At 69.9% G+C, this 55,952-nt stretch carries 56 protein-coding genes and 1 riboswitch (1 of these 57 running past the window's edge); of the genes, 24 read left to right on the top strand and 32 right to left on the bottom strand.

Going from position 1 to position 55,952, the window contains the following annotated elements:
- Together ACZ7SW_RS06090 and ACZ7SW_RS06085 are read left to right on the top strand one after the other, a co-directional pair.
- A protein-coding gene (locus ACZ7SW_RS06090) for an MFS transporter (RefSeq protein ID WP_470229305.1) crosses the window boundary here: on the top strand, positions 1–983 show its 3' portion. Its footprint begins 361 nt before the window's first position; 983 of the gene's 1,344 nt are visible here — the last part of the coding sequence; the start codon falls outside the window, past its left edge; it ends in the stop codon at positions 981–983.
- Positions 984–1,017: 34 nt separating this feature from the next.
- On the top strand, positions 1,018–2,529 hold the full coding sequence (locus ACZ7SW_RS06085) for an APC family permease (protein WP_470229304.1): 1,512 nt from the start codon (positions 1,018–1,020) through the stop codon (positions 2,527–2,529).
- Positions 2,530–2,652: 123 nt separating this feature from the next.
- On the opposite strand, the gene ACZ7SW_RS06080 is transcribed toward ACZ7SW_RS06085, so the two are convergent.
- Positions 2,653–3,507 carry an SAM-dependent methyltransferase gene (locus tag ACZ7SW_RS06080; protein ID WP_470229303.1) on the bottom strand — a complete coding sequence of 285 codons (855 nt, stop codon included), beginning with the start codon at positions 3,505–3,507 and terminating at the stop codon, positions 2,653–2,655.
- A 58-nt stretch (positions 3,508–3,565) separates the two neighbouring features.
- On the bottom strand, positions 3,566–4,231 hold the full coding sequence (locus ACZ7SW_RS06075; RefSeq protein ID WP_470229302.1) for a hypothetical protein: 666 nt from the start codon (positions 4,229–4,231) through the stop codon (positions 3,566–3,568).
- Positions 4,232–4,374: 143 nt separating this feature from the next.
- On the opposite strand from ACZ7SW_RS06075, the gene pip reads away from it, so the two are divergent.
- Positions 4,375–5,319 (top strand): prolyl aminopeptidase, encoded by a 945-nt coding sequence (gene pip / locus ACZ7SW_RS06070; protein ID WP_470229301.1) that lies wholly within the window; start codon positions 4,375–4,377, stop codon positions 5,317–5,319.
- A 3-nt stretch (positions 5,320–5,322) separates the two neighbouring features.
- On the opposite strand, the gene ACZ7SW_RS06065 is transcribed toward pip, so the two are convergent.
- The 5 genes from ACZ7SW_RS06065 to ACZ7SW_RS06045 are packed head-to-tail and all read right to left on the bottom strand — an operon-like array spanning position 5,323 to position 11,179.
- A complete protein-coding gene (locus ACZ7SW_RS06065) occupies positions 5,323–5,847 on the bottom strand; it encodes a dihydrofolate reductase family protein (protein ID WP_470229300.1) in 525 nt (174 codons plus the stop codon).
- Positions 5,848–5,900: 53 nt separating this feature from the next.
- Entirely contained in the window at positions 5,901–7,526 is a 1,626-nt protein-coding gene (locus tag ACZ7SW_RS06060) for an ABC transporter ATP-binding protein (RefSeq protein ID WP_470229299.1), read from the bottom strand.
- A 4-nt stretch (positions 7,527–7,530) separates the two neighbouring features.
- Positions 7,531–9,219 carry an ABC transporter substrate-binding protein gene (locus ACZ7SW_RS06055; protein ID WP_470229298.1) on the bottom strand — a complete coding sequence of 563 codons (1,689 nt, stop codon included), beginning with the start codon at positions 9,217–9,219 and terminating at the stop codon, positions 7,531–7,533.
- A 20-nt stretch (positions 9,220–9,239) separates the two neighbouring features.
- Complete coding sequence (locus ACZ7SW_RS06050) at positions 9,240–10,241, bottom strand: ABC transporter permease (RefSeq protein WP_470229297.1); 1,002 nt, start codon at positions 10,239–10,241, stop codon at positions 9,240–9,242.
- Entirely contained in the window at positions 10,238–11,179 is a 942-nt protein-coding gene (locus tag ACZ7SW_RS06045) for an ABC transporter permease (protein ID WP_470229296.1), read from the bottom strand. The genes ACZ7SW_RS06050 and ACZ7SW_RS06045 overlap by 4 nt, the downstream gene beginning before the upstream one ends.
- A gap of 322 nt (positions 11,180–11,501) precedes the next feature.
- On the opposite strand from ACZ7SW_RS06045, the gene ACZ7SW_RS06040 reads away from it, so the two are divergent.
- Positions 11,502–12,164, top strand: a complete 663-nt coding sequence (locus tag ACZ7SW_RS06040) for a S1 family peptidase (RefSeq protein ID WP_470229295.1) — start codon at positions 11,502–11,504, stop codon at positions 12,162–12,164.
- An 11-nt stretch (positions 12,165–12,175) separates the two neighbouring features.
- Here ACZ7SW_RS06040 and ACZ7SW_RS06035 read toward each other — a convergent pair whose 3' ends face one another.
- From ACZ7SW_RS06035 to ACZ7SW_RS06020, 4 genes are all read right to left on the bottom strand, one after another.
- The gene (locus ACZ7SW_RS06035; RefSeq protein WP_470229294.1) at positions 12,176–12,691 is read right to left on the bottom strand and encodes a GNAT family N-acetyltransferase; all 516 of its coding nucleotides are present in this window, start codon (positions 12,689–12,691) and stop codon (positions 12,176–12,178) included.
- A gap of 65 nt (positions 12,692–12,756) precedes the next feature.
- The gene (locus ACZ7SW_RS06030; RefSeq protein ID WP_470229293.1) at positions 12,757–14,346 is read right to left on the bottom strand and encodes an acyl-CoA synthetase; all 1,590 of its coding nucleotides are present in this window, start codon (positions 14,344–14,346) and stop codon (positions 12,757–12,759) included.
- A gap of 441 nt (positions 14,347–14,787) precedes the next feature.
- Entirely contained in the window at positions 14,788–15,153 is a 366-nt protein-coding gene (locus tag ACZ7SW_RS06025; protein WP_470229292.1) for a YrdB family protein, read from the bottom strand.
- A gap of 59 nt (positions 15,154–15,212) precedes the next feature.
- On the bottom strand, positions 15,213–16,535 hold the full coding sequence (locus ACZ7SW_RS06020) for a lysozyme (RefSeq protein WP_470229291.1): 1,323 nt from the start codon (positions 16,533–16,535) through the stop codon (positions 15,213–15,215).
- Between the two features lie 870 nt (positions 16,536–17,405).
- Between ACZ7SW_RS06020 and ACZ7SW_RS06015 the strand changes: the two genes are divergently transcribed.
- The 4 genes from ACZ7SW_RS06015 to ACZ7SW_RS06000 are packed head-to-tail and all read left to right on the top strand — an operon-like array spanning position 17,406 to position 21,956.
- Complete coding sequence (locus ACZ7SW_RS06015; protein WP_470229290.1) at positions 17,406–18,698, top strand: sugar ABC transporter substrate-binding protein; 1,293 nt, start codon at positions 17,406–17,408, stop codon at positions 18,696–18,698.
- Complete coding sequence (locus ACZ7SW_RS06010; protein WP_470229289.1) at positions 18,695–19,681, top strand: carbohydrate ABC transporter permease; 987 nt, start codon at positions 18,695–18,697, stop codon at positions 19,679–19,681. Before ACZ7SW_RS06015 ends, ACZ7SW_RS06010 begins: the two co-directional genes overlap by 4 nt.
- Positions 19,678–20,508 carry a carbohydrate ABC transporter permease gene (locus tag ACZ7SW_RS06005; protein WP_470229288.1) on the top strand — a complete coding sequence of 277 codons (831 nt, stop codon included), beginning with the start codon at positions 19,678–19,680 and terminating at the stop codon, positions 20,506–20,508. The genes ACZ7SW_RS06010 and ACZ7SW_RS06005 overlap by 4 nt, the downstream gene beginning before the upstream one ends.
- Positions 20,505–21,956 (top strand): glycoside hydrolase family 3 protein, encoded by a 1,452-nt coding sequence (locus ACZ7SW_RS06000; protein ID WP_470229287.1) that lies wholly within the window; start codon positions 20,505–20,507, stop codon positions 21,954–21,956. The genes ACZ7SW_RS06005 and ACZ7SW_RS06000 overlap by 4 nt, the downstream gene beginning before the upstream one ends.
- A 72-nt stretch (positions 21,957–22,028) precedes the next feature.
- Here ACZ7SW_RS06000 and ACZ7SW_RS05995 read toward each other — a convergent pair whose 3' ends face one another.
- Positions 22,029–22,466 carry an ATP-binding protein gene (locus ACZ7SW_RS05995; protein ID WP_470229286.1) on the bottom strand — a complete coding sequence of 146 codons (438 nt, stop codon included), beginning with the start codon at positions 22,464–22,466 and terminating at the stop codon, positions 22,029–22,031.
- Between the two features lie 481 nt (positions 22,467–22,947).
- On the opposite strand from ACZ7SW_RS05995, the gene ACZ7SW_RS05990 reads away from it, so the two are divergent.
- The 9 genes from ACZ7SW_RS05990 (at position 22,948) to ACZ7SW_RS05950 (ending at position 32,438) form a co-directional block, all read left to right on the top strand.
- Positions 22,948–23,124, top strand: coding sequence for a CsbD family protein (locus ACZ7SW_RS05990; protein ID WP_354734829.1), 177 nt, complete (start codon positions 22,948–22,950; stop codon positions 23,122–23,124).
- A gap of 208 nt (positions 23,125–23,332) precedes the next feature.
- Positions 23,333–24,154 carry a GAF and ANTAR domain-containing protein gene (locus tag ACZ7SW_RS05985; RefSeq protein ID WP_470229285.1) on the top strand — a complete coding sequence of 274 codons (822 nt, stop codon included), beginning with the start codon at positions 23,333–23,335 and terminating at the stop codon, positions 24,152–24,154.
- Positions 24,155–24,556: 402 nt separating this feature from the next.
- A complete protein-coding gene (locus ACZ7SW_RS05980; protein WP_470229284.1) occupies positions 24,557–24,931 on the top strand; it encodes a response regulator in 375 nt (124 codons plus the stop codon).
- Between the two features lie 320 nt (positions 24,932–25,251).
- On the top strand, positions 25,252–25,650 hold the full coding sequence (locus ACZ7SW_RS05975) for an STAS domain-containing protein (RefSeq protein ID WP_470229283.1): 399 nt from the start codon (positions 25,252–25,254) through the stop codon (positions 25,648–25,650).
- Between the two features lie 210 nt (positions 25,651–25,860).
- Complete coding sequence (locus ACZ7SW_RS05970) at positions 25,861–26,706, top strand: SigB/SigF/SigG family RNA polymerase sigma factor (protein WP_470229282.1); 846 nt, start codon at positions 25,861–25,863, stop codon at positions 26,704–26,706.
- Positions 26,707–26,927: 221 nt separating this feature from the next.
- Positions 26,928–27,800, top strand: coding sequence for an alpha/beta fold hydrolase (locus ACZ7SW_RS05965; protein WP_470229281.1), 873 nt, complete (start codon positions 26,928–26,930; stop codon positions 27,798–27,800).
- Between the two features lie 523 nt (positions 27,801–28,323).
- The gene (locus tag ACZ7SW_RS05960; protein ID WP_470229280.1) at positions 28,324–31,503 is read left to right on the top strand and encodes an RHS repeat domain-containing protein; all 3,180 of its coding nucleotides are present in this window, start codon (positions 28,324–28,326) and stop codon (positions 31,501–31,503) included.
- 65 nt (positions 31,504–31,568) lie between these two features.
- Entirely contained in the window at positions 31,569–31,772 is a 204-nt protein-coding gene (locus ACZ7SW_RS05955; RefSeq protein ID WP_470229279.1) for a hypothetical protein, read from the top strand.
- Positions 31,773–31,868: 96 nt separating this feature from the next.
- Complete coding sequence (locus ACZ7SW_RS05950) at positions 31,869–32,438, top strand: RHS repeat-associated core domain-containing protein (RefSeq protein WP_470229278.1); 570 nt, start codon at positions 31,869–31,871, stop codon at positions 32,436–32,438.
- Between the two features lie 751 nt (positions 32,439–33,189).
- On the opposite strand, the gene ACZ7SW_RS05945 is transcribed toward ACZ7SW_RS05950, so the two are convergent.
- The 6 genes from ACZ7SW_RS05945 to ACZ7SW_RS05920 all read right to left on the bottom strand — a co-directional run bounded on the left by ACZ7SW_RS05945 (position 33,190) and on the right by ACZ7SW_RS05920 (position 37,964).
- Complete coding sequence (locus tag ACZ7SW_RS05945; protein ID WP_470229277.1) at positions 33,190–33,855, bottom strand: HAD family hydrolase; 666 nt, start codon at positions 33,853–33,855, stop codon at positions 33,190–33,192.
- A gap of 28 nt (positions 33,856–33,883) precedes the next feature.
- Entirely contained in the window at positions 33,884–34,495 is a 612-nt protein-coding gene (locus tag ACZ7SW_RS05940; RefSeq protein ID WP_470229276.1) for a hypothetical protein, read from the bottom strand.
- A 406-nt stretch (positions 34,496–34,901) separates the two neighbouring features.
- Positions 34,902–35,396 (bottom strand): GNAT family N-acetyltransferase, encoded by a 495-nt coding sequence (locus ACZ7SW_RS05935; protein WP_470229275.1) that lies wholly within the window; start codon positions 35,394–35,396, stop codon positions 34,902–34,904.
- Positions 35,397–35,436: 40 nt separating this feature from the next.
- The gene (locus tag ACZ7SW_RS05930; RefSeq protein WP_470229274.1) at positions 35,437–36,423 is read right to left on the bottom strand and encodes a zinc-dependent alcohol dehydrogenase; all 987 of its coding nucleotides are present in this window, start codon (positions 36,421–36,423) and stop codon (positions 35,437–35,439) included.
- Positions 36,424–36,443: 20 nt separating this feature from the next.
- Positions 36,444–37,241, bottom strand: a complete 798-nt coding sequence (locus ACZ7SW_RS05925; RefSeq protein WP_470229273.1) for a helix-turn-helix domain-containing protein — start codon at positions 37,239–37,241, stop codon at positions 36,444–36,446.
- 36 nt (positions 37,242–37,277) lie between these two features.
- Positions 37,278–37,964 (bottom strand): nitroreductase family protein, encoded by a 687-nt coding sequence (locus tag ACZ7SW_RS05920; protein ID WP_470229272.1) that lies wholly within the window; start codon positions 37,962–37,964, stop codon positions 37,278–37,280.
- 70 nt (positions 37,965–38,034) lie between these two features.
- Between ACZ7SW_RS05920 and ACZ7SW_RS05915 the strand changes: the two genes are divergently transcribed.
- Positions 38,035–38,937, top strand: a complete 903-nt coding sequence (locus ACZ7SW_RS05915) for a LysR family transcriptional regulator (RefSeq protein WP_470229271.1) — start codon at positions 38,035–38,037, stop codon at positions 38,935–38,937.
- A gap of 89 nt (positions 38,938–39,026) precedes the next feature.
- Positions 39,027–39,233, top strand: a complete 207-nt coding sequence (locus ACZ7SW_RS05910; RefSeq protein WP_470229270.1) for a hypothetical protein — start codon at positions 39,027–39,029, stop codon at positions 39,231–39,233.
- Between the two features lie 101 nt (positions 39,234–39,334).
- Here the strand turns inward: ACZ7SW_RS05910 and ACZ7SW_RS05905 are convergent, their stop codons facing one another.
- Entirely contained in the window at positions 39,335–39,934 is a 600-nt protein-coding gene (locus tag ACZ7SW_RS05905; RefSeq protein ID WP_470229269.1) for a nucleotidyltransferase family protein, read from the bottom strand.
- Positions 39,935–40,043: 109 nt separating this feature from the next.
- Here ACZ7SW_RS05905 and ACZ7SW_RS05900 point away from each other — a divergent pair, with 109 nt between their 5' ends.
- Complete coding sequence (locus tag ACZ7SW_RS05900; RefSeq protein WP_470229268.1) at positions 40,044–40,418, top strand: nuclear transport factor 2 family protein; 375 nt, start codon at positions 40,044–40,046, stop codon at positions 40,416–40,418.
- Positions 40,419–40,634: 216 nt separating this feature from the next.
- A riboswitch (glycine riboswitch) is annotated at positions 40,635–40,734 on the bottom strand.
- A gap of 33 nt (positions 40,735–40,767) precedes the next feature.
- Here ACZ7SW_RS05900 and ACZ7SW_RS05895 read toward each other — a convergent pair.
- Complete coding sequence (locus ACZ7SW_RS05895; protein WP_009078853.1) at positions 40,768–41,349, bottom strand: MerR family transcriptional regulator; 582 nt, start codon at positions 41,347–41,349, stop codon at positions 40,768–40,770.
- Between the two features lie 258 nt (positions 41,350–41,607).
- Here ACZ7SW_RS05895 and ACZ7SW_RS05890 point away from each other — a divergent pair, with 258 nt between their 5' ends.
- Positions 41,608–42,237 (top strand): TetR/AcrR family transcriptional regulator, encoded by a 630-nt coding sequence (locus tag ACZ7SW_RS05890; protein WP_470229267.1) that lies wholly within the window; start codon positions 41,608–41,610, stop codon positions 42,235–42,237.
- Between the two features lie 35 nt (positions 42,238–42,272).
- On the opposite strand, the gene ACZ7SW_RS05885 is transcribed toward ACZ7SW_RS05890, so the two are convergent.
- The 6 genes from ACZ7SW_RS05885 to ACZ7SW_RS05860 form a co-directional block, all read right to left on the bottom strand.
- Positions 42,273–42,746: a bifunctional nuclease family protein gene (locus tag ACZ7SW_RS05885; RefSeq protein ID WP_009078856.1), complete on the bottom strand. Its 474-nt coding sequence runs from the start codon at positions 42,744–42,746 to the stop codon at positions 42,273–42,275.
- A 214-nt stretch (positions 42,747–42,960) separates the two neighbouring features.
- On the bottom strand, positions 42,961–43,731 hold the full coding sequence (ftsR, locus tag ACZ7SW_RS05880) for a transcriptional regulator FtsR (RefSeq protein ID WP_470229266.1): 771 nt from the start codon (positions 43,729–43,731) through the stop codon (positions 42,961–42,963).
- Entirely contained in the window at positions 43,728–44,198 is a 471-nt protein-coding gene (gene garA / locus ACZ7SW_RS05875; protein ID WP_009078859.1) for a glycogen accumulation regulator GarA, read from the bottom strand. The genes ftsR and garA overlap by 4 nt, the downstream gene beginning before the upstream one ends.
- 124 nt (positions 44,199–44,322) lie before the next feature.
- On the bottom strand, positions 44,323–44,706 hold the full coding sequence (gcvH, locus tag ACZ7SW_RS05870) for a glycine cleavage system protein GcvH (RefSeq protein ID WP_470229265.1): 384 nt from the start codon (positions 44,704–44,706) through the stop codon (positions 44,323–44,325).
- Between the two features lie 46 nt (positions 44,707–44,752).
- Positions 44,753–45,349 (bottom strand): cardiolipin synthase ClsA, encoded by a 597-nt coding sequence (locus tag ACZ7SW_RS05865; protein ID WP_354734849.1) that lies wholly within the window; start codon positions 45,347–45,349, stop codon positions 44,753–44,755.
- A gap of 1,087 nt (positions 45,350–46,436) precedes the next feature.
- Positions 46,437–46,670 (bottom strand): hypothetical protein, encoded by a 234-nt coding sequence (locus ACZ7SW_RS05860; protein WP_470229264.1) that lies wholly within the window; start codon positions 46,668–46,670, stop codon positions 46,437–46,439.
- A 271-nt stretch (positions 46,671–46,941) separates the two neighbouring features.
- Here ACZ7SW_RS05860 and ACZ7SW_RS05855 point away from each other — a divergent pair, with 271 nt between their 5' ends.
- Positions 46,942–47,460, top strand: a complete 519-nt coding sequence (locus tag ACZ7SW_RS05855; protein WP_470229263.1) for a hypothetical protein — start codon at positions 46,942–46,944, stop codon at positions 47,458–47,460.
- Positions 47,461–47,481: 21 nt separating this feature from the next.
- On the opposite strand, the gene ACZ7SW_RS05850 is transcribed toward ACZ7SW_RS05855, so the two are convergent.
- Together ACZ7SW_RS05850 and ACZ7SW_RS05845 are read right to left on the bottom strand one after the other, a co-directional pair.
- Positions 47,482–49,188 (bottom strand): AMP-binding protein, encoded by a 1,707-nt coding sequence (locus ACZ7SW_RS05850; RefSeq protein ID WP_470229262.1) that lies wholly within the window; start codon positions 49,186–49,188, stop codon positions 47,482–47,484.
- Positions 49,189–49,223: 35 nt separating this feature from the next.
- On the bottom strand, positions 49,224–50,066 hold the full coding sequence (locus tag ACZ7SW_RS05845; RefSeq protein WP_470229261.1) for a crotonase/enoyl-CoA hydratase family protein: 843 nt from the start codon (positions 50,064–50,066) through the stop codon (positions 49,224–49,226).
- A gap of 109 nt (positions 50,067–50,175) precedes the next feature.
- On the opposite strand from ACZ7SW_RS05845, the gene ACZ7SW_RS05840 reads away from it, so the two are divergent.
- Positions 50,176–51,051: an alpha/beta fold hydrolase gene (locus ACZ7SW_RS05840; protein WP_470229260.1), complete on the top strand. Its 876-nt coding sequence runs from the start codon at positions 50,176–50,178 to the stop codon at positions 51,049–51,051.
- On the opposite strand, the gene ACZ7SW_RS05835 is transcribed toward ACZ7SW_RS05840, so the two are convergent.
- The 3 genes from ACZ7SW_RS05835 to cobA form a co-directional block, all read right to left on the bottom strand.
- Positions 51,039–51,248: a hypothetical protein gene (locus tag ACZ7SW_RS05835; RefSeq protein ID WP_470229259.1), complete on the bottom strand. Its 210-nt coding sequence runs from the start codon at positions 51,246–51,248 to the stop codon at positions 51,039–51,041. The genes ACZ7SW_RS05840 and ACZ7SW_RS05835 overlap by 13 nt on opposite strands.
- Positions 51,249–51,342: 94 nt before the next feature.
- A complete protein-coding gene (locus ACZ7SW_RS05830) occupies positions 51,343–52,104 on the bottom strand; it encodes a PIG-L deacetylase family protein (RefSeq protein WP_470229258.1) in 762 nt (253 codons plus the stop codon).
- A gap of 29 nt (positions 52,105–52,133) precedes the next feature.
- A complete protein-coding gene (cobA, locus tag ACZ7SW_RS05825; RefSeq protein ID WP_470229257.1) occupies positions 52,134–53,360 on the bottom strand; it encodes a uroporphyrinogen-III C-methyltransferase in 1,227 nt (408 codons plus the stop codon).
- Between the two features lie 223 nt (positions 53,361–53,583).
- Between cobA and ACZ7SW_RS05820 the strand changes: the two genes are divergently transcribed.
- Entirely contained in the window at positions 53,584–54,726 is a 1,143-nt protein-coding gene (locus ACZ7SW_RS05820; protein WP_470229256.1) for an HAF repeat-containing protein, read from the top strand.
- Positions 54,727–55,228: 502 nt separating this feature from the next.
- Here the strand turns inward: ACZ7SW_RS05820 and ACZ7SW_RS05815 are convergent.
- Positions 55,229–55,849 carry a vWA domain-containing protein gene (locus tag ACZ7SW_RS05815; protein WP_470229255.1) on the bottom strand — a complete coding sequence of 207 codons (621 nt, stop codon included), beginning with the start codon at positions 55,847–55,849 and terminating at the stop codon, positions 55,229–55,231.
- Positions 55,850–55,952 lie beyond the last annotated feature (103 nt).

Below are 55,952 nucleotides of genomic sequence, written 5' to 3'. Positions count from 1 at the left end.
TCGGCATCGCGGCCCCGATCCTGCTCGTGGCGCTGCGCCTGCTGCAGGGCCTCGCGGCGGGCGGCGAATTCGGCAGCGCGGCGAGCTTCCTGGCCGAGTACGCGCCGCGCCGGCGCCGCGGGTTCGGCGTCAGCTGGCTGGAAGTCGGCTCGCTGCTGGGCTTCCTCGCCGGTTCGTTCGTGTTCCTGCTGCTGTCGATCGGCCTGACGGACGCGCAGCTCGCGTCGTGGGGCTGGCGCGTCCCGTTCCTGATCGCCGCGCCGCTCGGCATCATCGGGTTCGTCATCCGCGGCAAGATCGAGGACACCCCCGAGTACCGCGCCCTCGAAGCGACCGACAACGTGCCGCGCAGCCCGGTCCGGGAACTGTTCCGCCACAACAAGAAGCAGCTTCTCCAGGCGGCCGGGCTGATGACCATGATGCACGTGCCGTTCTACGCCGTGCTCACGTATCTGGTCACCTACGAGACCGACTACCTCGGCCACTCGTCCGGCAGCGCGGCCGCACTGTCCACAGTGATCTCGCTCGTCGGGCTGTTCCTCGTGCCCTTCTTCGGCCGGCTTTCCGACCGCGTCGGCCGTCGGCCCGTCCTGATCGGCGCGGGCGTCGCGCTCTTCGTCCTCGCCACCCCCGCGTATCTGCTGATGCGCACCGGCCTCGCCGGCACCTGGATCGGCGGGCTCGCGCTCGGCGCCATCCTGGCGGCGATTCTCGGCACTTACGCGGTGTGGTCCGCGGAAATCTTCCCGACGCGCACCCGCCAAAGCGGCCTCTCGATCGCGTACAACATCACCGCCGCGCTGTTCGCCGGGACCGTGCCGTACCTGATGACTGTCCTGATTTCCGCCACCGGCAGCACTCTCGTGCCCGGGCCGTACCTGATGGTCGCGGCCGCCGTCGGTCTCCTCGCCGCGTTCTCGATGCGCGAGACCGTCGGAACTCCGTTGCTGCACAAGGAAGACCTGGAGAACACCGAAGCCTGACTCCTCCCTCTCGATTCACCAAAGGCGGTGAAGCGTGTCCGAACCCACCTTCGTCAACAGCGAATCCGGGAACCTGCGCCGGAATCTGCGCCGGATCGACTCGATCTTCCTCGCGATCGCGGCCATCATCTCGGTGGACACCATCGGCCAGATCGCGACCTCCGGGGCGGAGGCGGTCACCTGGACCGCCGTGCTCCTCGTGCTGTTCCTGTTCCCGTACGGGCTGGTCATGGCCGAACTGGGCAGCGCGTTCCCGGCGGAGGGCGGGCCGTTCGTCTGGCTGCGGCTCGCGTTCGGGAAGCTGCCCGCCGCGCTCGGCACGCTGCTGTACTGGATCACCAACCCGGTGTGGCTGGGCGGATCGATCACCTTCCTCGCGGCGGCGACCTGGCAGCAGTACCTGGTTCCCGCCTCGCCGGGCGGGTTCGCGGACTACGCGTTCAAGCTCGTCTTCATCTGGCTGGCGATCCTCGGCGCGGTGGTGAGCCTGCGGTACGGGAAGTGGTTCATCGCCGCCGGGGCGCTGCTGAAGGTCGGACTCGTGGTGCTCTTCGCGGTCACCGCGGCGATCTACGCGGCCCGGCACGGCGTCCACGGTTCGCTGGCCTTCTCCCCGACTCTCGGCGGATTCCTCGCGGTGGTCCCGGTTCTGATGTTCGCCCTCGTCGGCTTCGAAGCCCCCAACGGGGCCGCCGAGGAGATGCACAACCCGCGGCGCGACGTCCCGGTCACCGTCGGCGTCTCCGGACTGGTGTCGGCGTTGTGCTATCTGGTGCCGGTGCTCGGCATCGTGCTGGTGATGCCCGCGGACAAGATCAACGGACTCGGCGGTTTCCTCGACGCCGTGCGCCAGGTGTTCTCCGTGTACGGCGGCGCTTCGGGCACGATGCTGACGCTCACCGCTGTGGTGTTCGTCTTCGTCCTGCTGAACCAGGGCTGCTCGTGGATGATCGCCTCGGACCGCATCCAGGCGATGGCCGCCGTCGACGGCGCGTTTCCGCGATGGTTCGGCGCGTTCCATCCGAAGCTGAACACGCCGCTGCGGGTCAACCTGCTTTCCGGCGTCGTCGCGACGGTGTTCACGGTGGTGGCGACGATCGTGCAGAGCAGTTCGGCGTCGGCGGTGTTCGCGGTCGTGCTCAACATCGCGGTGAGCACGCTGCTGCTGTCGTATCTGCTGATCTTCCCGACAATCCTGGTGCTGCGGCGCAAATACCCGGCGGTCGACCGCCCGTTCCGGGTGCCGGGCGGAAAGGTCGGGCTGTGGGTCAGCTCGGTGCTGATCTACGCGTGGATCCTGCTCGGCGCGTGGCAGACGGTGGTGCCGGGAGTGCTCGACCGGGCGCTCGGGGTGCCGTACGACTTCGTGGCGACGTGGGGCGTCTCGCGGTTGACCTTCGAACTGTTCACGGCCGGGACGCTGGCGGTGCTGATCGGGTTCGGGTTGGTCGGGTATCTGATCGCTCGCGGGCAGCCCGCGCCGATCGCGGAGGTTCCGCAACCGGCTGCGACAACACTGGTGGACGGCGAATCCGCCCAGACCTGAAACCCGCCCACGGATCCGGCCCGGCGCACGGGAACCAGCACGCGCCGACCGGGTTCGTCGGCTACCCCACCGCCCGCACACCACCCACGCCAGTCGCGGAAACCCCGCCATCGACCTAGCGGATCAGACCTTCCGCCCCACCACACCCGCGACACACCGGGCCGCGTCGCTCAGCGGTTTCAGCCTCGGGCCGTCCTGCCACCACTCGTCCGCGACCGACAGACCAGGGCCGTCCGTCCGGCTCGGCGGCAGCAGCTCCAGACCGGGCAGCATCGCCTCGATCTCCGCACGGGTCCGGAACCGGCCCGCGCCGAGCGGTCCGGACACGAGGATCTCCTCGATCCGCTTCGCGACCGCGGTCAGCTCCGGCACCTCGGGGTCGTAGAAGTGCGCCATCGCGACATACGAACCGGGCGCGAGGGCGTCGATGTACTCGCGCATCACGTCGACCGCGCCGTCGCCCTCGTAGTGGTGCATCGTGCCGATGTGCAGCAGCGCGATGGGCTCCGAGAAGTCGAGGTATTCGCGCACCGTGTCGTTCTGCAGCACGGCCTGAGGCTCGAAGATGTCGGCCTCGACCATGTGCGTGAAGTCGTTGTCCTCCAGCAGCGCGCGGCCGTGCGCGAGCACCACCGGGTCGTTGTCGACGTACACCACGTGCGCGTCGCGGTGGTAGCGCTGCACGATCTGGTGGGTGTTCTCGGCGGTCGGCAAACCGGAACCGCAGTCGAGGAACTGCCGGATGTCGGTCTGGCTCGCCAGCATCCGCAGCACGCGGTTGTGGAAGCCGCGGTTGCCGCGGGCGATGTGCACCGCCTCGGGGACCGCCGTGCTGATCTTCTCCATCACCGCGCGGTCCACCTCGTAGTGGTGGCTCCCGCCGAGGAACCCGTCGTAGATCCGCGCGATGCTCGGGCGGTTCGGGTCCACCCCCACCGGCACCTGGCTGGGCGACAACGGGGACGACGAGCCGGTCATGGACACCTCGCGGAGCGGTCGGTCGGCAGTGACCTACTCAGAGTAGTACCGCCGCCGCTCAGCCGTGCCAGCGGCGCGGCTGAGCGTCGCCGTCGTCACCCCATTGCTTCATGTACGAGCTGACCGCCGAACGGAACGCGTCTTCCATCGAGTCGTGCGACGGGTTTCCGCCGTCCTGCTGCGGGTTCTGCGTCGGCTGGGCGCGCGGCGGCGGCGAGGTCGTCGCGGGACGGCTGCTGGCCCGGACGATCGTGTCGCGCACCTCGCCGCTGGCCGGGGCCGGGGACGCGCTGAGCGTGCTCACCGCGGGCGGAGCCGACGAAGTCGTGTGGGCCGGAGCGGGCGGCGGCTGCACCGGCTGCGGGCCGGTCTCGCCGGTCGCCGACGGCCACAGCGCCCACGAGCCGAGCCCCGCGCACAGCACCACCGCCGCACCGGCGAAGACGCCGTATCGCGCGTGCCGCCGCTCGGCCGGCGGCGCGGTCTGGGCGGGCGGATCCGCGGCGGGCAGCGGGCCGCGTTTGGCGAGCTGTTCGGTCGGCGAGCCGGTCGAAGCGTCGAGGACACCGCCGAACGCCGAGGTCGCCTCGTCGCCGCTGCCGGCCCGGGGACGCACGAGCGGCGGGGGTTCGCTGCCGTCGATCCGGGGCATCGGCGCCGTCTCGGACAGCCGCACGAGATTCGCGACCGACTCGAGGTCGCTGCCGGACTCCGGGTTCCCCATCCAGACCTCCACCCCGCCGGGGCCGCGCGTCCGCGGCGCTTCCGGCGCCGCAGATCCTAGGGACCCCCGGTCCGCGCTGTAAACCCGCCTCGGGCGTGATCCAGTACGCTCGACGGGCTTCGATCACGGGGAGGAGGCCCGCGATGCGGCCGTTTTCGGTCGGAACCGACGCCGCCGGCATGCTCGACGCAGGCGACGGGCAGCAGATCTACTGGGACGCGAGCGGCACGGGCAAGCCGGTCCTGTGCGTGCACGGCGGGCCCGGCGGAGGCGGCAGCGACTTCGGCCGCACCGGCTTCGACCCGGCGAAATTCCGCGTCGTGGGGTTCGACCAGCGCGGCTGCGGACGGAGCACGCCGAGCGTCGCGGACCCGGCGGTGAGCCTGGCGCACCAGACCACCGAGCACCTGATCGCCGACATGGAGAAGCTGCGCGTCCACCTCGGCGTCGAAAAATGGCTGCTGTACGGCGGTTCCTGGGGCGCGACCCTCGCGCTGGCCTACGCGCAGCGGCATCCGGAACGAGTCAGCGGCGTCCTGCTGGTCGCCGCCTTCACCTCTTCGCCGGACGAGATCGACTGGCTCTACCGCGGCCTCCGGCGGCTGCTGCCCGCGCAGTGGGAAGCGTTCCGCGCGGGCGCGCCCGATCCGGACGGCGACCTCCTCGCCGGGTATTCGCAGCTGCTCGCGAGCCCGGACCGCGCCGTGCAGCTCCGCGCCGCGCGCGACTGGTGCGCGTGGGAAGACGCGGTGATCTCGCACGAGTGGGTCGGCGGCCGCACCGGTCAGTTCAGCGAGGGCACGGACGACGAGCTGATCACGCTCGCCCGCCTCTGCGCGCACTACTACGGCCACCACGCGTGGCTCGAGGACGACCAGCTGCTGCGCGACATCGGTCTGCTGCACGGCATCCCGGCGGTGCTGATCCACGGCCGCGCCGACCTGAGCGCGCCGCTGCGGAAGGCGTGGCAGCTGGCCCAGGCTTGGCCGGATGCCGAACTGGTCGTGATCGACGACGCGGGGCACACCGGCAGCCCGTCGATGGGGACGGCGGTGCTGGAAGCGATCACCCGGTTCGAGGACCGCTGAGACTCAGCGCGACACGCGATACCGAAGACTCGTCGCCTCCTGCGCCAGCAACTCCAACCGCACCGGCGGGCCCGGCCGCTCGAACAGCCGCACCCCGCCGCCGAGCAGCACCGGCATCACCATCACCGCGACCTCGTCCAGCAGCCCGGCGTCCACGCAAGCCCGCCCGACCGAAGCGCCCAGCACATTCACCGTCTTCTCCCCCGCTGCCGCCCGGGCCGCCGCGACGCCCTCCTCGAGAGAGGAACAAAACGTCACCCCGGGCACCGCGGCCGGAGCGGCCTGCCGGGTCAGCACCACCTGCGGCCCGTCCCATCCGCCGCCGAAAGCCTTGCCCTCGCCCTCGGTGCCGCGGTACGGGTCGTCGCCGGAGAAGGTCCGGCGGCCGACCAGCAGCGCGCCGACCTCCGCGGCCAGCTCGTCCGCCGAGGCGTCCCCGGTGTAGGGCGCGAGCCACCCCATGTCCCCGCCCGGCCCGGCGATGAACCCGTCCAGCGACATCGCGGCGGAGTACAGCAGTTTTCCCATGTCGGTCCCTTCCGTTTTCCGTACCGACTCCCGGAAGGGCGGAAACTCATCGGTCAGCCGGACAGCGCGCGCCAGGCCTCCCGGCGTTCCCGTTGCCGTTCCGGGTCCGCCACCGGCGCCGCCGCGACCAGCCGTCGCGTGTAGTCCTCCCGCGGCGAGCCCAGCACGGATGCCACCGGGCCCTCCTCGACCACCTTCCCGTGGTGCAGCACGACGACCCGGTCCGCGACCCGTTCCACCACGGCCAGGTCGTGGCTGATGAACAGGCACGCGAACGCCAGCTCCCGCTGCAGGTCCGCCAGCAAGTCGAGCACCGAGGCCTGCACCGAGACGTCCAGCGCGCTCGTCGGCTCGTCCGCGATCAGCAGCCGCGGCCGCAGCGCCAGCGCCCGCGCGATCCCGACGCGTTGCCGCTGCCCGCCGGACAGCTCGTGCGGATACCGGCCGCTCCAGTTCGGATCCAAGCGCACGGCGGCGAGCAGTTCCGCGACCCGCTCCCGGTGTTCGCCGCGTTCGCCGTGCACCACCAGCGGTTCGGCGATGCTCGCGCCGATCGTCGCGCGCGGGTTGAGCGCGGAGGCCGGGTTCTGGAACACGATCCCGATCTGCCGCCGGACCTCCCGCCGCTGCCGGGCCGACGCCCGCGCGAGGTCCACGCCGCCGACCTGCACGGCACCCGCCGACGGCGAGACCAAACCGGTCAGCACGGACGAGATCGTGCTCTTGCCCGAACCGGATTCGCCGACGAGGCCGAGCACCTCGTCGGTCCCGATCGTCAGGGACACGCCGTCGACCGCGCGCACTGGCGGAGCGCCGCCGCCGACCCGGTAGGTCACCGCCAGATCCGTCACCGAAACCAGCGGAGCCGACGTCGGCCGCACCGCACCCGCGGGCGCGGAACCCAGTGACAGCACCGAATCCAGCAGTTCCCGCGTGTAATCGGCCTGCGGTGCCGCGAAAAGCCCGGCCACAGTGTTCTGCTCGACCACCTGGCCGTCGCGCAGCACCACGACCCGGTCCGCGATGTCCGCGACCACGCCCATATCGTGCGTCACCAGCAGGATCGCCGTGCCGAGCCGGTCCCGCAGCGACCGCAGCAGCTGCAGGATCCCGGCTTGCACGGTGACGTCCAGCGCGGTGGTCGGCTCGTCCGCGATCAGCAGCTTAGGGTCGTGGATCAGCGCGATCGCGATGACCACCCGCTGCAGCTGCCCGCCGGACAGCTCGTGCGGGTAAGCCCGCAGCACCCGCCGAGCGTCCAGTTCGACCAGTTCCAGCAACTCCCGGGCCCGCTCCCGCGCCGCCGGCCGGGACACCTTCCGGTGCGCCCGGACCGCGTCCACGAGCTGGGTGCCGATCCGGAACACCGGGTTCAGCGCGCTCATCGGCTCCTGGAACACCATGCCGATCTCGCCGCCTCGCACCGCGCGCAGCGCCGGACCGTCCACTGTGTACAGATCGCGGCCGTCGAGCACCGCGGAACCGGTCACCGTCGCGGTGTCCGGCAGCAGGCCGAGCAGCGACAGCGCGGTGACCGACTTGCCGGAACCGGATTCCCCGACGAGGGCGACGACCTCGCCGGGGTTCACCTCGAACGCGACTTCTCGGACAGCGACGGCGTCGGAGGCGCCACCGAACCGGATCGAGACGTCGCGCAGGGAAAGCAGCTGCTCGGACACGGGATTACTTCGCCAGGCCCATCTGGAGGTAGTTCGGGTACGCCGGGAACGCGCCGATCGCGAAATTGCCGACCTTCGCGCCGTGCAGGAACGAGTTGCGCGTGTAGATCAGCGGGATCACCGGAGAGTCCTGCATGATCCGCTTGTCCGCCTTGGCCCACAGCTTCCCGGCCGCGACCGGGTCGACGGTGCCCTGCGCCTCGGCGATCAGCGCGTCCACCTCGGGCACCGAGTAGCGCGCCTCGTTGTAGCCGCCGTTGCCGATCTCCGAGGTGCCGAACAGCGGCTCGATGTTGGCGTTGGCGCTCGGGAAGTCCGGCTGCCACGAGCCCAGGGTCAGGTCGTAGTCGCCGTCGTTGCCGGTGACCAGCGTGGTCCACGCCTCGTCGTCGAGCGGGCGCAGCTTCGTGCGGATCCCCGCCCGCTGCAGCGCGGCCTGGATCGCCTGCGCCTTGTCCGCTTCGTTGTTCGCCGTCGACACCGGGAAGTCGAGGTTGTCGATGCCGTTCGGGAAGCCCGCCTCGGCGAGCAGCTGCTTCGCCTTCGCGACGTCGCCGTTCGGCGGGGCCGGGTAGAGGTCGTACACCTCGCGCCCGGCGATGCCCTCGGTGATCAGCGTCGTGGCGATCGGACCGGCCAGGTCCGCGCTGCCCGCCGCCGCGACCTGGTAGGCGGTCTTGTCCACGGCGTACTGGAACGCCTGGCGCACCTTGGGATTCGCCAGCGGGCCGCGTCTGGTGTTCAGCGCGAGATAGGCCAGCGCACCGGACTTCGACGTGACGAGCTGGTTCTTCGCCGCCGGGTTCGTGCGGATCTGCGCCAGCTGCGCCGGGTTCACGAACGACGAGCCGAACGCGAACGCGTCGTTGCCCTGGCTGGCCAGCAGCCGCTTCGCGACGACGCCGGTGTCCTGGCCCATCTGGATCACGACCGCGTCCGGCAGCCCGGTGCGCGCGAGGTCGGTCTTGGCGTCCCAGTTCGGGTTCCGGACGAACTTGACCTGCACGCCCTTCTGGTACGACTCGACCTGGTACGGGCCGGACGCGACCGGCTTCGTGTCGTAGGTCGCGTCGGTGCCCTTGCCCTTCGGCACCGGGGCGAACGCGGGCATGCTCGCGATCCACGGCCAGTCGCCGTACGGGCGGGCCAGGTGGAAGACGATGGTCTTCGGGTCCAGCGTCTCGATCGACGCCAGCTCGCCGCCCTTGAACGGGCCTTTGTAGTCGGGGCCGCCGGCGAGCAGGTTCTTGTGGTAGCTCAGGCCGCCGGAGAACGCGGAGTCGAACGACCGCTCGATGCCGTACTTGATCTCGGCGCTGGTGATCGGCGTGCCGTCGGCCATCTTCAGGCCGTCCTTGAGCGTGTACGTCCAGGTCTTGCCGTCCGCGCTGGCGCGGCCGGTGTCGGTGGCGAGGTCGGGGACCACGGTGGCCGGGCCGTCCGCGGCGGTCTTCCACGCGGTGAGCCGCCGGTGGACCAGGCTGATCGTGGTGATCGCCAGGTTCTGGCTCTTCGCCGGGTCGAGGTGCTGCGACGTGGTGTCGCTGAGGATGTAGAGCGTCCCGCCGGACGCCACCTCGACCGCGCCCCCGCCGCCGGACTGCTCGTTCGCGTTGCACGCGGCGAGGAACGCCCCTGCCCCGGTGACCGTGGCGGTGATGCCCAGCGCCTTCAGGAAGTCCCTGCGATCCATGGTTTTTTCCGTTCCCTTTCTCAAGAACCGAGCCGAGCGCGGGGGTCGAGGACCCCGTAGAGCACGTCCACCGCGAAGTTCGCGAGGACGACGAAGAAGGCGGCGAACAGGCTGACGCCCATCAGCACCGGCAGGTCCACCTGGTGCACGGCGTCGACGAGCAGCCCGCCGAGACCGGGCAGGGCGAACACGCGCTCGGTGATCACCGCGCCGCCGAGCAGCGCGCCGAGGTCGACCGCGAACACCGTCACCACCGGCAGCAAAACGTTGCGCAGCGCGTATTTCCCGATGACGGTCCGCTCCGGCAGGCCGACCGCCCGCGCGGTGCGGATGAAGTCCTCGCCCATGATTTCGAGCATCTGGCCGCGCGAGAGCCTCGCGTACACCGCGGCGTTGATGAACGCCAGCACCAGCCACGGCAGCACGAGGTGCCACGCCCAGTCGACCGGGCTTTGCGCGAACGTCACGTAACCGCTCACCGGCACCACGTCGAGCGTGAAGCCGAACAGCAGAATCCCCAGCAACCCCACCAGATACGCGGGCGCGGACACCCCCGCGAGCGTCACCGTCATCGCGGCGCGGTCGGCGAACTTGCCGCGGCGCAGCGCGGAGAACACGCCGGTCGCGACGCCCGCGATCAACCAGATCACCGACGCGCCGACGGCCAGCGAAACCGTGATCGGCAACCGGTCCCCGATCAGCGCCAGCACGGGTTCGCTCTGCTGGAACGAATACCCGAAGCAGGGCGCGGAGCAGACGATCGCCGTCACGCCGGTGCCGAAGGTGCGGCCGGTGAAAATGCCGCCGAGGAAGTCGAAGTACTGCTGGATCCACGGCTTGTCGAAGCCCATGAACTCCCGCGCCAGCGCCAGGTTCTCCGGCGTGCACGGCTTGCCGCAGGACATGAACGCCGGGTCGGTGGGCAGCAGGTAGAACACCGCGAAGGTGCCGAAGCTGACCACGAGCAGCACGCCGAGCATGCCCAGCAGGCGGATGCCCACGAAACGCAGAGTGCGGTTCACCGGCGCACCGCCGTCTTCGGGTCGAGCGCGTCGCGCAGCCCGTCGCCGAGCATGTTGAACGCCAGCGTCGCGATGAACAGCGCGGCGCCGGGGAAAATGAGGAACATCGGATCGGTCTGCACCCAGTTGATCGCGTCGCTGATGGAACGGCCCCAGCTCGGCGTGGGCGGCGGGATGCCGACGCCGAGGAACGACAGCGCGGCTTCCAGGCCGATGTTGGCCGGGATGCTCACCGTCGCCAGCACGATGATCGGCGCCCACAGGTTCGGCAGCAGCTCGCGGCGGAACACGTGCACGCCGCCCGCGCCGAGTGCCCGGGCCGCCCTGACGAAATCGCGGTTGCGCAGGCTCAGTGTCTGCGCGCGGACCACCCGGGCCACGCGCGGCCAGCCGAACAGGCCGATCACCGCGATCAGCAACAGCGGCCGCGGGATCGACTGCGGGGCGACCGCGCCGAGCGCGATCATGAAGATCAGCTGCGGGAAGCCGAGGAGCACGTCGGTCACCCGGCTCACCACGGTGTCCCACCAGCCGCCGGCGTATCCGGCGCTCGCCCCGAGCAGCACGCCCAGCAGCATCGACACCGCGGTCGCGGCGAGCCCGATCAGGAACGACGTGCGCGCGCCGTACGCGACGACCGCGAAGAGGTCCCGTCCGGTCAGCGGTTCGACGCCGAACCAGTGGCTTCCGCTGATCCCGCCGAGGAATCCCGCGCCGGTTCCGTCGGCCGGATTGAGCAGTTCGGTGTGGTAGGTGTACGGGTCCTGGCCCTCGATCAGGGCGAGCACAGGAGCCGCGAGGGCGGTGACGATCACCAGGACGATGACGACCGCGCTGGCCTGGGCCCAGCGGTCGTGCCGCAGCGCGCGCCACAGGTTCCGGGAGGCCGGGACGGCCGCCGGGACTCCGGCGCCGCCCGGCGACAGGATGTCGGACAACGGTTCCCTATGCAGATCAGCGTTACTTGACGACGTGACAGTAAAGAACCCGAAGGAAATTCACCACGACGGCGGTGCCCTTCCCGGATCGTGAGACGGCGCAGGCCTCGCGCCTCCCTTCGGGATTCGTGCCGTTCGCGCAGGTCACCGAAGGTCCGGCGGCCGGGGCCAGTCTGCCGTGCGGACGGCTGCCCGGCCAGTGTTGTTGTCACCCGTTCGGAGGCAGTCCCGGGCCAGCAGGCTGACTCCGTTTGTGCCGCCCGCCGCCGGAGGTTGAACTGGCCGCACACAACCAGTCTCATGTGGACGGAAGGACCTGCCGATGTCTCGCTGCTCGCGCCGCAAGCTCGCCGGAGTGCTGATCGCCGCGGCCGCGGCCGCCCTGCTGGTAAACCCGGCCGCCTCCGCAACACCCTCGGCGGTCACCGCGGCGGTGAACGGCGGCGACGCGATGTACACCGTCTCGCCGGGACCGGGCCGCGAGCCCTACTACTGCTCCGCCGGGTTCGCGATCCTGGTCAAGAACGTCCGGTACCTCCTCACCGCCGGGCACTGCACCGAACACGGGCTCGACTGGAAAGACATCGGCCGCAACGTGGACAGCCACTTCCCGGTGACCGATTACGGCCGCGTCGAGAACCCCTCCGGCTCCGGGCACAGCCAGGTCGATCTCTACGACGGCGGCACCCAGCGGATCCTGCGCGCGGGCACCCCGGCAGTGGGCCAACTGGTGTGCAAGAGCGGCATGACCACGAAGAAGACGTGCGGAAAGGTCCTCGGCCTCAACCAGACGGTGAACTTCGGCGACGGCAAGCAGGTCGTCGGGACGATCGCCACCGACATCCCGGTCGGCGCCGGCGACAGCGGCGGCCCGTTGTTCTACGCCGGGGTCGGCTACGGAGTGCTGTCCGGCGGGAACAACCAGGTCAGCTTCTTCCAGCCGCTGCCGCCCGTGCTCGCCGCTTACGGCGCCACGCTCGCCTGAGCGGGAGGCGGCTACGCGACAGCGTCCAGGCCGAGGTCGATCCAGAACCGGTCTTCGCCGCGCTTCCGGCCGTCCGGCACGCCGCCGTTGGAAAGGATCACCCGGCGCGACGGTTCGTTGTCCGCCTCGCAGGTCAGCAGGACGCGGTCGAGCCCGAGACGGCGGCACTGCGCGAGCCCGGCCGTCAGCATCCGCGTGGCATGGCCTTGCCGTCGCCACGGGGGCACCACGTGATACCCGATGTGGCCGCCCGCTTCGGCGAGTTCGGCGGTGAGTTCGTGCCGGACGACCAGGGTGCCCAGGTAGTACTCGCCGGAGACGTACCAGAAGAGCGTGGAAGGCACTCCCCAGCGCGGCAGCACCCCGCGCCGCGCGGCGACGAACCCGGCGAAGTCGGCGCTCGCCGAGTCCAGCCATTCGGTCGGGCGGCCTTCGAGCAGGCAGTCCGCCTGCTCGCCGACGAGGTACGACGTCCGCACCTCAGCCGTGGGCAACACCAGGCGGGGCGACTCGACGAGACGGATCATCGGCCCAGTCTTCCCGCCGATCTCCCGGCGCACAGCTCATTTTTCGCTTCCGCGGACGGCGGGCGTCACCCCTGCGCCAGTCCCGCGTGCCCTTCCCGCAGCGCGCGCTTGACGATCTTCCCGCTCGGGTTCTTCGGCAGCGCGTCCACGAACACCACGTACTTCGGGCACTTGTACCCGGCCAGGTGTTCGCGGGCGTGCGCGAGAACCTCCGCCTCGGTGAGCGTGACGCCCTCGCGCGGAACGACGGCCGCGGTGACCGCCTCGATCCAGTGCGGGTGCGCGACCCCGAACACCGCGACCTCGGCGATCCCGTCGAGCAGGTACAGCGCTTCCTCGACCTCGCGGCTCGCGACGTTCTCGCCGCCGGTCTTGATCATGTCCTTCTTCCGGTCCACCACGGACAGATAGCCCTCGTCGTCGAGCACTCCGAGGTCGCCGGAGTGGAACCAGCCGCCTTCGAAGGCCTCGGCGGTCTTCTCCTCGTCCTCGTAGTACCCGAGCGTCGCGTGCGGGCTGCGGTGCACGATCTCGCCGACCTCGCCGGGCGGCAGCTCGCGGCCGTTCTCGTCGACGATCCGCGTCTCGACGTTGATCGACGCCCGGCCGGCCGAACCCGCCTTCGCGAGTTGTTCGTGCGGGCGCAGGATCGTGGCGAGCGGAGCCATTTCGGTCTGGCCGTAGAAGTTCCACAGCTGCACGTCCGGCAGCCGGCGGGAGAGTTCGCGCAACACTTCGGCGGGCATCGGCGACGCGCCGTAGTAGCCCTTCCGCAGGCTCGACAGGTCTGTCGTGTCGAACGCCGGGTGCCGCAGCAGCGAAATCCACACCGTCGGCGGCGCGAACAGCTTCGTCGCGCGTTCGCGTTCCACCGCGGCCAGCAACGCCGCCGGGTCCGGGCCGGGCAGGATCACGCTCGTCGCGCCGAGATAGACGTCGACCGACAGGAAACAGTCCAGCTGCGCGCAGTGGTAGAGCGGCAGCGAATGCACCTCGATGTCGTCGCCGCTCATGCTTCCGTCGATCGCGCACGACACGTACTGCGCGATGAGCGACCGGCTCGACAGCAGCACGCCCTTCGGCCGCGATTCGGTGCCGGAGGTGTACATCAGCCGCAGCGGATCGTCGTCCGCGACGAGCACGGCCGGAGCGGTTTCGTCGCCGGGCTGGTCGATCCAGTCCGCGACGCTCTCCCATTCGCCGCCGCTGCCGCCGATCCGCGCGCGCAGGACGTCGGTGCGGCCGGAGCGCTTCACCGCTTCCGCCGCGGTGTCGAGCAGCGCGTCCTGGGCGATCAGCCCGGACACTCCGGCGTGGCCGAGGATGAACGCGATCTCCTCCGCGCCGAGCATGAAGTTCACCGGCACCAGCACCACGCCCAGCTTGGCCGTGGCGAACACGAGCACGGCGTACTCCCAGCAGTTGCGGCTGAGCAGCGCGAGCCGGTCGCCCTTCGCGAGACCTCGTTCGGCGAGCCGGTGCGCGCAGCGGTTGACCGCCGCGTCGAACTCGCGGTAGGTCGCCCGCCGTTCGCCGGAGACGATCGCGAGCTTGTCCGGGAGGCGCAACGCGGTGCGCCGCAGGAGATCCCCGACGGAATGCTGGCGGGCGTGCTGGATCGCTTCCGCCGTTTCGGCGCTGAACGGGCTCGGCATAGCCGGAGTCTCATCCACCGGCGCGGCGTGCGCAAGCAGGACCGGCGGCGGGCTTTCCGGCTCGCCTGCGCGACTCTCGCCCCGCGCGCTATCTCAAGTGGACAGAGGACCAGCCGGGTTCCTCGCCGTCGCGTCGCGGCGCCGAACGGTTCGCGATGATCGGCTGATGGACCCACGACTCCGGCCCGTCCTGCACGCGCAGCCCCGCACCGAGCCGCCGATCGAGGCCGACCCGGTCACGTTCCCGGACCCGGTTTCCCGTCCGCGGGCACGGTGAGCGACTGCCGCCACGGCATCTTCATCTGGCGCCGGACCGTGCGCGGAAGCGGAACTGCCCGAACAAGCGACCGGCGCGGACACCGTCCGGGCAGCGGTACGGAAATCCCTGCGCGCCACCGTACTGAGCAGGCGCCAGGACCGGTCCCAGCGCGGGAAATCCGCTCAGCCGTCCTTCGCCCACACCCGCACGGCCACCGCGACGGCGATCCCGGCGACGCCGAGCACGATCCCCGCGACCAGCAGCCCGGACGCGATCAACCCGAGCGCGGCCACCGCGAACAGCGCCGTCTCCAGGAGGAATCGCGTCGGTTCCGGGCAGCGCCGTTTGGCCCGGGGCGCGATCACGAGCCCCCAGATCGCCGCCGCCAGCGCCGGCCACAGCACCGCGGCGAGGATGTCGAGGAACACGTTCCCGCCGAGCCGCGCGCCGGCGACCGCGAGCCCGGCGAGCAGCGCCAGTTCGGTCAGGAAGCGGATGACGAGCACCGCGCCGGGGAAACCGCGCAATTCGGGTCGAGTGGTGGTCACGCCGGGAGCCTAACGGCCGGGCCCGCGCTCCGTGCGCGGAGTCGCGGACCCGGCCGGAATCAGCGCCGGGCCACCATCCGCGACAGGGTCATCAGGATCGCCCCGAACACCAGCAGCGCCGCGCCGAACACGGCGAGCCGCGGAGTGTTCACCCCGGTCTTCGCCAGTGCCTGCTGCTTCGGCTGGCTCGCCTCCTGCGCGGAAGCCCGCGCCGGCTGGCTGCTCGTGACCTTCTGCGGAGCCGTCTTCTGCGCGACCGGAGCCTTCGGCGTCACCTTCGCGACTTCGTGCACGCGAGCAGTGAGCGAGTCGGCGTGCTTCGCGTCCGACAGCGACCCCGGCGGGTTCGCCTGCTTGCCGCCAGCCCAGACGAGACCGCTGATGTCCTTCTTCGCCGCGGTCGACGAGGTGGGCGACGTGGACGCGGGCGGTTTCGTCGCCGAGGACGTCGGGCTGCTGGACGTCGTCGGGCTCGCCTTCGTGGTCGTCGTCGGCGAAGTGGTGGCCGAACCGGTCGGCGTCTTGGTCGGGGTCTTGGTCGCCGAGGAGTTCGGCGGCGCGCTAGTCGTCGGCGTGCTCGACGTCGGCGGCTTCGTCGACGTGGTCGGCTTCGGCGGCGCCGGTGCCTCGCTCTTCGGAGCCTCGCCGCCGGCGAACTTGATCAACTGCTCCATCGAACCGTTGAACGAGTCCTGGTCGCCGGGCTTGTTGCCGGAGTCCGAGTACTGCCAGACCGTGTAGTACCGCCAGCCCGAGGGCAGCGGGCCCGCGCTTTGCGCGTACCGCGCGATGAACAGCGGATGCGTGTCGCCGAACGCGTTCGAGTTGCCGGTGCAGGTCTTCCACCAGTCCGTGGTGGTGTAAAGCATCGGCCAGCGCGACGTTTTCGCGTGCAGCCGCTCGGAGAACGACCGCACCCACGACACCATCGCCGACTGCGACAGGCCGAAGCAGGTCGAGCCGTGCGGGTTGTATTCGATGTCCAGCATCGGCGGCATGGTGCGGCCGTCCGCGGACCAGCCGCCGCCGTGCGCGACGAAGTAGTCGGCCTGCGTCGCGCCGTCGGACACGTCCGGACGCGCGAAGTGGTACGCGCCGCGGATCATCCCCACGTCGTACGAACCGTTGTACTGCTGCGCGAAATACGGGTTTCGGTACCCGGTGCCTTCAGTCGCCTTGACATAGGCGAAGCGCGCGCCCGCGTTCCACGCGCCCTTCCAGTCCACATTGCCCTGGTGCCCGGACACGTCCATGCCCGGCACCTCGGCAGGCGCTGCGGCCGCCTGGGGCGCGTGCAGCAGCCCCAACGCTCCGACGGCAGCCACCGCTGCCGCCGCCACGACCGCACCCGCCCGAGCCGCTATCCGCCCGGAGCCCGTCATCCTCTACTCCCTCTTCTTTTCCCGCCCTGGGAGCGCTCCGGCCGTCCGCCTCTCTTCCCCAAGAGCGGCACCGGATCACCTGGGCGAGCCCCAGTGTGTGTGACACGCGGGACGCCTGTAAACCACTGGGAGTGATGTGACGCGTGGTACACAAGAGGTTTTCCGAGGTCACCGGCGGTACGGCCGGTCCGGGCCGGGACGAAACTCACCCACCCCGGGTCACTGTCGGCAGCGAGCCCGGCACTCGTCGCAGCGGGTAATCGGGCCGCCTCGGCGCAGCGAAGCGGCCCGGGAAGCCGGACAGAGCAGCCGGACAGAGCGACCCCGGGACGCCGGGACAGAGCAACTCCGCGAATCCGAGCCACGCGGCCGGACAGAGCGACCCCGGAACCCGAACAGAGCGGCCCCGGGAATCCGAGCCACGCGGCCGGACAGAGCGACCCCGGAACCCGAACAGAGCGGCCCCGGGAATCCGGACGGCGCGGCCGGACAGAGCGACCCGAGCCGCCGGGCGGCGAACGCCCGCGCCCGTCGCTTCGTCCTCGCGCAAGGGCCGAAGGTAGGTCGCCCGCCGCCGCCGGAGACTCGCCCGGCCCGCGCGACACGCCCGGCCCGGCGATCCGTTCACGAACAACTCCCCCGCACCGGAAACCCTTGCCCGCACTGCGGAAACCGGCCGCCACCAGCGCTTTCCGCGCAGACCCCGGTAATCGTCCGGCCACACAGCGTCAACCCGGCCGACGTCTTCGCAACATCTTGGCAACCGGCTTGACACCGGCTGTGGTCCGGACCACCCTGCAGGACATTGGTCTACACCATTTGTCATTCAGCCCCGGTCGCCGACGACCGGGCACCGAAAGGACGAGACACGTGAAGCGCTGGCTCAAGCTGGCGGCGGGAACCGCCGCCATCACGCTCGCCACGGCCGGGTGTGCCGGCTCCGGCGGGAGTGAGAACGCCTCGAGCGCTGGGGGCGCGCAGGACGGCAAGCTGACGGTCTGGCTGATGACCGGCTCCGCGCCGGACAGCCTGACCTCGGCCCTGAACAAGGAATTCGAGGCCGCCCACCCCGGCGTCAAGGTCGACTACCAGATCCAGCAGTGGAACGGCATCCAGCAGAAGCTGACCACCGCGCTGGCGAGCGACACGCCGCCGGACGTCATCGAGGTCGGCAACACCCAGACCCCCGCGTTCGCCGCGCAGGGCGTGCTGGCCGACCTCTCCGGCGACGTCAGCAACCTCAACGGCGGGCAGTGGCTCGCCGGGCTCAAGGCGTCCGGCCAGTACGACGGCAAAACCGTCGGCGTGCCGTTCTACGCCGCGAACCGCGTCGTGATGTACCGCAAGGACATGTTCGAGCAGGCGGGCATCGCGAAGCCGCCGACGTCGAACGACGAATGGCTCGAGGACATCGCGAAGCTGAAGACGAAGTTCGGCGGCGACTCGCAGTTCCAGCCGCTCTACATGCCGGGCCAGAACTGGTACGCGCTGTCGTCGTTCATCTGGGACAACGGCGGCGACATCGCCAAGGCCGAGGGCAAGTCCTTCAAGTCCTCGCTCAACACGCCGGAAGCCAAGGCGGGCCTCGAGTTCTACAAGAAGCTCGTGGACGCCTCCGGCACCACCGCGCCGAAGGACAACGACGAGGCCACGCCGCAGCAGGCGGGCATCTACGGCGCGGGCAAGGTCGCCATGTTCATCGGCACCCCGAACGAGGTGGCGACCGCGGCCAAGACCGACCCGGGCATCACCGCCAAGACCGGCGCGTTCCCGATCCCGTCGAAGGCCGCGGGCCAGGGCGCGCCGGTGTTCCTCGGCGGCTCGAACCTGGTCGTCCCGCTCAACAGCAAGCACCAGGACCTCGCCAAGGACTACCTGAAGCTGCTGACCAGCACCAAGTACATGACGCAGCTCGCCGCCGGCGGCTACGTGCCGGGCACCTCCACCGACGTCAGCGCCCTGGACAAGGACCCGCTGGGCTCGGTGATGGCGAAGGCGTCGAAGAACGGCCGGGCGATGCCGGCCAGCCCGAAGTGGGGCGAGGTCGAGTCCGGCCAGAACCCGCTGAAGGACATGCTGACCGCGTACCTGACCGGGAAGAAGACCCTGGACCAGGCCGCGGCCGACGCGAACACGGCCCTCGACAAGATCATCGGCGGATGACCGCGACGAAGGACAAGCCGATGCCGGCGGGGGCCACCCCGCCGGCATCGGCGCACGTCGGGGCGGCACGGAAGCGGACCGCCGGCTGGTTCAGCGAACGGCTCATGCCGTACCTGCTGATCCTGCCCGCGCTCGCCTCCGTGCTGGTGCTGCTCGGCTGGCCCACCGTTCAGATGCTCGGCATCAGCCTGCGCCAGCTCGACCTGCGCGAGCTGGTGACCGGCAAGATGGTGTGGATCGGCTTCAAGAACTACACCGACGTGCTGTCCGACCCCGAGTTCTGGTCCGTCACGATCCGCACGATCGTCTTCACCGGCGCGGTGGTCGCCGCGACGCTGCTGGTCGCGCTGCTCATCGCGGTGCTGATGCGCCATCTCAACCCGGCGCTGCGGATCTTCCTGCAGATCTCGCTGGTGCTCGCCTGGGCGGTGCCGGTCATCGCCACCACCACGGTGTTCCAGTGGATCTTCGACCAGCAGTACGGCATCCTCAACAAGACGCTGGACCGGCTGGGCTTCCACTCCTTCATCGGGTACTCGTGGTTCTCCAGCGGCACGAGCACGCTCGTCGTGATCGGGCTGCTGGTGCTGTGGCAGGCCGTGCCGTTCGTCGCGTTCACGCTCTACGCGGGCCTCATCGGCGTGCCGCGCGAGCAGTACGAGGCGGCGGGCATCGACGGCGCCGGGCCGTGGCAGACGTTCGTCGCGGTCAGCTGGCCCGCCATCCGGCCGATCCTGACCATGGTGACGTTCCTGTCGATCCTGTGGGACTTCAACATGTTCGCCCAGGTGTGGGCCATCCGCCAGGGCGGCCCGGACGGCGCGAGCACGACGCTGGCGATCCTGCAGTACCTCAAGGGCATCGCGGGCAGCCACTTCGGCTCCGCCTCCGCCATCGCCACCATCATGCTGGCGCTGCTCCTGCTGGTCACCGGCCGGTACGTGCAGCTGCTGGTCCGCACGAAGGACGGGGAGATCGCATGAGGAAGTCCCTGCCCGCCCGGGTGCTGGTGTCGGTCGCGGGCCTGGTCGTGGCGCTGCTGTTCCTCTTCCCGACGTACTGGATGTTCACGACGTCGCTGAAGACGCCGGGCGACGTGCTGTCGCCGAAGTACGACCTGATCCCGACCTCGGCGACGCTGTCGAACTTCGCGTCGGCGCTGACCAAGCCCGGGTTCGTCACGTATCTGAGCAACAGCCTGATCGTGACGCTCGGCGCGGTGCTGGCCGCGCTGATCGTGGGCGTGCTGGCGGCGATCCCGCTGGCGCGCTTCCGTTTCCGCGGCCGCAAGGGGTTCCTGCTGCTGATCCTGGTCGCGCAGCTGGCCCCGCTGTCGGCGCTGTTCATCCCGATGTACCTGCTGATGCGCGACACCGGGCTGCTGAACACGCTGCCGTCGCTGCTGCTGATGTACTTCGCGACGTCGCTGCCGTTCACCGTGTGGATGCTCTACGGGTTCGTCAACGGCATCCCGTACGACCTCGAAGAGGCCGCGATGATCGACGGCTGCAGCCGGGTCGGCGCGTTCCGCCGGGTCACGCTGCCGCTGCTCGGGCCGGGCCTGGTGACCACGTCGGTGTTCAGTTTCATCACGGCCTGGAACGAATTCCTGTTCGCGCTGGTGTTCATGCGCGACCAGTCGAAGCAGACGCTGCCGGTGTGGCTGTCGTCGTTCAAGACGGCGTTCTCGATCGACTGGGGCGGCGTCATGGCGGCATCGGTGGTCTATGCGATCCCCGCGGTGATCTTCTTCCTGATCGTGCAACGGAAACTCGTGTCCGGCATGACCGCCGGCGCGGTGAAGGGATGACGGTGGCTGAGCCCCGCGAGCTGGCCGAAGCCGTTCTGCTGCCCGGATTCGCCGGGACCGCGGCACCGGATTGGGTCCGCCGCCGCCTCGCCGAGGGTCTCGGCGGCGTGATCCTGTTCGGCCGCAACGTGGTCGACGACGAACAGGTCGCCGCGCTCACTTCCGCGCTGCGGTCCGAGCGGGACGGCGTGGTCGTCGGGATCGACGAGGAGGGCGGCGACGTCACCCGCCTCGACGTCGGCAAGGGCTCGTTCGTGCCCGGCCCGCTCGCACTGGGCGCGGCCGGGGACCCGGAGCTGACCGCGTCCGTCGCGGCCGCGCTCGGCGAGCGGCTGGCGGCGTGCGGGGTCACGGTCAACCTCGCGCCGTGCGCGGACCTCACGCTCGCCGCGGAGGACCCGGGCATCGGTGTGCGGGCGTTCGGGTCGGACCCGGTCGCGGCTTCGCCGCACGTCGCGGCGTTCGTGACCGGCATGCAGAAGTACGGCGTCGCCGCGTGCGCGAAGCACTTCCCCGGGCACGGCGCGGCGACCGAGGATTCGCATCTGTCGCTGCCGGTGCTGCCGCGGACCGCGGCCGAGCTTCGCGAGGTCGAACTGGTCCCGTTCGCCGCGGCGATCGAGGCGGGCGTCCGGACGGTCATGTCCGGGCACCTCGTGGTCCGGGAATGGGGCGAGGACCCGGCGACGTTCAACCGGACCGCGCTAGTCGACGTGCTGCGCGGCGAACTGGGGTTCACTGGGGCAGTCATCACCGACGCGTTGGAGATGGGGGCCGTCTCCGGGGCGTACGGGCGGCACGACGGCATCGGCGAGGCTTCGGTCCGGGCGCTCCTGGGCGGCGCCGACGCGCTTTGCCTCGGCGGCGCCCCGTTCGACGCCGCGACGCTGGACCGGACCGCCGAGGCGATCGTCGCGGCGGTGACCGAGGGACGGCTTCCCTTGGAGCGGCTGGCCGATGCCGCTGCCCGGACCGCCTCGCTGGGCACCTCCCCCGCTCCGGCGACGGTGCGGCCGGTGGACTACTCGCTCGGCCTGTCCGCCGCGCGGGCCGCTTTGCGGATCACCGGCACGCCTAAGCTCACGGGCCCGTCGCTCGTGGTGGACGTGCAGACCGAACCGGGTATCGCCGCCGGACCGATGCCCTGGGGGCTCGGGGCGCATCTGGCGGAACTGGTTCCGGGCACTCGGACGCTGTCTGTCGCGCCGGACGACGTCTCGACGGTCTTGGCGGCCGCCTCGGCGGTGGAGAGCGTCGTGGTGGCGACCCGGGAAGCACACCGGCATCCGGCGGTGCGGGAGTTCCTGGCCGGACTGTCCACTGTGGACTACATCCGGGTCGAAACCGGGGTCCCCGGACCGGAATCCGGTACCGGGCCGCGGATCGACACGTTCAGCGGGTCCTACGTGAGCCTGCGGGCCGCGGCGGAGTACCTGGCTCGCTCCTGAGACCGTCCGTGAGGGGAACCCGGAGGGACTCTGATTCCCTCCGGGTTCCCCTCACGGACGAAACCGCGCAGTTCACGTCTGCGACACGGGCTCCGGGCAGAGGGCGAGCTCGGCCCAGACGGTCTTCCCTCCGGGCTGGGGCGTCTGGCCCCAGCGATCGGCGATGGCGTCGATCAGGGCCAGCCCGCGTCCCCCGCCGGCGTATCCCTCCCGGCTCCGGGCGAGGTCCGGGAGGGAGTCCGAAACCTCGAGCAGGATCCGGTCTCCGCGCAGCGACAGGACCAGCTCGCACGGCGGACGGGCGTGCCGCAGCGCGTTGCAGGCCATCTCGTCGAGCACCAGGCGCACGTCGGCCACCGCGTCCGCCTCGGCGTGCGGGAGATGACGGCGCACGAACGCCGCGGCCCGGTCCCGGATCCGGCGCAATGTCATGAAGTCCTGATCCAGCGCCAAGCGCAGACGCGCCCCTCCCGGGAGCAAGCGACTGCGCTGAACGTCGTCGGCACTCACGCTTGACCTCCTCGGCCTGCCTTGCGCCCGCTCGCCAAGACGAAGCTCGGCGCTGCTCCCCAGCGAGCCCCCGCTCGAATGGACGCTGTCAGTTTCCCTGTCCAAGAATAGCTCATACCCCCGGATCAGCGACGACAAACCAGAACCGCGCCAAGCGAGAGGGAGAGCGCGGGCAGTGAGGTTTCTTTGCCGTGCGAGAATCCGCGCACTGTGCACCTTTTTCCGCATGACTGATCTCCCTGCCCATCCGCCGGAACCCGGCCTCGTCCCGCGGTGATCACCGGTGCCTTCTGGGCCTAGGTGGCAGCGACCCTCGTCGGCATCGCCGGAGCAGTGGTCGCGATCGCATTGCCGCACTTGTTGTTCGCGTTCAAACTCCGCGCGGCACGTGGTTTGGCAACCCTCCAGCCCGGGTAACCCCGGTTCGTCTCATAGTCCGAATCGCTTTTCCCGAACACTGGAGAAGAAAGAGGTAATCGAGATGAGCGACACCGCCGGAAACAAGGCCGAAGAGATCAAGGGAAAGGCCAAGGAAGCGCTCGGCAACGCCACCGGGAACGAGCAGTGGCAGGCCGAGGGGAAAGCGGAGCAGGCCAAGGGCGCCCTCAAGCAGGCGGGAGAAAAAGTCAAAGACGCCGTCAAAGGCGTGAAAGACTGACCCGCGGACGGAGCGGCGGCCGGGACTTCGGTTCCGGCCGCCGCTTTGTCGCGACCCGGGCGCGGCGTCCCTTCTCCGCCGATGCCTCCCGCGGCTCAGCCCCGCCGACACGATGAAGCGCTGGCCGTCGGTCCGCCGGTGCGGTTTCGCGTGCCGGTAAAGTTCGGCAGTGCTGCCGGGTTGCGGGCAGGGAAATGAGGAGGCCGCGGTGACTGACGCCGGCACGAGGGACGCCGAAGACTGGGAGGCCGACCGGATCGCGTTCTGCGCGGAACCGGCCGTCGACGGCTGGGCCCGCAGCGGCGTGACCGCCGAGGGGCCGCTGGCGCGGCAGTTCGGCACGCTCGCGGTCCTCCTGCTCGACGCGGACTCCCTGCACGAAGCGATGGAACGCGTGGTGTCCGCCGCGCTGCGGATCGTGCCGGAGGCCGATCTGGCCAGCATCACCCTGCGCTCGGCCGACGGCGGGTTCCACACCCCGGTCTGCACCGACCCGACCGCCGAGGAGCTGGACCGGATCCAGTACCAGACCGGCGAAGGGCCGTGCCTGGAGGCAGCCCTGCAGGGACGGCCGGGGCACGCACTGGCCAACAACCTCCCCCGTTCGGAGGCGTTCCCCGAGTTCGGCAGGCGCGCCGGGCAGTTCGGGTTCGGTTCCCTGCTGGCCGCGACCCTGCTGCCGGATCTCAAATCCGACCTGCCGCCCGGCGCGATCAACCTCTACAGCCGCAAGGCCGGGGTCTTCGACGACGACGCCGTCGACAACGCGCTCGTCCTGGCCTCGCACGCGTCGCTCGCCCTCGCCGGATCGGCCGCGCACACCGCGGCCAGTCTCAAGGAAATCCATCTCAAGCGCGCCGTCGACAGCAGGGACCTGATCGGCCAGGCCAAGGGAATCCTGATGAACCGCCGCGGGATCTCGGCCGACGCGGCGTTCGACATCCTGCGGCGCACGTCGCAGGACCTCAACGTCAAACTCGTCGACCTCGCGCACACCGTGACCCAGCGGCACCAGGAACTCGACGTCTGAGCCCGTCCAGGTTGCGTGAATTCCTGACAAACGGGTAGCCGATCAGCAGGGTTGGGTCTCCCGCGCGCAGGAGATCAGGCTCCAGGCTCCGCCGGTCGAAACCCGAAGCCGGCGGAGCCGCCCGGGCCTCTGCCCGAAATCGGGGTTTGAGGCCGCCGCGGGCAGGTACCCGGGGAGCTGGCTCTGGGGCGGGTGCCCGACGGTCAGGTTCCGCTGGCGGTGTGGTGGCTCTTGGGACGGCAAGGGACACTGGGACCGATCGATCGACCGTCCCCAAGGCGAAAACGAGGTGAAGGGCCGCTCCGCGTGTCCAGAGTGTGGCAGATCTGAAGCGAGCGGTCCTTTCGGCGGCGGATGCCGCGGCGCGGTGGAGTTCGGCGCCGTGCCCGGTGCTGGTCACTGATGCCGACGGCGCGGTCGTCGCGCTCAATCCCGCGGCAGAGCGGCTGTTTCCCGAGGCTGTACCAGGCGTTGTGCTCGCCGAAGCGGTGCGCGACTGGCCGGTCGGCCGCCCCGCGGCCCGGGCTGATCCTGCTCGACCTCAACCTTCCCCGCAAAGACGGACGCGAGGTGCTCAGCGAAATCAAAGCGTCGCCACAGCTGCGCACCATCCCGGTAGTCGTCCTCACCACCTCCGAGGCCGAAGAGGACATCCTCCGCAGCTACGACCTGCACGCCAACGCCTACGTGACCAAGCCTGTCGACTTCGACCGCTTCGTCGAAGTGGTGCGCCAAATCGACAACTTCTTCGTCGCCGTCGTCAAGCTCCCGCACTGACCGCACCGGGTCCGTCGATCAAGGTTTGCACCACCGGACACGGGGTAACCGGGCCAGGTGTTGACGAGGAGCAGAGGTCAAGGCGGAAGCGCCGGCTCGGCGAAGAGAACCGGCCCGTTCTGTCCATCCAGCACCCCGACGGGTCTCACCAAGCACTTTTCTCGCACTCCTCGGCCTTTCTTCGATGGCGTCGTCGCGCACGAGGCGGCTCATCCGCCCTGGGCGCACTGCGCGAACAGCCGCCGCGCGACGGTTTCGCGGCAAAGAGCTTCCCTGCCCGGGATTTTCCTTCCGGGCATCCAACCGAGGGGAACAGAACGATGAGCGAGCCGGGTGGCCCTGCGGCGGATCCGCCGGGCGCGCTGTCCATCGAGCGAGCCGACCGCTCCCCCGCCGCGGTTCTCGCCCTGCGCGGGGACCTGGACCTCGCGACCGCGCCGAAACTGACGGCCGCCGTCGCCGAGACCTCGAGCGAGCGGCCGCCGATGCTGGTGCTCGACCTGACACAGATCGATTTTCTCGCCTCGGCGGGCTTGACCGCGCTGCTGGCCGCGTGGCGCGAGGCCCCGGAAGGCACGCGGGTCCGGATGGTCGCGGCCAGTCGGGCGACGCTGCGAACCATGCAGCTCACCGGCCTGGACCAGGTCCTGCCGCTGCACCCCACGCTCGACGCGGCGGTGGCGGACGGGCATCCCGTGCGGCCGATCGCCGGGAAGTAACCGGATTCACGTGCCGCCAACGGAAATCATGGGTTCGGCGCGAGAGCCGCTGGGTACCAGACGATCATGCGCCTTTCGGCCGACCACCAGGCGTTGATCCCCGCCAGCAGTGCTGATCTCTGTGCCCCCAGCGCCTTTCCGCCGCCTTGAGCGTCCACTGAGGACACTCGTGGCACCAGGACATCCCTTTCCTCCTCCAGGAGAACGCACATGACCGCGGCAACCATGACCCGCACCCGGAACCGCGACGAGTACCGGCACTGCGACGCGTTGTTCGAGGAGATCACTCGCGTCGCCGAGGACACCGGCGAGCACGTCCGGCTCCGGCACCGCCTCATCGAGGAACATCTGCCGCTGGCCGACCACATCGCCAGGCGGTTCGCCCGCCGCGGACAGCCTCTCGAGGACCTCGTGCAAGTCGCGCGCATCGGCCTCGTCAACGCCGTCGACCGGTTCGACCCCGCACGCCAGGCCGACTTCGTCTCCTTCGCCGTCCCCACGATCATGGGCGAGGTCCGCCGGCACTTCCGCGACCGCACCTGGTCGCTCCGGGTGCCCCGCCGCCTGAAAGAACTGCACCTGGCGCTGGGACAAGCCACCGCAGCCCTGTCCCAGCGCACCGGACGCGCTCCCACGCCGCGCGAACTCGCCGAGCACCTCGGCCTCGATCTCGAGGACGTCACCGAGGCTCTCCACGCCTCGAACGCCTACCAAACCTCCTCGATCGACCGTCCCGCGCACCACGACACCGATACCGCCGCCGTCGCCGACGCCCTCGGCGACGACGACCCGGACATCGAGAAGTTCGAAAACCGCGAGACCGTCGAAACCCTGTTGCGGGGCCTGCCCGCGCGCGAACGGTCCATCCTGGTCATGCGCTTCTTCCAGGACATGTCGCAAAGCCAGATCGCCGAACGCGTCGGCCTGTCCCAGATGCACGTCTCCCGCCTTCTCGCCCGCACCCTACGCACCCTGCGCGAGCAACTCGCCGAGGTAGAATCTTCATTGCGCACAACGGAACGGACCGCGGCCGAGCAAGCGCCTGTGCGACAGTAGCCGTGGTGTCGTTCGCCCTCCGGCCTTTGCTGCCGAACGGGGACTTCCAGCCCCGGTGCCCACCTCACGGTTTACCCTGTGCGGCAAGAGATCCTCACCTGACGGCCGCCACACGGACGAGCCCGTAGCCGCCACTGCCGAATCCCTTGCCGCGCAACGCCCCAAAGCCGTGCACAGCCGTGTCGATGGCGCACCGCAAGGCAACCTGGGAAAATATAAGCATGTTCGATGGTTTCACCACCGAGACAGTGGACGGCGCCGGTTGCCCCGTTTTCGTGCGGCACGCGGGCAGCGGCACGCCGGTGTTGCTGTTGCACGGGCATCCCCGCACTTCCGCGACCTGGCATTGGGTCGCCCCCAGGTTGGTCGAGCGCGGGTTCACGGTCGTCTGCGCCGATCTCCCCGGATACGGCCGCTCCGGGAAGCCGGAACCCGCCGAAGACCACGAGCCGCATTCGAAACGGGCAAACGCGCGTCGGCTGCTGGCGGTGATGAGCGCGCTGGGCCACGAACGTTTCTCGGTGGTCGGACACGACCGGGGCAGCTACCTCGCCCTCCGCATGGCCCTCGACTGTCCGAACCGGGTGCGCAGAGCGGTGCTGGCCGACTGCCTGCCGATCAGCGAACACCTCGGCCGCATCACTCCGCAGTTCGCGACCGCGTGGTGGCACTGGTTCTTCTTCGCCCAGCCCGAAATCCCGGAACGCGTGATCAACGCCGACCCCGACTCGTGGTACCGCGGCGACCCGGAAACGATGGGCCGCGAGAACCACGCCGAATGGCGCGCGGCAACGCGGGACCCGGAGGTGGTCCGCGGCATGCTCGAGGACTACCGCGCCGGCCTCACCGTGGACTACCGCGACGAACTCGCCGACCGCGCCGCCGGCCGGATGCTCAAGCAGCCGGTCCTCGTCCTGTGGTCCCTGCGCGACGACCTGGAAGACCTCTACGGCGATCCCCTGCGAATCTGGCGGGAATGGGCCGAGGACGTACGCGGACACGGCATCGACTCCGGCCACCACATGGCCGAGCTCGCACCCGAGCAGGTTTTCACGGCCGTCGCGGATTTCCTCGAACCGCTCAAAACGGAGTGAGACTGCGGATAACGACGGCGACAGCAACGCTTCTGAGCCAACGAGCACTTTCTCCTGTGCGACAAAAACGAAGTCCGCGCACCGCCGGTTTCGTTTTCGACGACACGCTCGCTCCAAGTCGCCACCTCCCACTGGACACGGTTACGCCGCGCTGGATCTTCCGCGGAATTTCCCCGCACGCACCGGGTTGGTCCGCACTTCACGATCCGGATCCAATGCCGATCGCAACGAAACCCTTGTCTCGCTAAGGAATCTGCAGCCACTCCAGCGCCGAACGCCTCGTGGGTGTTTCACCAGGCGGATAGGTCCAGTCCGCTGTCGTTGCGCCACCAGGGTGACCTGAAGAGGTTTTTCGGGCTTTTCGGGCTGGTTGTTGTTACGAAGCAGGCGTTGTCGGCGATGAAGCCGTTTGCATGATCATGTTCCGCCGTGCCGTCTGGTGTCGTCCAGGGCCTGTAGACCTCGGGTCCGATGTGTTTCCGGCGCGGTTCGTGCTGCACTCATTTCGTTCGAGGGGAAGAATATGAGGCACAGATCTGCGTTGGCGGTCTCCGCCGTGACCTTGGGGGCGCTGGTGGTCGCTGTACCGCACACCGCGTCCGCCGCGCCCCGCACGGTGGCTCCGCCGACCACGGTGTGGACTCCGCCGTCCACAGTGAACAAAACCCCGACCGGAGGCCAGCCGCCGACCGCCGCGTGGCGACCCGCCTACAAGCCGGGCGCGACCGCGGTCGCGGTGTCGTCGTGCGGGGCGCAGGAAACCGGGTTGCTGCCGCAGTATCCGTTGGAGCGGTTCAAGATCTCCGACCGGATGGAAGCACTGGCCAACACCCACGACGGAAACCTCACCATCACCCAACGGCAACTGACCGTCAAAGGCACCGGCGAGAACCTGTCCCTGTCGCAGGTGTACAACAGCCAGCGCCCGGGCAACGGCAGCTTCGGCAACGGCTGGACCTTGAGCCACGGCCAGGACGTCGGCCTCACCTTCACCGGCAGCGACGTCGTCCTGCACGGCGATTCCGGCTACTGCGCCACCTTCACCCGCAAGGCCGACGGCAGCTACACCCCAGCCCCCGGCGTGCACGCCGAACTCACCAAAGCTCCCGGCGGGAAATACCTGCTGACCTTCAACGGCTCCAACGAAACCTGGACGTTCAGCCCCGCGGGCTGGCTGGTCTCGGAGTCCGACCGCAACGGCAACACCGTCACCCCGCGCTACAACTCCGACGGCACCACCGCGTCGATCACCGACACCCAGGGCCGGGTCACGACCTTCGGCTACAGCAACGGGCTGGTCTCGGCGATCACCGACCCGACCGGCACCACCGCGGCGACCTACCGGTACAACACCGCCTCCCAGCTGACCGACTTCACCGACCGCTCCGGCACGTCGATGCACCTGACCTGGACCGGTACCGGCGACCTCGCGTCGATCCAGGACCCCAACGGCGCGACCTACAGCTTCGCCTACGACGCCTCCCACCGGGTCACCGAGGTGAAATTCGGCCGTCAAGCCGGGCAGATCAAGACCACGTTCGGCTACGGCAGCGGGCAGACCACCGAAACCGACCCGAACGCGCACTCCGCGACCTACAAATACGACGCCCAAGGACGCCAGACCTCGGCAACTGACGCGCTCGGACACCAGCAGCAAGCGTCCTGGACCGCCAACAGCGACGTCCAGACCACGACCGACGGGCTGAACAACAACACCACCAGCACCTACGACCCCCTCAACAACCTCATCGGCACCCAACTCCCCACGGGCGCGAAGACCAGCGTCGGCTACACCGATACGGCGCACCCGCATTTGCCGACCACGGTCACCGACCCGGCCGGGGACAAGATCTCCCGCAGCTACGACAACGCCGGGAACGTCACGAAGATCCACTCTGACGGCCTGAACGCCGACCTGCAGACCCTGACCTACACCCAGCCGTTCGGGCAGCCCTCGACCAGCGTCGACGGCAACGGCCACGTCACCCGCTACGCCTACGACAACGCCGGAAACCTTGCCACTGTCACCCCGCCCACCCCGCTCGGCGCCACCCATTACACCTACGACTCGCTGTCACGGGTTTCTTCGGTGACTGATGGGCGCGGGATCCGGCTGGACTACGGGTACGACAAACTCGACCGCGTCGTCTCCGTCACCCGCCACAGCGACGGCGTCGTCCTGCAGGCCGCCGCCTACGACAACAACGGCAGCCTCACCCGCCGCGACACCGCCACCGCCACCCACGCCTTCACATACGACACCGGCGGCCAGCTGCTGTCCGACACGCGCAGCGACGACACCAGCCCCGACGAGCACATCGCCTACGGCTACGACCTCGCCGGCAACCTCACCGCCGCGACCGACCCCGGCGGCACCGTCACCTACGGCTACGACAACGCCAACCGGCTCACCTCGCTGGCGGACCCGTTCTGGCAGACCACGACGTTCGGCTACGACAACGCCGACCGCCGCACCAGCACCACCTGGCCCGGCGCGGGCAGCCAAACCAACGCCTACGACAACTCCGGCCGCCAAACCAGCCTGACGGTCAAGAACGCCGCGGGAACCCAGCTGCTGCAGACCACTTACAGCTACAGCCGCACCGGCGGGGTCGACTCCGACCAGATGCAGTCCAAAACCGACGCCACCGGCACCACCAACTACGCCTACGACGCACTGCAACGCCTGAAGACCGCCGGTGCGACCAGCTACAGCTACGACAACGCCGGCAACATGACGAAACTCGGCGCCTCGAACTTCATCTACAACGCCGCCGACCAGCTCGTCAACGACGGCCGTACCCGCAGTTACGACACCGCCGGCAACCTCACCGGGTCGAGCAACCCTGACGAAACCAACAACTACAGCGACACCGGCCAGTTCGTCTCCGGCAGCGACGCCGCCGGCAACAGCCTCACCGCCAGCTACGACACCCTCGACCAAACCCAGCCCCACCAGCTCACCTACACCACCAGCGGCGGGACCACCACCGACCGGTTCACCACCACCGCGCTCGGCCTCACCCAGGCCGTGCACAACGGTGCCCGCACCAGCCTGACCCGCGACCCCAAGGGCGCGATCGTCACCGAGAAGACCGGTGCGGGGGCACGCTACAACGTCGTCACCGACTACCAAGGCAGCGTCGTCGCCCTGATCTCCGCCACGGGTGCCGTCGCCGCGACCTACCGCTACGACCCCTACGGCGGCAACACCGCCACCGGACCCAACGCGGGCGACAACCCGTTCCACTACCTCGGCCAATACCAGTACGGTGTCGACATGCTCCTGGGCTACCGCTGGTACTTCCCCGGCTGGGGCCGATTCCTCACCCCCGACCCCGCCGGACAGGAAACCAATCACTACGCCTACGCACACAACGACCCCATCAACAACAGCGACCCCACCGGCTCCTACTCCCTGGCGAACTTGGGAACAGATATCGGCAGTGCGGTCGGCGGGCTGGTGGCAGCTGGCCTCACCGGTGCTGCTTGCTTCGCAACCGGCGGCATCGGTTGCATCATCGCGGGTGTTGCGTATGGTTCGCTGATTGGCGGACTCGGCGGTGGTGCCGGCGCACTGATCGGCGGAGGCAATTCCGGTGAAGTCCGGGACGGTTTCATTAGTGGCGCTATCGGCGGCATCTTCGGATCGGTCTTAGGTGGCGTGAGCGGCAAGATAACGAAGTCTCTGACTCGTCGATAGGAATAGGCGCGGCCAATAAGTGCAGCACTGATGGTCACGCACCGTAAACCTTGAGAGGCGGCATAATGGAACGTCCTGAACCCACCATGGAAGAAAAAAAGAAGTATATGTGGAAATGTGCCGCCATCCTCATGGTGATTGTTGCCGCTTTCTTCTATTTTGCGCTTCAGATTCCGCCGAACTGGCCAATACTGATCATTCTGGCGGTTTTTGGAACGGTGGTGATGGGCTTCGCCCTGAGGTTCGTGCTGCGCAAGACTCGTAAGTGACCAGATAAGCATCGCGGTTTACGCGTACTCCTGCCCTCGGCTTCGTTGAAGGCGGGAGTACGCGTTCTTCGCCGAGCTCGACCGCCTCAGTATCTTATGCACCGCTACACCATTGTCACCGAGAAAACCAGTGCGGGGGCACGCTACAACGTCGTCACCGACTACCAAGGCAGCGTCACCGCCCTCATCACCACCACCGGCACCGTCGCAGCCACCTACCGCTACGACCCCTACGGCGGCAACACCGCCACCGGACCCAACGCCGGAGACAACCCGTTCCACTACCTCGGCCAATACCAGTACGGTGTCGACATGCTCCTGGGCTACCGCTGGTACTTCCCCGACTGGGGCCGATTCCTCACCCCCGACCCCACCGGACAGGAAACCAATCACTACGCCCACGCACACAACGACCCCATCAACAACAGCGACCCCACCGGAGGGAGCTTCAAAGGAACTGTTCTTGGCGCGTTCATGGGACTTTTTGTCGGCGCCGTCCTCTCAGTGAGCCCAGTGGGGCCGGTCGCTGGGAGCGTGATAGGCGCTTGTGCTGCCGGGGCCACTGCCGCAGCCGTAGACAAATCGAACAAACTGGAAGGGTGTGCGGGAAGTTCTGTCGGCAAACTCATTCCAGGACTATCGGACATGTTCAAAAGCTCTAAATAGCAGGCAGAACCAAGCGACGGTTGGCCGCACTGGGTGCGGCCAACCGTTGCCGGCCAATGGGAGAATCAGTGACACCGAATGTGTATAATATCACGTCAATGATCGTGGCTTTTTTGTTTCTGGCCTCGATAGCTCTCGCGGCCTTCTTTCCCGATCAGGAATCCTTTAGATTCACCACCATCGCATTCAGTGTTTTGACTGGGGTTTTTTCCAGCCTTTACTTAAAAAGAAAGAGTTTAGACAAATAGCGGCAGTGCCGTGAATTGCCGATCCGGAAAGGAAGCCAGCGCGCACCCATTGACAACCTTGATCCGCCAGGGCGGCGGCACTCTACGCCCGCACGAGTGCAACCGCAGGCGTTTTCCCTGCTCGGCCTCAGCCTGGATGCCGTACCCGCCCTCGACGGTGCCAGTTCCTGGCTATTGACAGCAAAGCCCGCGCATGACAACTGCTTCACTGATTGGCATCACGGTACTCGTTGTCGCGTTCATGTTTGGTCCTGCCGCAATCTTGATCACCTTAAAAAGAGAAAAGGAAACACTCACCGCCTTTTCAGATAGCAGGAAACGGCGCTGAGTCCGCTCAAGACGCAAGCGGGCAGGATCCCTTCCCCCGGCTGTCCGGCTTACCAACAGCCCGGCAGGTTCGGCGTGCGGCGCTGGCCCGCGACAATATCGCCGTCACGTCAGCGGCGCAGCCTCCGCATACACCATCGAAGGCACATTTTCGGTGTTCCAGCTTGATGTTCCGCTCAGGCGAGCGGGGTGTCGTCCAGAGCCTTCGCGAGGTCCCCCGGGGTGTCGTAGAGCGCGACGGCGCCAGCCTCCCGGAGTTCGTCGTCTCCGAAGCCGCCGGAGCGGACGACGATCGCGGGCATTCCGGCTCTTTTCGCCGCCTCGACATCCCACACCGAGTCGCCGACCATCACCGCCGGCGCGTCGGGCGGCGCGCCCAGCTTCTTCAACGCCGTCCGCAGCAGGTCCGGGGCCGGCTTGGACGCCTCGACGTCGGCGCTGGTGGTCCAGGCGTCGGCGAGGTCGCGGGCGTCGAGCTTGTCCAGGAAGACCTCCGCATGGCGCTGCTGGGCCGAACTGGCGAGCACCAGCCGGTGACCGCGTTCCTTGATGGCCGCGAGCAGATCGCGGGCGCCCGGCAACGGCGACATCTCCTCGATCAGCGCGTCGACCTCCTTGCCCTGGCGCTCCCTGGCCCGTTCGCCCGCCCGGCGCTCCAGCTCCTCTCCTCCGACCGCGGTGACGAGCTGGTCCCCGCCCATTCCGATCAGCCGGTGCAGCCGCCACACCGGGTATACCTCGTCCACCGACCGCAGTGCCCGGTACCAAGCAAGGGCGTGGTGGTAGTTGGAATCGATGAGCGTGCCGTCGATGTCCAGGACGGCGATGGGGGAAACAGTCACGCTCGCCGGTTACCCGCCGCCGCGGCAGTTAATCGCCAGCGGCATCGTGCGGGATGTTCCTGATCCGCGAGACGCTGCTCGCCTCGGATGGCGACTTCGCATTGCGCCGCCCGGCTTCAGCGCGCCGAGGCGGCGAGGCCCGCAGACGCGCCAAGCGGTTGGCTTGCATCCGCGGCCCGGCGAATGCGACCACCGCCGCCAGGCCGAAACCGGCCACGCTCCACCACGACCCCGGGTTCCCGGGCGCCAGGGACACGAGACTGATCACGGCTACGCACGCGAACGACACCGTCATCCCCAACCGGTTCTTCCGCGCATGACGCAGGCTGCGCTCAGCGAACTCGACAGCGAGCCAGTACACGGCCGGATCGTCGGGGATCCGGCCGAACTCCGCGGCGCGCGAGGCCAGCCGTACCTGGCGCAGCGACACCTCATCGCCGAGCAGTTCCCGCGCCACCCGCACCTGCGCGCGCGACACCGCTCTCACCGCCCAGCACCCCATGACTGCGCACGCCCCGCCGGCCCCCGCCGCGACCCACCACGGAAAGGTGGTCAGCGCTCCTGACAGCACCGCGCCCAGAATCCCGACGACGACCCCGCCCGCCACCGAACGACGCCAGATCTCGCCTGCCTCTCCCACAACCTCATTCTCCACCACAGGGTCCCGACGCCGCCGGTCTTTCCCTGCGGCTTCGCGGCCATGCAGCGAGGCGGGCGTCGCTGAAGTCGCGGACGATCTCGGCGGCCGACCAACGAACGAGCGCCGGAGCCCGCGTTCACGGAACGCTTCACATCAGCGAACAGAGACACCCTTCGACGCCGGGATCACTACCGCCGTCCGCTGGGCCGTCGTTGTCACCAGCGACCGGAGAGACGAAGCCCCCTGGCTGAACCTCCAGCCCTGCGAGCCCCTGCACGTCGGCCCGGATAAGGCCGTGAAGCTCCGGAAGCTGCTCACCTTTGACGGCCTCGGCGGCCACGCTTTTGCGTCCCGGCAAGCACAGCGACCCGCCGCGTCTAGAGGACCAGAATTCGCCTGGCCACGGTCAGGCCGCTTCGGCAGTCAGAACGCGGGTGAACGCGACCCGATCCAACCCAGGCCCGTCATAGTCCGGAAGCACCTCGGAAACCTCGAACCCGAGCCGGGCGTGATAAGCGCGCGAAGCGGTGTTCTGCGGGCTCGTGATGCACTTGACCTTCCGCACCCCCGATTCCCGCACCTGGCCGAAGAACCACTCGTACAACGACCGTCCGATCCCCTGCCCGTGCAGCTCCGGGTCGACGCCGACGAAGTGGATGTAAGCGGTGTCCGGGTCGGTTTGCGAGACGAAGCCGATCAGGAACGCCGCCAGTGTCCCGTCCGGACGCTCGGCCAGGCGGCTGGTCGTGGTGAAATGCTGGAAGTACAGGCGCGGCACCAGCAACGCCCGCTCCCTCGCACCGGCTTCGCCCTTCAGTCCACCCCACCACGGGCCCAGCGCGGCAAGCACGCGGGCGTGGTCGTCTTCGGTCGGCTGGCGGAAAGTCAGGTCGGCGCTCATGCCCCGAGCCTCTCGTTTCCGTGCGCGCCGGGCAACCTGATTACCGGCGCGGGTCGACGTGGATCTTCGGCGCCCCGGGCGGACGCTCCCCGCCGAGAACCGCCGCGACCTCGTCCAACCCGACTGTCGCCGCCACCAGCGGTCGCGGATCGACCTCGCCGGACGAGTAAGCGTCGATCGCCTGCGCCAATCCCGGCGACCCGCTCAGCACGCCGATCGCGGTGATGTCCTTCAACGCCAACGTCCGCGTGTCGAGCAGGCTCGGGCGTCCGGACAGTCCGATGTAGACAATCCGGCCGGAAGGTTCGACCACCTCGGCCGCGAGCGCGGGCGACGCGGGATCGTCGGTCGCGTCGACCACCGCGTCGAACGGTGGCGCTGGAACGCTCGTGCCAGCGGAGAAACCCAAGCCACGGGCGAATTCCACCGACCACGGCGTCGCGCCCACCAGATGCACCTCGCTGCCAGCGGCCCGGAGGAACAGCGCGGTGAGCAGCCCGATGGTCCCCGGTCCGAGAACCAGCACCCGCTCCCCCGCCGCCGCCCGCGCGGCGCGGCACGCGTTGCCGCCCGGTTCGACCAGCGCGCCGGCGACGGGATCCAGCGCGTCCGGCAGCTCGTGCAGCGATCGCACCGGAACGGCGAGGCGTTCGGCCAGCGCTCCCGCCCGGCCGCCGCGGATGCCGACCTCCTGCCGGTCCTCGCAGACGTGCTGATGGCCGCCCCGGCACCGCCGGCAGTCCCCGCAGCCGAGCATCGTGTCGCCGGTGACGCGGCGGCCGATCCATGCCGGGTGGACGCCGGGACCGGCCTCGGAGACCGTGCCGCACCATTCGTGGCCGAGCCGCATCGGGTACTGGGCGTGCCCGTCGGCGAGGTACTGCATCTCGCCGGTGAAGAATTCGACGTCGGTGCCGCACACCCCGGCCCGCTCCACGTCAACCACGACCTCGCCGACCCCGGCCACCGGCTCCGCCACCTCCGCCGGGCCGGCCTCCCCCGGTCCGGTCACCACGAACGCCCGCATGGCCCCGATCTTAGCGGCGCTCAGCCGGTCACGCGCTCGCGCAGGAAAGCCGCCGTCGCCGGATCGGCGGGGTAGAACGACTCGATCACCAGCTCGGCGACAGTCACGTCCAGCGGGGTCCCGAACGTCGCGACAGTGCTGAAGAACGTCAGCTCCAGATCCCCGTGCCGGTAGCGCAACGGCACGAAGATGTCCCCCGGACCGGGGATCTCCACCTCGGGAACCTCGTCGTCGCACGGATAGCCCCGCAGTTCCTCCAGCAACTCCGCCAGCCCGGCGTCCGCGGTCTGTTCGACCTGACGGCGCAGCCGGCCCAGCAGATGCGCCCGCCACTCGCCCAGGTTCAGCACGCGCGGGGCCATCCCGTCCGGGTGCAGCGTGGCTCGCAGGACGTTCACCGGCCCGGTCAGCAGGCCCGGCGCGATGCCTTCGGTGAGCACACCGAGGCTGAGGTTGGCGTCGACGAGGTTCCAGCTCCGGTCGACCACCGCAGCCGGGTACGGGTCGTGGCCGGCGAGCAGCCGCCGGACGGCTTCGCGGATCACCGTCATCTCCGGGGCTCCGATGTCGGACTCGCCGTAGGCCGGCGCGTAGCCCGCGGCGAGCAGCAGGCGGTTCCGTTCGCGCAGCGGGATGTCGAGGTGCTCGCCCAGCCGCAGCACCATGTCCCGGCTCGGCTTGGACCGTCCGGTCTCCACGAAGCTCAGGTGGCGCGTCGAGATGTCCGCCGAGATCGCGAGGTCGAGCTGGCTGATGCGGCGGCGGTCGCGCCATTCCCGGAGCAGTTCGCCGACCGGGGCCCTCACCGTAGTCGTCACCCGTCCGACGCTACGGCGTCGCCCGCCGGGAGACCATTACCCCCGAGGTAACGGCGCGTGCACCACCAGCGCCTCGGCGAGCGGTTTGCGGTCGAGGTCGGGCACCTCGCAGTCCGGCGCGGGATAGCCGACCGGGAAGAGGATGTAGGGCCGTTCGGTGACCGGGCGCTCGAAGACCTCGTTGAGGAAGCCCATCGGGTTCGGGGTGTGGGTGAGCGTCGCCAGGCCCATCGTGTGCAGCGCGGTGATGAACATGCCGCACGCGATGCCGACGCTTTCGTTGACGTAGTAGTTCTTCCGCAGCGAACCGTGCAGCGGCGTGCTCTTCTGCGCGAACGCGACCACCAGCCACGGCGCGACCTCGAGGAACTCCTTGTGCTCATCGGTTTCGAGCCGGGCGAGCGCGGCGTGCCAATCCGGCGCGTTCCGTTCCCGGTAGAACTTCCGCTCCTCGACCTCGGCCGCCTCGCGCACCGCACTTTTCACGTCCGGGTCAGCCGTCGCGACGAACGTCCACGGCTGGTGGTGCGCCCCGCTCGGCGCGGTGTTCGCGATCCGCACCGCGGTCTCGATCGCTTCGAGCGGCACCGGGTCCGGGGAGAACCAGCGGACCGACCGGCGCTGGTCGAGCAGCCGGTACAGCTCCTGCCCGCGCGCGAGGCTTTCCTCCGGGGACAGCCGCGGCGGCGCGTACGGGACGAACGGGTGCTGGTGCCGGGTCATGCTCCGACCCTGCCGCTTCGGCGGTCATCGGTCCAGTTCACATTTCTGGTGAAGGACCTAAGCTGAACTCATGTCTCCCTCGTTGCGCCAGCTCGAGTATCTGGTCGCGGTCGCGGACACCGGCGGTCTCACCGCGGCCGCGGACAGCTGTCACGTGTCGCAATCGGCGGTGTCGCTGGCGATCGCTTCGCTGGAACGGACCTTGGGCGTGCAGCTCATCCTGCGCGGCCCCGGCCGGACGACCGCGCTGACCGACGCCGGACGCCAGGTCGTCGGCGAGGCCCGCGCGGTGCTCACCTCGGTCGCCGAGCTCGGCACCACTGCCCGCGATTACGGCCAGGATCTCGCCGGACGCTTGAGTTTCGGCTGCTACACGCCGCTGGCTCCGCTGCACGTGCCCGCCGCGCTGGCGACCTTCCGCACCCAGCACCCGGAAGTCGACGTGACGTTCGTCGAGGGCACGCTTCCGGACCTGCAGCAGCTCCTGCTGGAGGGCCGCTGCGACCTGGCCGTGCTGTACCGGCAGGACCTCGTGCCGGGAATCGCGGTGGACAAGCTGTACGACCAGCCGCCGAGCGTGCTCCTCCCCCGGGACCATCCCCTGGCGCGCCGAAAGACGGTTTCGTTGCGCGCCTTGGCCGACGAGCCGTTCATCCTGCTGGACGTACCGCCGTCGGAACACTATTTCCGGGACGTGTTCGCCTCCGTCGGCCTGCCGATGCCGGTCGCGCACCGCACGACGAGCTTCGAACTCGCGCGGGCGCTGGTCGCCCGGGGGCTCGGCTACACGCTCTCCGTACAGCGACCGCCGCTGGAACTTTCCGTCGAAGGCACGCCGTTCGCCGTACGTCCGCTGCGCGAGCGACTCCCGACGACGCCGGTCGTACTGGCCCGCGCGGAAGGCGCGCGGCTGACCCGGCGCGCGGAAACGTTCCGGACCTTCTGCCGGGAGTTTTTCGGGCCTGGAGCGTAATGCCGCCTGCTGCGCGGTCAGCGTCACCGGCCCGTCGAATGCCTTGTCCCCGGCGAGAATGACCGCCGGAATGTCCGTCGGGAGTTCTGATGGCTGGTGCGCAGAATCCTTTGCGCACCAATCACTACCGCGGCTTCGATGCCCGCGCGATGCAGGCTGACGCCGTCCGGGTGCGGGTCGTTCGAGGAGACCAGCAGGACTTTTTCTTCCCCAGCAAAGAAATGCCGCAGGAACCGGCGCATCTCGCCAGCGAGCCGGGCCGCGCGAGGGCCGCTTTGTCGCGGTACCGGCGGTAGATCGTCGTCTTGGCAACCCGGCCCACGCCTGACGCTTCCACCGAACCCCATTTCGATCCGCCACCGTTCGTATCGAAACGACGCCCGAACCGAGGCGCTCGTCAACTGGGCCACGGCAGAACGGTCAGCTCCGGCCATTGTTCTTGCCAGCGGCGGGCTTTCGCCTCGTAACTGCTCCGCGGCGCGTGACCGGGATTGGGTCGCACCACGAGATTGAACATGTCCGAGAACCCGTGCGGGGCGTAGACCCGCCACTCCCCTCGGCTGTCCAGCCGGATCCCGAGACAGGGCGTCGCGGACGGGAACGAGTCGATGGCCGCCTCGGTGGACAGGTACGGCGCGCACGGGACGCCGAAACGGTCCTCGTACCAGAGGTGCACCCGCGCCTCATTGCGGATTTCCACCGTCGCCGGGAGATCCCCGAACCGCCGCCCGCCCTCCTCGATGACCGAGTTCTCCGCTTCCCAGCTGAGATCCGAGTCGTCGAAGTAGAACAGGTCGTAGTCCCTGATGCCTTCGGCGGGCGGGCGTCCGGTCACCACGTTCCACACCGTCTGGCACAGGCAGCCCGCGGTCAGGTACCAGCCCGGGAGATCCAGTTCCGCCGCCCGGGCCAGCACTTCCGGGACCAGTTCGTTGCGCGTCACCATTTCGCGGAAGTGCTCCAGTTGCCTGTCGATCGCCAGGCGGCCGTAGTCCATGCCCCGGTTTAGCACGGCGAACCGATTACCTCCCGCGTAATCGACCAGCCGCCGATCCTCCGACAGGCTTGGCCCTGCCAAAACGGGACAACGCGAGGAGAACACCGAAATGACCACCACCGCACCGACCGCCGCCGCCATCGCCCGCCGTTACCTCGACGTCTGGAACGAGACCGACCCGCAGCGCCGCCGCCAGCTCGTTTCGGAGGTTTTCGCACCGGGCGCGACCTACACCGATCCGCTCGGCGCGGTCGCCGGACAGGACGAGATCGACGGGTTCATCGGCGGTGCGCAGGCGCAGTTCGCCGGACTGGTCTTCAGCCTCCCCGCGGAACCGGACGCGCACCACGATCTCGCGCGGTTCCAGTGGTATCTGTCGGCCCCGGGCAACCCCGAGCCGATCGCGATCGGGTTCGACGTCGTGGAGATCGCCGACGGCCGGATCGCCAGGGTGCACGGCTTCCTGGACAAGATTCCGGGCTGATGCCCGGAAACCGCGGGGTGTGGTCTTGACCACAGCGGAAGGTTCAGACCACCCGGGAGGTCTGAACCTCACCGGCCCACGCCGCGCAGGCGTGGCCCTCCCCACTCTGTCCGTACCCCGAGGGGCGCCTGAGAGTTTCACCCGCGTGGATACGCGGGCTTGCACCGTCGGCGGCACCGGCTGGTGGTCTCCTGCCGATGCGCTTTCCAGAGGCGTCTCGTCCGCGCGGTCCAGGGTGCCTGAGAGGTTCCGGGGAGGACTTGCTCCTTCGGCGCCGGCCCGGGGATGCCGGTCCGGTCTCTCCCGCGCGGGATCGTCGATCGCGCGCCCAGTCTAGCGCGGAGGAAGATCAGCCCGTGCGGCGGGCGTTGCGGCGCTGGGTCAGCTCGTCCGGCACGACGGCCTCGACCAGCCCGCCGTCGGCGCGCTCGGCCGGGAACTCGTGGATCGTGCCGCTGATCTCCTGCATCGCCCCGCTGACCGCGATGCCGAACACGCCCTGGCCGCCCTGGAGCAGATCCACGATCTCCTCCGGCGAGGTGCATTCGTACACCGTGGTGCCGTCGGAGAACAGCGTGACCTTCGCCAGGTCCCGCACCCCGCGCACGCGCAGGTGGTCCACCGCGACGCGGATGTTCTGCAGCGAGACCCCGGTGTCCAGCAGGCGTTTCACGACCTTGAGGACCAGGATGTCCTTGAACGAGTACAGCCGCTGCGACCCCGAACCGTGCGCCGTCCGGATGCTGGGCGCGACCAGCTTCGTGCGCGCCCAGTAGTCCAGCTGGCGATAGGTGATCCCGGCGATCTGGCAGGCCGCGGGACCGCGGTAGCCGACCAGCTCGTCGGGCAGGGAGGCGTCGGGGAACAGCTCGCCCTGCTCGCCGTCGGCGACAGGTCCGGCAGGTATCTCCGGACGACCAGCCTCGACCACCGCAAGCCTCCCCTCGCCCGGCCTCGCGGCGGGCGTTCGACAGGCCGGTCGAGCCCAGGATCGGGATCGGCCGGGGAAAACTGCCACGAGCGCGCCGGGTCGGCGAATCACATCGTGGCGATTTACCGCCTTTGACGGTAAGGCTGCGCCGCGAGCCGGTCAACGCGACGCGCGGCGGACCTCGAGCCCGTGTCGAGGCTTTGGCCCGTTCGCCGTACGGGATTGACAGTTTTTACTCGCCCAAGTAACTTATTACTCATGCAAGTAAACGTCGACACGCAAGCCGAACTCGGCCTCAGCGTCACCGAGGCCAGCACCCGGGCGCAGATCATCGGCGCGACCATCGCCACGATCGCCGACCACGGGTACGCGCGCACCACCTTCGCGCGCATCAAGGAGCGGGCCGGGCTCAGCAGCACCCGGCTGATCTCGTACCACTTCACCAACAAGGCCGGCCTCATGCAGGCGGTGCTGAGCACGGTGTCCGAGACCAAATCGGAATACCTGCGCCGGCGCAGCGAGGGCGTCGACCCGGCGGACCGGCCGGGGAACCTGCGCGCGTACATCGAAACGTCGGTCGCGTTCCTGCGCGACTACCCGCAATGCGAGCGGGTCCTGGTCGAGATGGCCGCGCACGCCGACGACCGCGACGGCTGGGCGATGACCGGCGTCATGGTCGGGCAGCTGCGCACCGGCGCGCTGCGGCGGCAGCTGGAACAGGGCCGCAAGGAGGGGGCGTTCGGCGACATCTCGCCGGAGATCGTGGCGCTGTCGATCGCGCAGGCCGTCGACGGGGTCGCGGCCGCCTACGCCGCCGACTCGACGATCGACCTGGACCGCTACGGCCGGGAGCTGGGCGACCTGTTCGCCCGCGCCACCGCGCGATGAGCGCTCGCCCGGCGGGAAACCGCCGCGCAGGGCCGTCAGGTGTCGGCGCCGCGGAAGTCTTCCGGGGACACGGAGTCGAGGAACTCGCGGAACTTCTCGACCTCGTCCTCCTGCTCGTCCGGGATGATCAGGCCGGCCTCTTCGAGCACCGCGTCGACCGCGTGGATCGGGACGCCGATCCGCAGCGCGAGCGCGACCGAATCGCTCGGGCGGGCCGACACCCGGATGTCGCCGTCGAAGACCAGTTCGGCGAAGAACGTGCCTTCTTTGAGGTCGGTGATCACGACCTGCTCGAGCTCGCGCCCGAGCGCGCCGATGACCTCTTTGAGCAGATCGTGGGTGAGCGGCCGGGCGGGCCGGACGCCTTGCTGTTCCAGGGCGATCGCGGTGGCTTCGACCGAGCCGATCCAGATCGGCAGGTACCGCTCGCCCTCGGTCTCCCGCAGCAACAAGATCGGCTGATTGGCGGGCAGTTCGACCCGCACTCCGACGACGCGCATCTCGCTCATCGGGCTTCGCCTCCCTCTCGTGCACACGGGCCGCAGCGCTGGCGACGGCTGACGACCGTTGTCTCCGACGCTACCCGTCATCCGGGCGCTGTGCTCGCTCGCAGCGGACATTCTCGGTTCGTGGTCTCGCGAACCGTCTCTCACGGTACGGCATCCCGGCGCTGAGGTTCAGTCATTGACAAGTGACGGAAACTGCGCGCCGGGCATAAGAGCGTCAATCGCCGGCGACGCCGCGGATGCCGGCTTTGACGAGCAAGGTGTGCAGCGTGACCGACAGCGCGGCCAGTTCGCGCACGACCTCGTCCGCCCGGGCTTTCGCGTCCGCGTCCCGATGCCGGTACGCCGGGGTCACGATCTGCTCCAGCAGGCCGACCTCGCGGTCGGCCGCGGCGCGGAACGCGCGCAGGTGCCGCGGCTCGAGCCCGAATTCGGTCATCGCCTTGACGGTGCGGGCGATCAGCACCGATTCCGGGCCGAAAAAACCCGCCGCGCCGGGGCGCAGCAGGCCGTACTGGCACAGCTCGGCCAGCGTCGCGTCGTCGATTCCCGCTTGCTCCAGCAGGTCTTCCTGGGTGAGCCGGAGGTCCGGCCCGGTCTCGAAGTCCGCCGCCGCGGGCAGTCCGGCGGGATCGCTCCCGTCGCCGAGCGGCACCAGCCGCCGCGGCAGCTGGGGGGCCGCCGGGACCGGCGCGGGCGGTTGCGCGCCCGCGTCGGCCGCGTCGAGCTGCTCCTTGATGACCTTCAGCGGGAGGTAGTGGTCGCGCTGCGCGGACAGCACGTACCGCAGGCGTTCCACGTCCGCCGGCTCGAACTGCCGGTACCCCGAGGGCGTGCGGCCCGGGCGGACCAGGCCTTCCGCCTCGAGGAAGCGGATCTTGGAAATCGTGACATCGGGGAAGTCCCCGCGCAGCTGCGCGAGCACCGCCCCGATGCTCAACCCGTCCCGCCGGGCCTCCTGACGACCGGGCTGCCCGGCCGCCGTCACTGCGCCCCCTGGCCCCCGTGACCCGGGCCGGTCAGGAAGACCAGGCGGAACTTGCCGATCTGCACCTCGTCGCCGCCGGCGAGGACGGCCTGGTCGACCGGCTCGCGGTTGACGTAGGTGCCGTTGAGGCTGCCGACGTCGATCACGACGAACTCCCCGCCCTCGCGCCGGAATTCCGCGTGCCGGCGGGAAACCGTGACGTCGTCGAGGAAGATGTCGCTGTCGGGGTGCCGTCCCGCGCTGGTGGTGTCGCGGTCGAGCAGGAAGCGGGAGCCCGCGTTGGGCCCGCGCTTCACGACCAGGAGGGCGGAACCCGGCGGAAGGGCGTCGACGCCCTGCACCGGTGCCTCGGCGGCCGGCGCGGACTCCTGCTGGCCTTCCATGTCGGCCAGGAAATCGGCCCGGAAGACAGAGGTCCGCTCCGGAGACTGCTCCGGGGGAACGCCGGGCCCGTCGTTCGTGCTCACCTGAGCTCTCCTCTACGCATGAAGTGTTGCCATCGACCAAGAACGTGCAGCTGTCAACGTACCGTGCCCGACCGGCCCGGAACCCTCGGGCTCCCCTTGAGGCTCCGGCGCCGGGCCGAGCGGCTCAGCCCTTGATCAGAGCCCGGTACGCCTCGGCCTCGAGCAGCGCCTCGAGACCGGCCGGGTCGTCGAGCCGGATCTCCACGAGCCAGCCCTCGCCGTAGGGGTCGGAGTTGACGAGCTCCGGCGAATCGGCGACCGCGGAGTTGACCGCCACGATCTCGCCGTCGACCGGCGCGAACAGCTCCGAGACGCTCTTCGTGGACTCGACCTCGCCGAAGGCGTCCCCCGCCCCGACCCGCTTGCCGACCTCGGGCAGGTCGACGAACACGACGTCGCCGAGCTGGTCCTGCGCGTATTCGGTGATCCCCACCCGCACGAGCGAACCCTCGCGGGTCGCGACCCACTCGTGCTCCTCGGTGTAGCGCAGTTCTTCCGGAGTGGTCAACGCCGCTCCCCTTCCTGGTGCTGGCTTTCGTGCCGACAATCTTCCATCACCGGGTGCGCAGCGCGCGAGCCGCCTGCACGACGTAGAGCGCGCCGGACCAGACATACAGGACGCCGCCCCAGACCATGAACGCGTACGCGATCGGCCGCGCGACCGCGGCGACGTCCGAGCCGCCCTGTGTGAGCAGCAGGAACGGGAAGGCGTACATGAGCACGAAGGTCGCGCCCTTGCCGATGTAGGTGACCTCGGGCGGCGCGAACCCGCCGCGGCGCAGCAGCATCACGCAGACGCCCAGCACCAGCTCGCGCAGCACCAGCGGAACGACGACCCACCACGGGATGATGTCGCGGATCAGGAAGGCGACGAGCGTGGCGAGGATGTAGAGCCGGTCCGCCGCGGGGTCGAGCAGCTGCCCGAGCCGCGACATCTGGTCCAGCCAGCGGGCGAGCTTGCCGTCGAGCCAGTCGGTGAGCGCGGAGAAGATCAGCAGGGCGAGCGCCCAGCCGTCCTCTTTCGGGCCGAGCAGCAGCCAGAGGAACACCGGGACGCCCGCCAGCCGCAGCAGCGACAGCAGGTTGGGGATGGTGAGCGCCTGCCGCCACAGGGAGGGCTCGGTCTTGGGCTCGTCGGGGACCGTGGTCACGCGGTCAGCCTAGAGCGGGCCGGGCCGCGGCGTTTGTCCCGGCGGGGGAAGTCCGGGGATTCGGCTTGCCGGGGCGGTGCGCGGGGCGTCTGCAGGCCGGGGGTTCCGGTGGCCGTTGCGCGCTTGTGCCGCGTTGGGTGCACCCGCGCCCGACGTGGTTTCTCCGCAGCGGGTGCGGTCCGGTGGTCCGTGAGGGGACCCCTGAGGGAATCTGATTCCCTCAGGGGTCCCCTCACGGACAGTCGAGGGAGCGCGAACCTGGCGGCCCGCCTTGCTCGCGGAGGTTCTTCGCATCGCCCAAGCGGGTGCCGTGGCGGCGACCCTGCGGCACAGCCCTCATCCGACCGCTCCAGAGGCACCCGAGGCGGTGCCGCCATGCCGCGTGAAGGCGCTCGGCACGGCGAAGGCTCGAACCGGCGCGGGAGGATCCGGATGGTCCGGCGCTGTAACGATTCCATCACCGGTGAACCGGCACCGGCAGCGACCCGGCAGCACCGTCGGCTCACCAGGGTGAGCGGCGTGAGCGGCTTGACACCGCAGGTGCCCGGACACGTCCAGCCCGGTGCCTGGGCAGGCGCTGCGGCCGCCTGGGGCGCTGCAGCAGTGCCAGCGGAGAGGCGGCGCGAACGGACCGGTGCCGCAGGTGAACCGGCAGCCTCAGCAGAACGACGCCACGCGTGACGCGGCGACTCAAGCGGCTCGGTGTCGCAGGCGAACCAGCAGCCTCAGCAGAACGACGCCACGCGTGACGCGGCGACTCGAACGGCTCGGTGTCGCAGGCGAACCGGCAACCTCAGCAGAACGACGCCACGCGTGACGCGGCGACTCGAACGGCTCGGTGTCGCAGGCGAACCAGCAGCCTCAGCAGAACGATGGCACGCGCGGCGCAGCACGAGCGGCTCGGCGCCGCAAGCGAACCGGCGGCCTCAGCAGGACGATGCCACGCCTGGCGCGGCGGCACGAGCGGCTCGATGCCGCAGGCGAACCCCGGCCGGGGTGAATCGGTGCAGTGCCGGGGAAATCCGGCGGATCCGCCGGGTCGCGTCCGGAACCCCTCCCCGGATCCGGACGCGAGCCGGCGGAAGTCTCAGCGGGAGCGGCGGCGGCTGGCCGCTCGGCGGTGGCTCCATCCGCGGCGCCGCAGCTGCGCGGTGCTCAGCGTTTCCGGACGGCCGCGGCCGTCGGTGCCCACCCAGCGCGGGCGCACGGCGCCGGCCTCGAGGACGTAGGGGCGGCCGCCGCACCACACCACGCTGCAGGGTTCGGTCGGCGGGTCGGTCGGGGCGTCGGTGTCGGCCGCGGGGGCGGTTTCGGTGCTCATGCTCTCGGTGACTCGTGCTCTCTGGCGTCGGGCTTCGGGGACCTGGAACGCGCGGGGCGCCTGCCCTGTACGTCGGCGCCGGACCGCTCGGCGTTAACCGTCCCGGGCCGGATTCCTCCGAACGATGTGCCCCGGCGATGCGGATTCCCCGGTCCGGAACCGGAAAACAACCGTCCACAGTAGACTGTTACGGGCCCGTTCCGGTGTGTCGGTGCCGCTCAGCGGGGGCGCGAGGGGCCAGAATGGGCGCGACCCCGGCGAAAGGATCGCGGTGCTCCCGTCGAAAGCCGTGTACGGGCCGCTGTGCGCGGCTGTGGTGGTTTTGCCCGCGCTCACCGCCTGTTCGGGGGATCAAGCGCCACCGGCCGCCGCCCCTTCGGCACCCTCCGCGATCGCCTCGGCAGCGCCGAGCACGCACGCTCCCCCGCCGCTGCCGCAGACCGCGGGCGCGAGCAGCCCGCCCGCCGCGCCCAGCAGCGCCCCGGCCGCGCCGAAGCCGTCGAAGCAGGCTCCGCCGGCCAACCCGGGCACCTGCGGCACCGTCACCGCGGCGAGCGGGATGACGTTGTACGTCTACGACAACAAAGCCATCCCGTGCGCGGACGCGATGGCGCTGGTCAAGAAGTTCCACCAGGCGATCAACGGCCGGCAGGCCGCGGGCTCGAACAACCCGGTCAACGCGACCGTCGACGGCTGGCTGTGCGTTTCCGGCCCGCCCGCCGCGCAGGGCGGCACGACGTGCAGCAAGGGCGAGCAGACCGTGCTGGCGGCGGTGGTCCCGGCCGAATAGGACCGGGACCACCGCCGCGGCTCAGGACTTGAGATCCGGGAAGTCGTCCTCGCGGAACTCGCCCTCGGGCCGTTCGCCGCCTTCGCGGCCGCGCAGTTCGACCCGGCGGATCTTGCCCGAGATGGTCTTCGGCAGGTCCCCGAACTCCAGCCGCCGGATCCGCTTGTACGGCGCGAGGTGCTCCCGCGCGTACGCAAGGATCGCCCGCGCGGTTTCAGCGTTCGGCTCGTGCCCGGCGGCGAGCACGACGTACGCCTTGGGCACGGCCAGCCGGATCGGGTCCGGCGCGGGCACCACCGCCGCCTCGGCGACCGCTTCGTGCTCCAGCAGGACGCTCTCCAGCTCGAACGGCGAGATCCGGTAGTCCGACGCCTTGAAGACGTCGTCGGTGCGGCCGACGTAGGTGATGTAGCCGCGTTCGTCGACCGAGCCGACGTCGCCGGTGTGGTAGTAGCCGCCCGCGAACGCCGCCGACGTGCGTTCGTCGTCGTCCGCGTAGCCCGCCATCAGGCCGACCGGCCGGTGCGCGAGGTCGAGGCAGATCTCGCCCTCGGCCGCGCGCTCGCCGGTGACCGGGTCGACCAGCGCGACCGCGAACCCGGGCAGCGGGCGGCCCATCGAACCGGCCACGACGTCCTGGCCGGGCGTGTTCGCGACCTGCACGCTGGTCTCGGTCTGCCCGAAGCCGTCCCGGATGGTGACGCCCCACGCCTTCTCGACCTGCTCGATCACCTCGGGGTTGAGCGGCTCCCCCGCGCCGACGACCTTCTTCGGCGGCGTCCGCAGCGCGGTGAGGTCGGCCTGGATCAGCATCCGCCACACCGTCGGCGGCGCGCAGAAGCTGGTGATTCCGCAGCGGTCCATCTGCGCCATCAGCGCGACCGCGTCGAACCGCGCGTAGTTGTACAGGAACACGGTCGCCTCGGCGTTCCACGGCGCGAAGAAGTTGCTCCACGCGTGCTTGGCCCAGCCGGGCGAGGAGATGTTGAGGTGGACGTCGCCCGGCTCCAGCCCGATCCAGTACATTGTGGACAGATGGCCGACCGGGTAGGAAACGTGCGTGTGCTGCACGAGTTTCGGCTTCGCGGTGGTGCCCGAGGTGAAGTACAGCAGCAACGGGTCCTCGGCGCGGGTGACCCCGTCCGGGGTGAATTCGGCGGCCGACGCGTACGCGGTTTCGAAGGCGTGCCAACCGGAAACCGGTTCGCCGACCGCGATCCGCGTGTAGTCGCCCGCGACGCCGGCGAACTTCTCCGCGTCGACGTCCCGCACGATCACGTGTTTCGCGTTGCCGCGCTCGACGCGGTCCACCAGGTCGGCCGGGCCGAGCAGCGTGGACGCCGGGATCACGACGGCGCCGAGCTTGATCGCCGCGAGGATGGTCTCCCACAGCTCGCCCTGGTTGCCGAGCATGACGACCACCCGGTCGCCGCGCACGACGCCGAGGCCGCGCAGCCAGTTCGCCACCTGGTTGGACCGGGCGGACATCTCCGGGAACGTCCAGCGGTTCTCGGTGCCGTCCTCTTCCACGATCCACAGCGCGTATCGCCGCGCGTTCGCCGGATCCGCCGCGACGGCGTCGAACCAGTCCAGCGCCCAGTTGAACTCGTCCAGCCGCGGCCACGCGAACTCGCGGTAGGCGGTCTCGTAGTCCTCGCGATGGGCCTGCAGATAGTCCCGCGCCGCGCGGAACGCCTGGTAGCCGGTGACCTCAGCGCCGTTGCTCACGTCGTACTCCTCGTGCTCGCTTTCCCGTGCCCTGTTTACTCGCCCTTGAACTCCGGCGCTCGTCGCTCCAGGAAGGCCTGCACGGCTTCCTGGAGGTCCTTGCTCGGCAGGAACGCGGAGTTCCACGCGGCGACGTAGCGCAGGCCCTCGGCGACCTGGCGTTCGGTGTTCGCCGACAGCACCTGCTTGGTGCCCTGGACGACCAGCGGCGGGTTCGCGGCGATCTCGGCGGCCAGTTCGCGGGCCTTGGCCAGCAGCGTCTCCTGGTCCGGGTACACGTCGTTGACCAGGCCGATCTTCTCCGCCCGCGCGGCGTCGATGTCCTTGCCGGTCAGGGCCAGCTCGCGGACGTGGCCCTCGCCGACGATCGGCGCGAGCCGCTGCAGGCTGCCGATGTCGGCGACGATCGCGACCTTCACCTCGCGGACGCTGAACTTGGCGTCCTCGCTGGCCAGGCGGATGTCGGCGGCGGTGACGACGTCCACGCCGCCGCCGATGCACCAGCCGGACACGGCCGCGACCACCGGCTTGCGGCATTCGGCGATCGAGCTGACCGCCTGCTGCAGCCGCTGGACCTCGCGGTGGAACTCGGTGCGCGGCCCGGCCAGCGCGTCGCCGGCCAGCAGCGGAGCCCAGCTGCCCATCATCGCGGGCAGGTCAAGGCCGTAGGAGAAGTGCTTGCCGCTTCCGGCGAGGACGACGGCGCGCACGCGCGGGTCGGCGTCGAGGGCGGCGAACACCAGCGGAAGCTCGCGCCAGAAGTCGGGGCCCATCGCGTTGCCCTTGCCCGGGCCGAGCAGGGTCACCTCGGCGACCGGGCCGTCGAGGGCGACGCGGAGCGAGGCGAGTTCGGGCAGGGCGGCTGCTGGTTCGGTCATGCGGTCATCTTGACTCATCGGCCCGACCCCAGACCATCCGGTTGACACTGTGCCAACGCGGCTGCGGGATGCTTTCCTGGAGACCCGAGGTGGAGAGGGAGGCGCCCGTATGGAACCGGCACCCGTGCCCGTCGCCGACGCCCCGCCGGCGGAACCCGCGGCGGCCCGCAGGACCCGGCCGATCGAGCTGTCCGGCTCGTTCCGGCACGAGGGCCAGCGCCTGTGCTACACCGAATACGGCAGCGGCGACCGCGTCGTGGTGCTGATGCACGGGATCATGCTCACCCGGCGGATGCACGCGCCGCTGGCCCGGCGGCTCGCCCGCGCGGGGTTCCGGGTGGTGACCCTCGACCTGCTCGGCCACGGCGATTCCGACCGGCCGACGCAGTCGTGGCGCTATTCGATGCCCGCGTTCGGCGAGCAGGCCGTCGCGCTGCTCGACCATCTGGAGATCGAGGACGCGGTGGTCGGCGGGACCTCGCTGGGCGCGAACGTGGCACTGGAGGTGGCCGTCGCCGCCCCGTCGCGGGCGCGCGGGCTGGTGGTCGAGATGCCGGTGCTGGACAACGCGATCGTGGCCGGGCTGCTGACTTTCGCGCCCCTGCTGTTCGCCGCGCGCTTCCTGCCCGCGACGGTGCGCGGGGTGGCGCTGGCGGCGCATCTGGTGCCGCACGGGAACCAGTGGGTGGATGTCGTCACGGACACGCTGACCCAGGACCCGGCGCCGATGGCCGCGTTGCTGCACGGCGTGCTGTTCGGCCGGATCGCGCCGCCCAAGTCGATCCGGAGCACGATCACCACGCCGACGCTGGTGATCGGGCACGAGGGCGACCCGATCCACCCGTTCGGCGACGCTGGCAGCCTCGCCGAGGACCTGCCCAACGCCGAGTTCGTGCAGGCCCACAGCCCGGTCGAGCTGCGGTTCGACCCCAAACGGCTCAGCGCGGCGATCCGGGACTTCGCCTTTCGCCGCTACCCCGCCTGAGCCTCGTCGGGGAACTGCGGCGGAGGCGGCGAGTCGTGCGCGCAGAACTGCAGCGCGTGCTCGACGCCCATCGCCTTGCCGCTCATGGCCGCGGACTGCGGGATGAACCCGGCAGGTGCCGGGCTGTCCCAGAACGCGACCAGGTACCCGGCACCGCGCTGAAACGACTCGCCTCGGACGTGCACACCATCGGTCACGCCAGAACCGGCGAGCGAGAATCTGCTGAGTTCGTCCCGAAGCGGCTCAGCGCGGCGATCCGGGACTTCGCCTTCCGCCGTCCCGGCTCCCGGGTCAGTCGTCGGCGGACAAGTCCGGCGGCGCCTGCAGGTCGTGGGCGCGGAACAGGACCGCGTGCTCGACGCCCATGTCCCTGCCGCTCATCGCCGCGAACCGCGGGATGAAATCCGCGGGCGCGGGGTGGTCCGGGAGCGCGGCCAAGTACGCGGCGTGCGCCTCCAGGGAAGCGATGCCGCGCCGCAGCGGCTCGCCGGTGACGTCGACGCCGTGGGTCGCGCCGGAACCGGCGAGCCCCGGGACGAGGTACCAGCGCGCCGAATGCGGGGCCAGGCCCTCGTCGTCGACCTGCTCCGGGAAGACCCACCGGTTGCCCGCGTCGCGGATCGCGTCGAGCGTCGCGAGCCCGGCGGCGCGGTGGTCGGCCTGGTCGAAGCCGTAGGGCGTTTCGACCTCGAACCCGCAGCCGAGCACGACGTCGGGCTTGAACCGGCGGATCTCGCGGCAGATGTCCCGGCGCAGGTCGAGGCCGTAGACGAGCACGCCGTCCGGATGTTCGAGGACGGTCAGGCGCTCGACGCCGACGGCCGCGCAGGCGGCGCGCTGCTCGGCGACGCGCAGGCGGGCCGTCTCCTCCGGCGGGTTCGGCATGCCCGCCTCGCCTCGGGTGAGCAGGAGGTACCCGACCTCGATGCCGCGCGCGGTCCAGCGCGCGACGGCCGCGGACGTGCCGTACTCCATGTCGTCGGGGTGCGCGACGACGCAGAGCACTCGCTGGAAGGACTCCTCGGGCAAGGCAGGCAGGGTCATACCGGACATCTTCGCGCGCGAACGGCGTGCTGTCTGCGTTATCCGGCCTGATTCCGGTCCAGCCCGGCCACCGGGCCGAACACGATCACCGCGGGCGGGCGCACGCCCGCGGCCGCCGCTTCGCCGGCCACCGAGGCGAGCGTCGACCGCAGGACCCGCTGGGTCCGCATCGTCCCGTCCTCGACCACCGCGACCGGCGTGTCGCCCGGACGGCCGCCCTCCAGCAGGGCGGCGGCGAACTTCGGCAGCCGTTCGACGCCCATCATCAGCACGATCGTGCCGCGCATCCGGGCCAGCAGCGACCAGTCCACCAGCGACCGCTCGTCCCCCGGCGCGACGTGCCCGGACACGACGACGACCTCGTGCGCGACGCCGCGGTGCGTCACCGGGACGTCCGCCACCGCGGGCACCGCGAAGGCCGAGGTGATGCCCGGGACCATGGTCACCGGCACGCCGGCTTCGGCACACGCCTGGACCTCTTCGAAGCCGCGGCCGAACAGGTACGGGTCGCCGCCCTTGAGCCGGACGACGAACTTGCCTTCCTTGGCCTTTTCGATGAGCGTCCGGTTGATCACGTCCTGGCTCGCCGCGCGGCCGTACGGGATCTTCGCCGCGTCGATCACCTCGACCTCCGGCGCGAGCTCGTCCAGCAGATCGCGCGGGCCGAGCCGGTCGACGACCACGACGTCGGCGCGCGAGAGCAGCCGCCGGGCGCGGACGGTGATCAGGTCCGGGTCGCCGGGCCCGCCGCCGACCAGCGCGACGCCGGGCAGCGTGCCTTCCGGATGCGGCTGGCGGCCGTCCTCGATCGTGCCCGCGTGCAGGCCGTCCAGCATCGAATCGCGGACCGCGGCCGAACGGAGCGGCTCGCCGCCGGACAGGACCCCGAACAACAGGCCGCCGTGCCGTCCGGTCGCCGGGGTCACCGCGGTGCCGGACTCGCCCTCGTCGGCGCGGACGCAGAAGACGCGCTCCCGCTCTGCCTCGGCGCAGATTTCGGCATTGGTCTCCGGGCTGTCCGTACAAGCCAGCCCGTACCAGGCGTCCCGCAGGTCGCCCTCGGCGTAGCGGCGCCGATGCCAGACCAGCTCGCCCGCGTCCGCCATCCCCTGCACCGAAGGCGTCGTGTGCGGCGACACCAGTTCGACGCGGGCGCCCGCGCTGATCAGCCGGGGCAGGCGGCGCTGGGCAACGGAACCGCCGCCGAACACCACGACGCGGCGTCCGGTCAGGTTCAGGCCGGAAAGGTAGTGCGGGTCGTCCATGCGCGGAAGCATATGGGCGGCGGCCGGTCTCGCACGCCGAGCGTGGGTCATGCCACGCCGGGACCGTCGCTTACGCCGCCAGGGTTAACACAACGGCAAAAATACGTCGGCTGTCCGCAGGCAAATCCGGCACTTCGGGAGTAATTCCGCCCGCACGTCGTACCACTGCCCCTTCGGGAAACGACTGCTTGTCGCACACTGCCGGATCAGATGGGGAGTCATGATGACCAGGAATCGTGCGACCGGACGAAGACGCGCGTGCTCGCTCGCCGCCGCACTGCTCGTGTTCGCGGGCGCGACAGCGGGAACCGCGCACGCCGACCCGCTCGCGCCGACGGATCTCGTTCCGCTGCCCGGGGACGACCAGAGCATGGCGCTGGCGGTCAACGAGGCGGGGACGGCGGTGGGCACGTCGTCGGCGGGCCGCGACCCGCGCCTCGATCACCCGGTCCGCTGGGACACCGCCGGGCGCCCGACCGCGCTGCCGACCCCGGGCGCCGCCCAGGGGCAGGCGCGGGCCGTCAACAGCAACGGCGTCGCCGCCGGGTACGTGCTGACGCCGACCATCGCCGTCCCGGCGCGCTGGGACGCCGCGGGCCAGGTGACCTTGATGCCGCTTCCGCCCGGCTACCACAACGCGATGGGCGAGAAGATCAGCGACACCGGTGTGGTCGTCGGGGAATGGCTGACGCCGGACAACCAGCAGCACCCGTTCCGCTGGGACCCCGACGGCCAGGTCACCGACCTCGGCACGCTGCCCGGCGACACATGGTGCATCGCCACCGGCATCTCAGCCGACGGCACCGTCGTCTCGGGCCAGGACTCCAACCCGACGCGGGCGCGCTCCGTGCGATGGGTGAACGGCGGGCCGATCACCGGCCTGGCCCCGTCGGCGTGGGCCAGCGCGAACAACGTGATGAACCGGAACGGGACGATCGCCGGGCACCTGACCGACGTCGAGCACGGGACCTCCGCGCCGGTGACGTGGGACCGCGACGGGGTCCTGCGGCGCCTCGACTGGCCGAGCCCGCATCCGGTCTGGCTCAGTCAGGTCAGCCCTGCCGGGCACGTGACCGGGACCGGCTATCTCTATCCGCCGGACCGGGATTCGGTGCTGTGGGATCCGGACGGAAACATTTACGTCATCGACGGAGACGTCGCCGGGGTCGACTCGAACGGGAACGCGGTGGGGGCTTCGCAGAAGCGCGCGACTGTTTGGTACGACAACGGGAACATCGTGCAGTTCGGGCTTCTGCCGGGCGGCACTTACAGCAAGGGCGAATGGATCACCGACAGCGGGTATGTGGTCGGGAGTGCGGACACCACGGGATGGAAGACGCACGCGGTGGCTTGGAAACTCGGGTAGGAAACGTTCCCGGCGGCGAAGGTGCTTCGCTTCGCCGCCGGGAACGGCCGGGTTCTTTAGGCAGTCGGCGGGACCACTTCGATGCGCAGGCCCTGACCGGTGGCGCCGACCAAGTCGAACGACGGCGCGGGCGCGCAGGAAACACCCTGCTAGCCGATGTTCTCGAGGTGCGCCGCACAGCAGACGTAGCGGCTGGCGGCCTGATGTCCGACGGTGGCGGGGCTTTTGCTTGATTGTCAACGGTATTCGTCGCGTTGTCCGGCGCGGTGAAGCGTCGTGCGAATTCCTTTTCGCGAAAGTTCGCCCGTTGAGAATGCGGTCGCCCCGAGCGCCGGACGGTCACCGTGTCGCCCGGCCGTCGCCGGTCACGTTCGCGAGGAATGTGCCCCGCGAGCCGTGATACGCGCCGACGGCGCCGGCCATTTCGGCGCTCGCTGCCAGCATGCCCGCCCCGGCCGCTGTCGGCGAAATACATTCGCCAGGCTGATAAAGCGGTCCGGCCTCACTCCACCCGGAAGACCGGACCGCGCGGCACGAACGGCAACCGGGCGCCGCGCGGCACCAGGAACGCGTGTTCGCGCAGCGGCCGGACGTGGTCGCACTGCGCGTCGGTGATGATCAGGACCGGGCCGTCCGCCGGGAAGTCCGGGGCGCGGCGCAGCAGGTCGACGCCGGGCTGCAGCCGGGTGCCGCCGCGGCCGCGGACCTTCACCCGGCCCGCGATGTCTTCCACCGCGAGGTATCCGGCGTCGCAGGCGGCCGCGTCGCAGAACACCACCCGGGCGGCCGGGACGTCGCGGGCCCGCGCGTACGACGCGATCGCGCCGAGCGCTTTGCCGAGCAGTTCCGCGTTCATCGAGCCGGACGTGTCCAGCACGACGCCGAAGGTCGCACGGCGCTCGACCCGCTCCGGGAAGACCCGGCCCGGGCGCGGGATGTCCGGCGTCGCCGACTGACGGCGCGACGCCCGCACATAGCTGCGCACCGGCTGCTCCGCGTGGACGTGCTCGTCGAACCACCGGGCCAGCTGCGCGTCCCACGGCAGCGGCGGATGGTCCAGTGCGCGGATCTCCTGTTCCAGCCCCAGCGGCAGCAGGCCTCGACCCTGCGCGTGGTGGTACACCAGGCCTTGGCGGATTCAGGTGGTGGTTGCAACACCTGGTGTCTGGTGGCCTGAGAGTAGCGTGGCGAGGGCTTCGGCGGGTGTGTGCCAGCCGAGGGTTTGG

The sequence above is a fragment of the Amycolatopsis sp. NPDC114484 genome (genome assembly GCF_055633755.1).
This window is presented reverse-complemented; position numbering and strand designations above follow the sequence as displayed.

Coding starts and splice junctions, on each gene's coding strand:
- ACZ7SW_RS06080 (WP_470229303.1), bottom strand. CDS start 3,507: ATGACCGGCTCGTCGTCCCCGTTGTCGCCCAGCCAGGTGCCGGTGGGG.
- ACZ7SW_RS06075 (WP_470229302.1), bottom strand. CDS start 4,231: ATGGGGAACCCGGAGTCCGGCAGCGACCTCGAGTCGGTCGCGAATCTC.
- pip (WP_470229301.1), top strand. CDS start 4,375: ATGCGGCCGTTTTCGGTCGGAACCGACGCCGCCGGCATGCTCGACGCA.
- ACZ7SW_RS06065 (WP_470229300.1), bottom strand. CDS start 5,847: ATGGGAAAACTGCTGTACTCCGCCGCGATGTCGCTGGACGGGTTCATC.
- ACZ7SW_RS06055 (WP_470229298.1), bottom strand. CDS start 9,219: ATGGATCGCAGGGACTTCCTGAAGGCGCTGGGCATCACCGCCACGGTC.
- ACZ7SW_RS06040 (WP_470229295.1), top strand. CDS start 11,502: ATGTCTCGCTGCTCGCGCCGCAAGCTCGCCGGAGTGCTGATCGCCGCG.
- ACZ7SW_RS06035 (WP_470229294.1), bottom strand. CDS start 12,691: ATGATCCGTCTCGTCGAGTCGCCCCGCCTGGTGTTGCCCACGGCTGAG.
- ACZ7SW_RS06030 (WP_470229293.1), bottom strand. CDS start 14,346: ATGCCGAGCCCGTTCAGCGCCGAAACGGCGGAAGCGATCCAGCACGCC.
- ACZ7SW_RS06020 (WP_470229291.1), bottom strand. CDS start 16,535: ATGACGGGCTCCGGGCGGATAGCGGCTCGGGCGGGTGCGGTCGTGGCG.
- ACZ7SW_RS06010 (WP_470229289.1), top strand. CDS start 18,695: ATGACCGCGACGAAGGACAAGCCGATGCCGGCGGGGGCCACCCCGCCG.
- ACZ7SW_RS06005 (WP_470229288.1), top strand. CDS start 19,678: ATGAGGAAGTCCCTGCCCGCCCGGGTGCTGGTGTCGGTCGCGGGCCTG.
- ACZ7SW_RS06000 (WP_470229287.1), top strand. CDS start 20,505: ATGACGGTGGCTGAGCCCCGCGAGCTGGCCGAAGCCGTTCTGCTGCCC.
- ACZ7SW_RS05990 (WP_354734829.1), top strand. CDS start 22,948: ATGAGCGACACCGCCGGAAACAAGGCCGAAGAGATCAAGGGAAAGGCC.
- ACZ7SW_RS05980 (WP_470229284.1), top strand. CDS start 24,557: ATGCCGACGGCGCGGTCGTCGCGCTCAATCCCGCGGCAGAGCGGCTGT.
- ACZ7SW_RS05975 (WP_470229283.1), top strand. CDS start 25,252: ATGAGCGAGCCGGGTGGCCCTGCGGCGGATCCGCCGGGCGCGCTGTCC.
- ACZ7SW_RS05970 (WP_470229282.1), top strand. CDS start 25,861: ATGACCGCGGCAACCATGACCCGCACCCGGAACCGCGACGAGTACCGG.
- ACZ7SW_RS05965 (WP_470229281.1), top strand. CDS start 26,928: ATGTTCGATGGTTTCACCACCGAGACAGTGGACGGCGCCGGTTGCCCC.
- ACZ7SW_RS05960 (WP_470229280.1), top strand. CDS start 28,324: ATGAGGCACAGATCTGCGTTGGCGGTCTCCGCCGTGACCTTGGGGGCG.
- ACZ7SW_RS05955 (WP_470229279.1), top strand. CDS start 31,569: ATGGAACGTCCTGAACCCACCATGGAAGAAAAAAAGAAGTATATGTGG.
- ACZ7SW_RS05950 (WP_470229278.1), top strand. CDS start 31,869: ATGCACCGCTACACCATTGTCACCGAGAAAACCAGTGCGGGGGCACGC.
- ACZ7SW_RS05935 (WP_470229275.1), bottom strand. CDS start 35,396: ATGAGCGCCGACCTGACTTTCCGCCAGCCGACCGAAGACGACCACGCC.
- ACZ7SW_RS05930 (WP_470229274.1), bottom strand. CDS start 36,423: ATGCGGGCGTTCGTGGTGACCGGACCGGGGGAGGCCGGCCCGGCGGAG.
- ACZ7SW_RS05920 (WP_470229272.1), bottom strand. CDS start 37,964: ATGACCCGGCACCAGCACCCGTTCGTCCCGTACGCGCCGCCGCGGCTG.
- ACZ7SW_RS05915 (WP_470229271.1), top strand. CDS start 38,035: ATGTCTCCCTCGTTGCGCCAGCTCGAGTATCTGGTCGCGGTCGCGGAC.
- ACZ7SW_RS05910 (WP_470229270.1), top strand. CDS start 39,027: ATGGCTGGTGCGCAGAATCCTTTGCGCACCAATCACTACCGCGGCTTC.
- ACZ7SW_RS05905 (WP_470229269.1), bottom strand. CDS start 39,934: ATGGACTACGGCCGCCTGGCGATCGACAGGCAACTGGAGCACTTCCGC.
- ACZ7SW_RS05900 (WP_470229268.1), top strand. CDS start 40,044: ATGACCACCACCGCACCGACCGCCGCCGCCATCGCCCGCCGTTACCTC.
- ACZ7SW_RS05890 (WP_470229267.1), top strand. CDS start 41,608: ATGCAAGTAAACGTCGACACGCAAGCCGAACTCGGCCTCAGCGTCACC.
- ACZ7SW_RS05885 (WP_009078856.1), bottom strand. CDS start 42,746: ATGAGCGAGATGCGCGTCGTCGGAGTGCGGGTCGAACTGCCCGCCAAT.
- ACZ7SW_RS05860 (WP_470229264.1), bottom strand. CDS start 46,670: ATGAGCACCGAAACCGCCCCCGCGGCCGACACCGACGCCCCGACCGAC.
- ACZ7SW_RS05845 (WP_470229261.1), bottom strand. CDS start 50,066: ATGACCGAACCAGCAGCCGCCCTGCCCGAACTCGCCTCGCTCCGCGTC.
- ACZ7SW_RS05840 (WP_470229260.1), top strand. CDS start 50,176: ATGGAACCGGCACCCGTGCCCGTCGCCGACGCCCCGCCGGCGGAACCC.
- ACZ7SW_RS05830 (WP_470229258.1), bottom strand. CDS start 52,104: ATGTCCGGTATGACCCTGCCTGCCTTGCCCGAGGAGTCCTTCCAGCGA.
- cobA (WP_470229257.1), bottom strand. CDS start 53,360: ATGGACGACCCGCACTACCTTTCCGGCCTGAACCTGACCGGACGCCGC.
- ACZ7SW_RS05820 (WP_470229256.1), top strand. CDS start 53,584: ATGACCAGGAATCGTGCGACCGGACGAAGACGCGCGTGCTCGCTCGCC.